The 57143-nt window shown below is 70.4% G+C and carries 50 protein-coding genes and 1 riboswitch (1 of these 51 running past the window's edge); of the genes, 14 read left to right on the top strand and 36 right to left on the bottom strand.

The genetic code is table 11. The features are described 5' to 3' along the window. The 3 genes from PBV52_RS42415 to PBV52_RS42405 all read right to left on the bottom strand — a co-directional run. Nucleotides 1–450 carry the 5' portion of a GDSL-type esterase/lipase family protein gene (locus tag PBV52_RS42415; protein WP_274246393.1) on the bottom strand. 612 nt of this gene lie to the left of the window's left edge, so 450 of the gene's 1062 nt are visible here — the first part of the coding sequence; the start codon lies at nt 448–450; the stop codon falls past the left edge of the window. A 216-nt stretch (nt 451–666) separates the two neighbouring features. Further along, a complete protein-coding gene (locus tag PBV52_RS42410) occupies nt 667–1602 on the bottom strand; it encodes a LysM peptidoglycan-binding domain-containing M23 family metallopeptidase (protein WP_274246391.1) in 936 nt (311 codons plus the stop codon). Nucleotides 1603–1606: 4 nt separating this feature from the next. Further along, nucleotides 1607–1764: riboswitch (cyclic di-AMP (ydaO/yuaA leader) on the bottom strand. A 307-nt stretch (nt 1765–2071) separates the two neighbouring features. Then, on the bottom strand, nt 2072–4141 hold the full coding sequence (locus PBV52_RS42405) for an alpha-galactosidase (RefSeq protein ID WP_274246390.1): 2070 nt from the start codon (nt 4139–4141) through the stop codon (nt 2072–2074). 180 nt (nt 4142–4321) lie between these two features. Here PBV52_RS42405 and PBV52_RS42400 point away from each other — a divergent pair, with 180 nt between their 5' ends. Further along, complete coding sequence (locus tag PBV52_RS42400; RefSeq protein ID WP_274246388.1) at nt 4322–5119, top strand: tyrosine-protein phosphatase; 798 nt, start codon at nt 4322–4324, stop codon at nt 5117–5119. 29 nt (nt 5120–5148) lie between these two features. Here the strand turns inward: PBV52_RS42400 and PBV52_RS42395 are convergent, their stop codons facing one another. From PBV52_RS42395 to PBV52_RS42300, 20 genes are all read right to left on the bottom strand, one after another. Then, on the bottom strand, nt 5149–5265 hold the full coding sequence (locus tag PBV52_RS42395) for a DUF6126 family protein (RefSeq protein ID WP_274246387.1): 117 nt from the start codon (nt 5263–5265) through the stop codon (nt 5149–5151). Next, complete coding sequence (locus PBV52_RS42390) at nt 5262–5891, bottom strand: helix-turn-helix domain-containing protein (RefSeq protein WP_274246386.1); 630 nt, start codon at nt 5889–5891, stop codon at nt 5262–5264. Before PBV52_RS42390 ends, PBV52_RS42395 begins: the two co-directional genes overlap by 4 nt. Before the next feature lie 91 nt (nt 5892–5982). Then, nucleotides 5983–7368, bottom strand: a complete 1386-nt coding sequence (locus PBV52_RS42385) for an aspartate aminotransferase family protein (protein ID WP_274246383.1) — start codon at nt 7366–7368, stop codon at nt 5983–5985. After that, nucleotides 7365–9281 carry a 1-deoxy-D-xylulose-5-phosphate synthase gene (gene dxs / locus PBV52_RS42380; RefSeq protein ID WP_274246382.1) on the bottom strand — a complete coding sequence of 639 codons (1917 nt, stop codon included), beginning with the start codon at nt 9279–9281 and terminating at the stop codon, nt 7365–7367. The genes PBV52_RS42385 and dxs overlap by 4 nt, the downstream gene beginning before the upstream one ends. 31 nt (nt 9282–9312) lie before the next feature. Beyond that, nucleotides 9313–10488, bottom strand: coding sequence for a flavodoxin-dependent (E)-4-hydroxy-3-methylbut-2-enyl-diphosphate synthase (ispG, locus tag PBV52_RS42375; protein ID WP_274246380.1), 1176 nt, complete (start codon nt 10486–10488; stop codon nt 9313–9315). A gap of 4 nt (nt 10489–10492) precedes the next feature. Then, nucleotides 10493–11515 (bottom strand): adenosyl-hopene transferase HpnH, encoded by a 1023-nt coding sequence (gene hpnH / locus PBV52_RS42370; RefSeq protein WP_274246379.1) that lies wholly within the window; start codon nt 11513–11515, stop codon nt 10493–10495. Nucleotides 11516–11520: 5 nt separating this feature from the next. Next, complete coding sequence (locus PBV52_RS42365; RefSeq protein WP_274246378.1) at nt 11521–12162, bottom strand: 1-hydroxy-2-methyl-2-butenyl 4-diphosphate reductase; 642 nt, start codon at nt 12160–12162, stop codon at nt 11521–11523. Then, nucleotides 12162–14195, bottom strand: coding sequence for a squalene--hopene cyclase (gene shc / locus PBV52_RS42360; protein ID WP_274246376.1), 2034 nt, complete (start codon nt 14193–14195; stop codon nt 12162–12164). Before shc ends, PBV52_RS42365 begins: the two co-directional genes overlap by 1 nt. Nucleotides 14196–14338: 143 nt before the next feature. Beyond that, nucleotides 14339–15475 carry a polyprenyl synthetase family protein gene (locus PBV52_RS42355; protein ID WP_274246374.1) on the bottom strand — a complete coding sequence of 379 codons (1137 nt, stop codon included), beginning with the start codon at nt 15473–15475 and terminating at the stop codon, nt 14339–14341. Continuing rightward, nucleotides 15475–16902, bottom strand: a complete 1428-nt coding sequence (gene hpnE / locus PBV52_RS42350) for a hydroxysqualene dehydroxylase HpnE (protein WP_373921974.1) — start codon at nt 16900–16902, stop codon at nt 15475–15477. The genes PBV52_RS42355 and hpnE overlap by 1 nt, the downstream gene beginning before the upstream one ends. Further along, complete coding sequence (locus tag PBV52_RS42345; RefSeq protein ID WP_274246372.1) at nt 16899–17042, bottom strand: DUF6380 family protein; 144 nt, start codon at nt 17040–17042, stop codon at nt 16899–16901. Before PBV52_RS42345 ends, hpnE begins: the two co-directional genes overlap by 4 nt. Then, nucleotides 17042–17992, bottom strand: coding sequence for a presqualene diphosphate synthase HpnD (hpnD, locus tag PBV52_RS42340; RefSeq protein ID WP_274246371.1), 951 nt, complete (start codon nt 17990–17992; stop codon nt 17042–17044). Before hpnD ends, PBV52_RS42345 begins: the two co-directional genes overlap by 1 nt. Then, a complete protein-coding gene (gene hpnC, locus PBV52_RS42335; RefSeq protein WP_373921973.1) occupies nt 17989–18918 on the bottom strand; it encodes a squalene synthase HpnC in 930 nt (309 codons plus the stop codon). The genes hpnD and hpnC overlap by 4 nt, the downstream gene beginning before the upstream one ends. 358 nt (nt 18919–19276) lie before the next feature. After that, nucleotides 19277–20056 (bottom strand): ABC transporter ATP-binding protein, encoded by a 780-nt coding sequence (locus PBV52_RS42330; protein WP_274246366.1) that lies wholly within the window; start codon nt 20054–20056, stop codon nt 19277–19279. After that, a complete protein-coding gene (locus tag PBV52_RS42325) occupies nt 20049–20978 on the bottom strand; it encodes an ABC transporter permease (protein WP_274246364.1) in 930 nt (309 codons plus the stop codon). Before PBV52_RS42325 ends, PBV52_RS42330 begins: the two co-directional genes overlap by 8 nt. A 97-nt stretch (nt 20979–21075) precedes the next feature. Beyond that, nucleotides 21076–21948, bottom strand: coding sequence for a glycosyltransferase family 2 protein (locus PBV52_RS42320; protein WP_274249916.1), 873 nt, complete (start codon nt 21946–21948; stop codon nt 21076–21078). Between the two features lie 5 nt (nt 21949–21953). Next, nucleotides 21954–22733: a CDP-alcohol phosphatidyltransferase family protein gene (locus PBV52_RS42315; RefSeq protein WP_274246362.1), complete on the bottom strand. Its 780-nt coding sequence runs from the start codon at nt 22731–22733 to the stop codon at nt 21954–21956. Then, on the bottom strand, nt 22711–23772 hold the full coding sequence (locus PBV52_RS42310; RefSeq protein WP_274246360.1) for an iron-containing alcohol dehydrogenase family protein: 1062 nt from the start codon (nt 23770–23772) through the stop codon (nt 22711–22713). Before PBV52_RS42310 ends, PBV52_RS42315 begins: the two co-directional genes overlap by 23 nt. Next, the gene (locus tag PBV52_RS42305) at nt 23760–24512 is read right to left on the bottom strand and encodes a sugar phosphate nucleotidyltransferase (RefSeq protein WP_048580884.1); all 753 of its coding nucleotides are present in this window, start codon (nt 24510–24512) and stop codon (nt 23760–23762) included. Before PBV52_RS42305 ends, PBV52_RS42310 begins: the two co-directional genes overlap by 13 nt. After that, entirely contained in the window at nt 24509–26296 is a 1788-nt protein-coding gene (locus PBV52_RS42300; protein WP_274246357.1) for a DUF5941 domain-containing protein, read from the bottom strand. Before PBV52_RS42300 ends, PBV52_RS42305 begins: the two co-directional genes overlap by 4 nt. A gap of 277 nt (nt 26297–26573) precedes the next feature. On the opposite strand from PBV52_RS42300, the gene galE reads away from it, so the two are divergent. The 3 genes from galE to idi all read left to right on the top strand — a co-directional run bounded on the left by galE (nt 26574) and on the right by idi (nt 29460). After that, on the top strand, nt 26574–27545 hold the full coding sequence (galE, locus tag PBV52_RS42295) for a UDP-glucose 4-epimerase GalE (RefSeq protein WP_274246356.1): 972 nt from the start codon (nt 26574–26576) through the stop codon (nt 27543–27545). Nucleotides 27546–27714: 169 nt separating this feature from the next. Further along, complete coding sequence (locus tag PBV52_RS42290; protein ID WP_274246355.1) at nt 27715–28656, top strand: cation diffusion facilitator family transporter; 942 nt, start codon at nt 27715–27717, stop codon at nt 28654–28656. 210 nt (nt 28657–28866) lie between these two features. After that, nucleotides 28867–29460, top strand: coding sequence for an isopentenyl-diphosphate Delta-isomerase (gene idi, locus PBV52_RS42285; protein ID WP_274246354.1), 594 nt, complete (start codon nt 28867–28869; stop codon nt 29458–29460). Nucleotides 29461–29466: 6 nt separating this feature from the next. On the opposite strand, the gene PBV52_RS42280 is transcribed toward idi, so the two are convergent. Then, nucleotides 29467–29976 (bottom strand): ATP-binding protein, encoded by a 510-nt coding sequence (locus PBV52_RS42280; protein ID WP_274249913.1) that lies wholly within the window; start codon nt 29974–29976, stop codon nt 29467–29469. Nucleotides 29977–30224: 248 nt separating this feature from the next. Between PBV52_RS42280 and PBV52_RS42275 the strand changes: the two genes are divergently transcribed. Beyond that, nucleotides 30225–30980 carry an enoyl-CoA hydratase/isomerase family protein gene (locus tag PBV52_RS42275; RefSeq protein ID WP_274246353.1) on the top strand — a complete coding sequence of 252 codons (756 nt, stop codon included), beginning with the start codon at nt 30225–30227 and terminating at the stop codon, nt 30978–30980. On the opposite strand, the gene PBV52_RS42270 is transcribed toward PBV52_RS42275, so the two are convergent. Both PBV52_RS42270 and PBV52_RS42265 read right to left on the bottom strand, forming a co-directional pair. Further along, nucleotides 30952–31602, bottom strand: coding sequence for a DJ-1/PfpI family protein (locus PBV52_RS42270; protein WP_274246352.1), 651 nt, complete (start codon nt 31600–31602; stop codon nt 30952–30954). The two genes, PBV52_RS42275 and PBV52_RS42270, sit on opposite strands and share 29 nt — an antisense overlap. A gap of 10 nt (nt 31603–31612) precedes the next feature. Next, entirely contained in the window at nt 31613–32572 is a 960-nt protein-coding gene (locus PBV52_RS42265; RefSeq protein WP_274246350.1) for a GlxA family transcriptional regulator, read from the bottom strand. 113 nt (nt 32573–32685) lie between these two features. Between PBV52_RS42265 and PBV52_RS42260 the strand changes: the two genes are divergently transcribed. The 6 genes from PBV52_RS42260 (at nt 32686) to PBV52_RS42235 (ending at nt 39175) form a co-directional block, all read left to right on the top strand. Then, on the top strand, nt 32686–33555 hold the full coding sequence (locus PBV52_RS42260) for a hypothetical protein (RefSeq protein ID WP_274246347.1): 870 nt from the start codon (nt 32686–32688) through the stop codon (nt 33553–33555). A gap of 122 nt (nt 33556–33677) precedes the next feature. After that, nucleotides 33678–33809, top strand: a complete 132-nt coding sequence (locus PBV52_RS42255) for an LPFR motif small protein (RefSeq protein WP_252100478.1) — start codon at nt 33678–33680, stop codon at nt 33807–33809. Nucleotides 33810–33912: 103 nt separating this feature from the next. Beyond that, complete coding sequence (locus tag PBV52_RS42250) at nt 33913–36282, top strand: Tex family protein (RefSeq protein WP_274246343.1); 2370 nt, start codon at nt 33913–33915, stop codon at nt 36280–36282. A gap of 101 nt (nt 36283–36383) precedes the next feature. Then, complete coding sequence (locus PBV52_RS42245) at nt 36384–36935, top strand: putative glycolipid-binding domain-containing protein (RefSeq protein WP_274246341.1); 552 nt, start codon at nt 36384–36386, stop codon at nt 36933–36935. 112 nt (nt 36936–37047) lie between these two features. Continuing rightward, complete coding sequence (locus PBV52_RS42240; protein WP_274246339.1) at nt 37048–38229, top strand: serine hydrolase; 1182 nt, start codon at nt 37048–37050, stop codon at nt 38227–38229. A gap of 559 nt (nt 38230–38788) precedes the next feature. After that, nucleotides 38789–39175, top strand: coding sequence for a hypothetical protein (locus PBV52_RS42235; protein ID WP_274246337.1), 387 nt, complete (start codon nt 38789–38791; stop codon nt 39173–39175). Nucleotides 39176–39181: 6 nt separating this feature from the next. On the opposite strand, the gene PBV52_RS42230 is transcribed toward PBV52_RS42235, so the two are convergent. The 3 genes from PBV52_RS42230 to PBV52_RS42220 form a co-directional block, all read right to left on the bottom strand. Next, a complete protein-coding gene (locus tag PBV52_RS42230; protein WP_274246336.1) occupies nt 39182–40315 on the bottom strand; it encodes an IS630 family transposase in 1134 nt (377 codons plus the stop codon). Nucleotides 40316–40398: 83 nt separating this feature from the next. After that, nucleotides 40399–42039 carry an ABC-F family ATP-binding cassette domain-containing protein gene (locus PBV52_RS42225; protein WP_274246334.1) on the bottom strand — a complete coding sequence of 547 codons (1641 nt, stop codon included), beginning with the start codon at nt 42037–42039 and terminating at the stop codon, nt 40399–40401. 166 nt (nt 42040–42205) lie between these two features. After that, the gene (locus PBV52_RS42220; protein ID WP_274246332.1) at nt 42206–43231 is read right to left on the bottom strand and encodes an oxidoreductase; all 1026 of its coding nucleotides are present in this window, start codon (nt 43229–43231) and stop codon (nt 42206–42208) included. 66 nt (nt 43232–43297) lie between these two features. On the opposite strand from PBV52_RS42220, the gene PBV52_RS42215 reads away from it, so the two are divergent. Continuing rightward, entirely contained in the window at nt 43298–44248 is a 951-nt protein-coding gene (locus PBV52_RS42215) for an FAD-dependent oxidoreductase (RefSeq protein WP_274246331.1), read from the top strand. A 21-nt stretch (nt 44249–44269) separates the two neighbouring features. On the opposite strand, the gene PBV52_RS42210 is transcribed toward PBV52_RS42215, so the two are convergent. The 3 genes from PBV52_RS42210 to PBV52_RS42200 form a co-directional block, all read right to left on the bottom strand. Beyond that, nucleotides 44270–45973, bottom strand: a complete 1704-nt coding sequence (locus PBV52_RS42210) for a BCCT family transporter (RefSeq protein ID WP_274246329.1) — start codon at nt 45971–45973, stop codon at nt 44270–44272. A gap of 88 nt (nt 45974–46061) precedes the next feature. Further along, on the bottom strand, nt 46062–47333 hold the full coding sequence (locus PBV52_RS42205; RefSeq protein ID WP_274246328.1) for a M14 family metallocarboxypeptidase: 1272 nt from the start codon (nt 47331–47333) through the stop codon (nt 46062–46064). Next, nucleotides 47330–49285, bottom strand: a complete 1956-nt coding sequence (locus PBV52_RS42200) for a Xaa-Pro dipeptidyl-peptidase (protein ID WP_274246326.1) — start codon at nt 49283–49285, stop codon at nt 47330–47332. The genes PBV52_RS42205 and PBV52_RS42200 overlap by 4 nt, the downstream gene beginning before the upstream one ends. A gap of 208 nt (nt 49286–49493) precedes the next feature. Here PBV52_RS42200 and PBV52_RS42195 point away from each other — a divergent pair, with 208 nt between their 5' ends. Continuing rightward, entirely contained in the window at nt 49494–51011 is a 1518-nt protein-coding gene (locus PBV52_RS42195; protein ID WP_274246324.1) for a M1 family metallopeptidase, read from the top strand. Between the two features lie 14 nt (nt 51012–51025). Here the strand turns inward: PBV52_RS42195 and PBV52_RS42190 are convergent, their stop codons facing one another. The 3 genes from PBV52_RS42190 to PBV52_RS42180 are packed head-to-tail and all read right to left on the bottom strand — an operon-like array spanning nt 51026 to nt 53965. After that, nucleotides 51026–51973, bottom strand: a complete 948-nt coding sequence (locus tag PBV52_RS42190; protein ID WP_274246322.1) for a PfkB family carbohydrate kinase — start codon at nt 51971–51973, stop codon at nt 51026–51028. After that, nucleotides 51970–52458 carry a macro domain-containing protein gene (locus PBV52_RS42185; RefSeq protein ID WP_274246320.1) on the bottom strand — a complete coding sequence of 163 codons (489 nt, stop codon included), beginning with the start codon at nt 52456–52458 and terminating at the stop codon, nt 51970–51972. Before PBV52_RS42185 ends, PBV52_RS42190 begins: the two co-directional genes overlap by 4 nt. Nucleotides 52459–52498: 40 nt before the next feature. Beyond that, nucleotides 52499–53965, bottom strand: a complete 1467-nt coding sequence (locus PBV52_RS42180) for an amino acid permease (protein ID WP_274246319.1) — start codon at nt 53963–53965, stop codon at nt 52499–52501. Between the two features lie 229 nt (nt 53966–54194). Between PBV52_RS42180 and PBV52_RS42175 the strand changes: the two genes are divergently transcribed. Then, a complete protein-coding gene (locus PBV52_RS42175; RefSeq protein WP_274246317.1) occupies nt 54195–54965 on the top strand; it encodes a MerR family transcriptional regulator in 771 nt (256 codons plus the stop codon). Nucleotides 54966–55353: 388 nt separating this feature from the next. Here the strand turns inward: PBV52_RS42175 and PBV52_RS42170 are convergent, their stop codons facing one another. Further along, a complete protein-coding gene (locus tag PBV52_RS42170; protein ID WP_274246315.1) occupies nt 55354–56982 on the bottom strand; it encodes a thiamine pyrophosphate-binding protein in 1629 nt (542 codons plus the stop codon). Nucleotides 56983–57143 lie beyond the last annotated feature (161 nt).

Genomic DNA, 57143 nt, shown 5'->3' with positions numbered 1-57143 from the left:
GTCGCCGAGGCGCAGTCCGGTCAGGACGACACCCGTCTCAAGCGGCGGAGTCCAGCGGTTGGCCCGGGAGAAGACGTCCTTGACGGAGATCTCGACCGAGTGGGGTCCCCGACCCTCCGCCGTGATCTCCAGATCGCTCCGGTCGACCGCGCGCAGCCGCTTCGGCCTGCCGTCGACCGACACATAGACCTGCGCGGGCACGGTGATCGAGGCGACGTCGAAGAGAGCGTGGATACTGCTGCCGGTGAAGCGGAACCTCAGCCGGGAGCCCGAGTTGACGGTGGTGGCCGCCTCGGCGGTCCGGCCCCAGTGCCCCTCGTAGGCCAGACGCCTGTCGTCAGGCCGTACGACGTTCGGGTCACCGGACGCCAAAGCGGGCTGCTGGGCACCGAGGAGCAACCCCACGGCCACCGCGGCGGCCAGGGACGTACGTCTGTCGACGCCGGACACGGGAACCTCCATGAGCCGCAGAAAGCGCTTGCACCCTAACGGAGATCACTGTGTCCTCACCCTCCCCGCACTGTCGACACCTTGGACACCTCTACCACAAGACCGCAATGGAACGATCATGAACGAGCAAGGCCGGACACACCGAAGGCCGGACCCGGGGATCGAGGTCCGGCCTTCGGTTGCGTGTCAGGCAGGTGGTTGCGAGGAAGGCGGTCGTCAGCCGACCGGGATGCCCTTCGAGCGGAGGTAGGCGACCGGGTCCACGTCCGAGCCGTAGTCCGGCGTGGTGCGGACCTCGAAGTGGAGGTGCGGGCCGGTCACGTTGCCGGTCGCGCCGGAGAGGCCGAGCTGCTGGCCCGCGGTCACGGCCTGGCCGGCCGAGACGGAGAGCGACGACAGGTGGGCGTACTGGGCGTAGTAGCCGTCGGCGAGCTGGACGACGACCTGGTTGCCGTAGGCGCCGCCCCAGCCCGCGGAGACGACCGTGCCCGCGCCCACGGCCTTCAGCGCGGTACCGGTCGGGGTCACGAAGTCCACGCCGGTGTGGTAGCCGCTGGACCACATGCTGCCCGCCACCTTGTAGGCGGTGCTGACGGCGGCACCGGCGACGGGGGCGGAGAAGCCACTGGCGGTGCTGGTGGTCTCGGCGCTCCGGGCGGCCGTGGTCGTCTTCTTCGCGGCGGAGGACTTCTCAGCGGACGAGTCCTTGGAGGGCGCCGAAGAGGAGGAAGAAGAGGAAGGCGACGAGGACTTGGGGGCGCTCGCCGCAGCCTTCTTGCCGATCGTGAGCTTCAGGCCGGGGTGGATCAGCGACGGGTCCTCGCCGACGGCCTCGCGGTTGTCGGCGTAGAGCTTCTTCCAGCCACCGCTGACGTTCTGCTCGTCGGCGATCTTCGAGAGGTAGTCGCCGACCCTCACCGAATAGGTCCGCACACCCGTCTTCTTCTCGGCGGCCTTCTTCTGGACCGCCTTCTTCTCGGCGGACGGAAGAGACTGAACGGCCTTTTCCGAAACGGACTGAGAGGGAGCGGCGTGGGCACCCGTGGCCCCGATGAGCGGGAGGGCGAGAGCGGCGCCACCGGTTCCGGCGACGGCGATGGAGCGGGTGAAGCGCTGGGACTTCGGACGGCGGTGCTTACCCTTCGCGGGCATGGCGAATTCCTCTCCGGCGCCTGCGAGGTGAGCTGTCGGGTGCGGGCTGGAGATGCCCGGTCACGTCGGGACGCGACTTGACCCCAAGCCGTTCCGGAGACCGGAACAGGCGGTTGTACCTGTGGGTCCCCCGCTCCTGCCGTACACGGGTGAGTTTGCGCGGGATCCGGTCGGCGGCAGGATTAGGCGTCCGTCCGGATTGGTGGCGAACGTAAGCGAGGAAGACGCAAGGGAACAAGTGAGAGGTTCCGTCCGAATGCGTTCCTGTTGATCCCTTGTGGGAATTACCGGTCACCCTCCGTGGATTATCGGGGCGCCGCCCGACTCAAAACCCCTTGAAAGCCACGTGTATTACGTGAACATGACGGGCGACGCACGGTCACGAATATGACGCTCCTCACGTGGCACCGCTCCAGCTTCCTTTGCTCCAGAGCGAGTTGGAATGAAGGCGCCAATTCGGACAGAACTCCTAGATGCGACGCAGTCGGATAACCGTCGCATCAAGGTCGCCACGCAAGCCGGTGCGCAGTCCATGATGCGCCAATACGGCACCTCTGTGAATTTCGCCCGTTTCAAGGCATTCGTACGATGCTGTCGGGTCGAGAGCGCGCAGCCGCAGCGCTGGGACGGCCTCGCCGTAACTCTGGGCCTGGAGCCAGGCGAGGACGACCGTCTCGTCCCCCAGCACGTACTGCACCGCGCTCAGCCCGCCCCGCGGCGGCCGCAGCCGATAGAGGTCGCCACGCTGCACCACGGGCCGGATCTCCTTGTAGAGCGTCACCCACTTCCCGGCCTCGGCGAGCTCGTCCTCGCTCCACCGGGTGAGATCGCCGCCGACGCCGAGCACTCCCGCCATGGCGCTCACGAACCGGAAGCGCAGCGAGCTGGCACGGTGGTTGAGCATGGCGTTCGGGCTGTCGGTGACCCAGGCGGCCATGACCCTGGCCGGGTGGATCTGACTGAAGCCGTGCTGGATGGCGAGCCGGTCGAGGGGGTCGGTGTTGTCCGAGGTCCACACCTGGTCCGTGCGGCTCAGCACGCCGAGGTCGATCCGCCCGCCACCGCCCGAGCAGGACTCGAAGGCGACGCCCGGGTGAGCGGCACGCAGCCGGTCCAGCAGGCGGTACAGGGCGCGCACGTGGTCGACCCACAGGCGCTGCGGGTACGGCTCACCGGGCCAGCCGGCGTCGGTGAAGCAACGGTTGAAGTCCCACTTCACATAGTCGATGGGGGCGCTGGAGAGGAGCCCGTCGAGCTGCTCCCAGAGGTACTCCTGGACGTCGTCGCGTGCGAGGTTCAGTACGAGCTGATTGCGGAATTCCGTCCGCTTTCGTCCCGTTTGATGCTGCACCCAGTCCGGGTGGGCGCGATACAGCTCGCTGTCCGGATTGACCATTTCCGGTTCGACCCAGATGCCGAACTGCATCCCGAGCGCGTGCACGTACTCGGCGAGCGGCTTGAGGCCCGACGGGAAGCGGTCGGGGTTGGGCGCCCAGTCGCCGAGCCCGGCGCGGTCGCTGGTGCGCGTCCCGAACCAGCCGTCGTCGACCACGAACAGCTCGACGCCGATGGCCGCGGCCCGCCGCGCGAGCACACTCTGCTGCTCCTCGGAGATGTCGAACTCCGTCGCCTCCCAGGAATTGAACAGCACCGGCCGGTCCCGGTCGGCGTCCGGGATCACATACGCGCGCTGATACGCGTGCCAGGCCCGGCTCGCCCCGCCGAAGCCACCGTCGCTCCACAACCCGGCGAAGACGGGCGTCACGAAGGACTCCCCCGCCGCCAGCCGCAGCAAGCCCGAGTCGTCGTGACCGGCCCCGCCGGTGATCTGCACGCGCGCGTCCGGGAGTTGGGCCACGGCGATGCGCCAGGACCCGGACCAGCCGAGGGCGCAGCCGTAGACCTCGCCACGCTCCTCGGTGGCGTCCGTGTCGAGCGCGACCCACGGCAGGTGCTGGTGGCCGGTGTGCCCGCGCCGGCTGCCGATGACCTTCTCACCGTAGGTGAGCGGGGACCGCGCCAGCCGGGACTCGGCGCCCCAGCGGCCGTGCAACTGGGACAGCCGCCAGTCCTCCCGGTCGGGCAGCGTCCAGGTGGCCGAGTCGGCGCGCAGCAGTTCCAGGGCGGACCCGTGGTTGTCCAGGGTCATCCAGCGCTCCACGACGTCCCCGCGCATCCGGTAGTGCAGGGTGACGTCCAGTCCGCCGTCACCAAAGCGCAACCGCAGCTCGTCGCCCTCGGCCTCGTAGTGCTCGAAGCCCCACTCGGTGCCGCGCCGCTCCTCGGCGCGCACGGACAGGGCGGGCCGTACGAAGCGGGGGCCACCCTCGACGGGGTACTCCTCGCGTCCGTCGAGCGGGGACTCGAAGGGCCAGTACTCCGGCAGCGGGCGTACGGCGAGGGCCTCGGCGTCGGCGAGGGCGATCCGTGGCCCCCAGTGCAGGTGCAGGAGTTCGTCGCCGTCGGTCAGATGGATGGCGTAACTGCTGGTCGGCCCGGTCAGGAGCCACGTACGGCCGTTGTCGGAGATCTCCAGCATCAAGCCCTCACAGATGCGAACAGGTGCGATCAAGTACCAACATCATCAGGGGCCGCGCCTCTCCGGGGCAACGCCTGTGGACAACTCATTGGCCCAGGAACCCATGTCGTATCGTCGGGAAGGCACCCCGTCGGCCGCACCGCCGAGCCGCGCCGTCGGGGCCGACTGGGAGGAGCCCCCGTGACGCAGCAGATCCCGTCGACCGAGCCCGAACTGGCCGGAGTTCGCAACTTCCGCGATGTGGGCGGACTGCCGACCGTGGACGGACGGCGGGTGCGGCACGGAGTGCTGTTCCGCAGCGGCCACCTCGCGCACGCTACCGAGGAGGACGCCGCGTTCCTGGACTCCCTGGGCCTGCACACGATCTTCGACTTCCGCAACGCGGCCGACCAGAAGCTCGAAGGGCCGGACGTCGAGCTTGCGGGCGTGCGCAACCTGAACCTGCCGCTGTCCGATCCGGCGGACGGCGCCGAGTTCTGGAAGATGGTCCGCGACGGCAACCTCGACCAGCTCCGGGAGATCCTTTCGGACGGCAAGGCCGCGGGCCGGATGATCACCTCCTACCGCACGATCATCAAGGAGCGCACCGCCGAGCACTCCCAGGTGCTGCACACGCTCGCGGACGACAGCGTCCCCGCCCTCATGCACTGCGCGGCCGGCAAGGACCGCGCCGGCCTGTCCATCGCCGTGACACTGCTCGCCCTCGGCGTCGAGCGTGAGGCGATCCTCACCGACTACCTGGAGTCCAACGCCAAGCACCGCCGCTACAAGGTGCACCGCAGCAGCAGCTCCGCCTCGGCCTACTCCCCCGAGGTCATGGAGCTGCTCAGCCCGCTCTTCGACGCGCGCGCCGAGTATCTGACGGCTGCCTTCGAGACGATCGAGGAGACATGGGGCGGCGTCGACACCTACCTGGAGCAGGCCCTGGGGGTCACCCCGGAGATCCGGGAGCGCCTGCGCGAGCGGCTCCTCGACTGACCTCGGACGCCGTCACGCGCCCGTGCCTACTACGCGCCCACCTCGAACAGCAGGTAGATGAAGGCCGCGAAGACGTGCCCCACCGCGATGTAGATGATGAGCCGCACCCACAGGGCACGCGGGAACTTCTCCTCCAGGTCGCTCACGGCGTCTCTCCAGGGGTGGGGCCCAGGCACAGCGTGGCCGTGGGACTCTGCAGCAGGGTGTGGACGAAGAGAAGCTCGACCCCGCCCTGGTCCTGGGCGGCGATGCGGTGCGGGGTCAGCGAGTCGAAGTGCGCGCTGTCGCCGGGCGCGAGCCGGTGCGTGGTGTCCCCGAGGCGCAGCCGCAGCCGCCCGTCGAGCACGTAGAGCCACTCCTCGCCCGGGTGCACACGCACGATGTCGCCCTGCGCGCCGTACGGCACGTGGACGCGCAGGGCCTGCATCCCGCGCCCGGGCGCCCCTGCCTGCCAGTACGTCCAGCCGCCCGCCGCGGTCGGCTCCATGTCGGCGGCGCGGACGACGGCGTCCCGGTCGGCGACCGTCTCGCCGAGCAGCCCGGAGACGGTCGTACCGTAGATACGCGCGAGCGCGAGCAGCATCGGCAGCGAGGGCTGACGCTGCCCGGTCTCCAGGCGGGAGAGGTGGGCGGGCGACAGCCCGGCGGCGCGGGCCGCGGACTCCAGGGTCAGGGAGGCGCGGCGGCGCAGCGCACGGAGCTGGGGCGCGACGACGGGGAGGGCCTCCAGCCCCGTCGAATCGGCCTCCGGCTCGATCTCGGGAGAGCTCATGCTCCCCATTCAGCCGGAGGCTTGCCTCACCGGCAAATTTCTTGCCTCAGAGACAAAAGCCGCGCCGCCCGCCGACCCCGGCCCACGGGGACTACCGGTTGGCCACCGCCTGCTTGACCAACGTCTTGCCGAAGTCCCACATCAGCCCGCCCCCACTGTGCGCGTCGTCCATCACATCCGTGAAGGCGTCGACGAACCGGTCCACCTCCCGCTCGCCGATGATCAGCGGCGGAATCAGCTTGATCACCTCCAGGTGGTCGCCGGAGACCTGGGTGAGGATCCGGTGCCGCCGCAGCAGCGGTACGACGACCATCTGCGCGAACAGACCCTTGCGCGCGGCCTGCAGCATGGTCCAACGGCTGCGCAGCTTCAGCGAGTGGGGCCTGCCGAACTCGATGCCGATCATCAGGCCCCGGCCACGGACGTCGGCGAGCAGCTCGTACTTGTCGATCAGCGCCGCGAGCCGGGACTTCAGCAGTTCCCCGGTCGTGCGCGCGCCCGCGACGATCTGCTCGTTCTCCATGACGGACAGCACGGCGAGCCCGGCCGCCATGGCCTGCGCGTTGGACCCGAAGCTCGCCGAGTGGACCAGCACACGGTCCATGGACGAGTAGACCTTCTTGAAGATCCAGTCCTTGCCGAGGGTGGCACCCACCGGCACATAGCCGCCGGAGAGCGCCTTGGCCACGCACACCAGGTCCGGCTCAACACCGTCCTCGTGCTGGTAGGCGTAGAAGTCACCGGTACGGCCGAGGCCCGTCTGCACTTCGTCGGCGATGAGCAGCGCCTTGTGCCGGTGCAGCAGCTCCTGGGCGGCCCGCAGCCAGCCGGGCGGCGCCTCGTGCACGCCCTTGCCCTGGATCGGCTCGACGATCAGGGCGGCGACATCGCCCTTCTTCAACTCCCCTGCCAGGGCGTCGAGATCGCCGAGCGGTACGGCCGTGTCCGGCAGCAGCGGGGCGAAGCCGTCCCGGAAGCCGGACTCGCCGTTGACGGACAGGGAGCCGGTGGTCAGCCCGTGAAAGGCGTGGTCGCAGTACAGGATCCGGGGCTTGCCGGTGACGAACCGCGCGAACTTCAGCGCGGTCTCCACCGCCTCCGTCCCGCTGTTGCCGAAGAACACCCGGTCCAGGTGCGGGCTGTGTGCGAGCAGCTTCTCGGCCAGCAGTCCGGGCAGCGGCTGGCAGTCGAAACGGGTGAGGTCGGCGAGCCGGGCGTCCAGGACGTCGTGCAGCGCCTTGCGGACGACGGGGTGGTGGCGCCCCAGGCCCATCACCCCGAACCCGGCGAGCATGTCCAGGTAGTCGTCACCGTCCGCGTCCCAGAAGTACGCGCCCTCGGCCCGCTCGTAGACCTTGTCGAAGCCGATGGTGTGCAGCATGCGCGGGAGCTGGTGGTTGAGGTACCTGGTGTGCAGCTCGTAGCGCTCGGCTCCGCGCTCGGACAGGAGTCTGCCGAGGTCGAACTCCGTGGTCATTCAGCGTTCTCCTTGACTGACACGGCCAGGCTGTCCTCGGCCTCCTTGAGGGCCAGGCTCGCGCTGATCCGTCCGGCGATCTCGACGGGCGTGAGCCCGATGTCGGCGAGCACCTCGCCCCGCTTGGCGTGCGCCAGGAACTGCTCCGGGATGCCGAACCGCCGTACGGGCACGTCGACTTCGGCGTCGCCCAGCGCCAGCGCCACGGCGGCGCCGACCCCGGCCGAGCGGCTGTTGTCCTCGACGACGGCCACCAACCGGTGCTGCGCGGCCAGGGGCGCGAGCGCGGGGTCGACCGGCTTGACCCAACGCGGATCGACGACGGTGCAGTTGATGCCGCGGGCCTGAAGCAGCTCGGCCGCCTGGAGGCACACCGGAGCCATCACTCCGACGGCGACCAGCAGGACATCCGGCTCGCCCGCGTCCCGGTGCAGCACGTCCAGGCCGCCCACCCGGTCGACCGCCGGGACCGACGGCCCGACCGACTCCTTCGGGAACCGCACGAGCGTCGGCGCGTCATCGACGGCCACGGCCTCCCGCAGCTGTGCCCGCAGCTGGTCGGCGTCGCGCGGCGCGGCGATCCTGAGGCCGGGCACGACCTGGAGGATCGACATGTCCCACATGCCGTTGTGGGAGGCTCCGTCCACGCCGGTGACGCCGGCCCGGTCCAGCACGAACGTCACCCCGCAGCGGTGCAGCGCGACGTCCATCAGGAGCTGGTCGAAGGCGCGGTTCAAGAACGTCGCGTACACGGCGACGACCGGGTGCAGTCCTCCTGTCGCGAGCCCCGCCGCCGACACGGCCGCGTGCTGCTCGGCGATCCCGACGTCCCACACCCGGTCCGGGAACCGCTCCGCGAACTTGCCGAGTCCGACGGGGTGCAGCATGGCCGCCGTGATCGCCACGACGTCCTCCCGCTCCTCCCCGATCCGCACGATCTCCTCGCCGAACACCGAGGTCCAGGAAGGCCCGTTGGACGGCGCGAGCGGCTCGCAAGTCAGCGGGTCCATCACGCCGACGGTGTGGAAGTGGTCCTCCTCGTGGGCGAGGGCGGGTTCATAGCCGCGCCCCTTCTCCGTGAGGCAGTGGACGAGCACGGGCCCGTGGAAGCGCTTGGCCCGCCGCAGCGCCGACTCGACGGCCCCGATGTCATGTCCGTCGATCGGGCCGACGTACTTCAGCCCCAGGTCCTCGAACATGCCCTGCGGGGCGAAGGCGTCCTTGAAGCCCTTCTTCGCGCCGTGCAGGGACTCGTAGATCGTGTTGCCCACGAGCGGGGTCCGCAGCAGTACGTCCTTGCCCCAGGCCAGGACCTTCTCGTAGCTGTCGGTCGTGCGCAGGGTGGCCAGGTGGTTGGCGAGTCCCCCGATGGTCGGCGCGTACGACCGCTCATTGTCGTTGACGACGATGATCAGCGGCCGGTCCTTGGCGGCCGCGATGTTGTTCAGCGCCTCCCAGGCCATGCCGCCGGTGAGCGCCCCGTCGCCGATCACCGCGACGACGTGCCCCTTCTCCCCCTGCACCTGACGGGCCTTGGCGAGCCCGTCGGCCCAGCCGAGCGCGGTGGAGGCGTGGCTGTTCTCGACGATGTCGTGCTCGGACTCCTCGCGCGAGGGGTACCCGGACAGACCGCCCTTGCCGCGCAGCTTGGAGAAGTCCTGACGCCCCGTCAAAATCTTGTGTACGTAGCTCTGGTGACCGGTGTCCCAGACGATGCGGTCGACCGGCGACTCGAAGACCCGGTGGAGCGCGATGGAGAGTTCCACCACCCCCAGGTTGGGCCCGAGATGTCCGCCGGTCCTGGCGACCGCGTGCACCAGGAACTCCCTGATCTCGTCGGACAGTTCACCGAGTTCCGCCTCGGACAGCGCCTTCAGGTCACGTGGTCCCCGGATGCTCTCCAGAATCGTCACGCTCGGGCCCCCTCTCGGTCCGTGCCTTGGTTCAGCTCACAGTCACTTCTGGTTTCCCCGTGACGGTGGGGGCGCCCGATGCGGCCCCGTCCTGCTCCATCTGCTCGGCGATCTTCATCGCCTCTTCGATCAGGGTCTCCACGATCCTCGACTCGGGGACGGTCTTGACGACCTCGCCCTTCACGAAGATCTGCCCCTTGCCGTTGCCGGAGGCGACCCCCAGATCCGCCTCACGCGCCTCGCCAGGGCCGTTGACCACACACCCCATGACCGCGACGCGCAACGGCACTTCCATGCCCTCCAGGCCCGCCGTGACCTCGTCGGCCAGCTTGTAGACGTCGACCTGCGCACGTCCGCACGACGGGCAGGAGACGATCTCCAGGCGCCGCTGCTTGAGGTTCAGCGACTGAAGGATCTGGATGCCGACCTTGACCTCCTCGGCGGGCGGGGCGCTCAGGGACACCCGGATGGTGTCGCCGATGCCCCGCGACAGCAGCGCGCCGAAGGCGACGGCCGACTTGATCGTGCCCTGGAAGGCGGGGCCGGCCTCGGTCACCCCGAGGTGCAGCGGGTAGTCGCACTGGGCCGCGAGCTGCTGGTAGGCCTCGATCATCACGACCGGGTCGTTGTGCTTCACCGAGATCTTGATGTCCCGGAAGTCGTGCTCCTCGAAGAGCGAGGCCTCCCACAGCGCCGACTCCACCAGCGCCTCCGGCGTCGCCTTGCCGTACTTCTGCAGCAGCCGCCGGTCGAGCGACCCTGCGTTGACGCCGATGCGGATCGGCGTGCCGTGGTCCTTGGCGGCCCGCGCGATCTCCTTGACCTTGTCGTCGAACTGCTTGATGTTGCCGGGATTGACACGTACGGCCGCACAGCCGGCCTCGATCGCGGCGAACACGTACTTGGGCTGGAAGTGGATGTCCGCGATCACCGGGATCTGGGACTTGCGGGCGATCGTCGCGAGCGCGTCCGCGTCGTCCTGCGTCGGACAGGCCACCCGCACGATCTGGCAGCCCGACGCCGTCAGCTCGGCGATCTGCTGCAAGGTGGCGCCGATGTCGGACGTACGGGTCGTCGTCATCGACTGCACCGACACAGGGGCACCGCCCCCGACCGCCACCGGGCCGACCTGGATCTGCCGCGACACACGCCGCTCGGCGATCGGCCGGAGGGGTACCTCGGGAACGCCCAAGGAGATGGCGGTCATGCGATCACTCCCGGTTCCCGGAGACCGTCTCGCGCATGGCGCGCAGCGACTCCTTGAGCGATCCCATGGTGGCGAGGACGGCGGTGGGCTCGTAGCCGCAGTGCGCCATGCAGTTGGCGCAGCGCGGGTCCTTGCCGCGGCCGTACTTGTCCCAGTCGGTGTCCTCGATGAGCTCGCGGTACGTGGGGACGTACCCGTCGCTCATCAGGTAGCAGGGGCGCTGCCAGCCGAACAGCGAGTAGTTCGGGATCGCCCACGCGGTGCACGGGAAGTCGACCTTGCCCTCCAGGAAGTCCAGGAAGAGCGGGGAGTGGTTGAGCCGCCACTTGCGCCGGTTGCCGCCCGCGAAGGCCTTCTTGAACAGTTCGCGGGTCTGCTCGACGCCCAGGAAGTGCTCCTGGTCCGGGGCCTTCTCGTAGGCGTAGGCGGGCGAGATCATCATCTCGTCGACCTTCAGGTCGTCGTTGAGGTAGTTGAGCACCTCGATGATCGTCTGCGGGGTGTCGGTGTTGAAGAAGGTCGAGTTGGTGGTGACCCGGAAGCCGCGCCGCTTGGCCTCCTTGATCGCCTCCACGGCCTCGTCGAACACACCCTCCTTCGCCACGGACTCGTCGTGCCGCTCGCGCAGGCCGTCGATGTGCACCGCGAAGGCGAAGTACGGCGAGGGCGTGAACGTGTCCATCTTCTTGCGCAGCAGCATGGCGTTGGTGCACAGGAACACGTACTTCCGCTTGGCCACCAGCTGCCGCACGATCTCGTCGATCTGCGGGTGCATCAGGGGCTCACCGCCGGCGATGGACACCATCGGCGCTCCGGATTCGAGTACCGCTCCCACCGCCTGCGCGACCGGCATGCGCTGCTTGAGCACTCCGGCCGGGTGCTGGATCTTGCCGCAGCCCTCGCACTTGAGGTTGCAGGCGAAGAGCGGCTCCAGCTCGACGATCAGCGGAAACTTGTCCCGCCTGCGGAGCTTTTGTTCGGCCAAGTATGTAGCGACCTTGATGGACTGACGCAGCGGCATGGCCATCTGGCTCACCTCCTGGGGAGCAGCAAAGAACGGTGCCATTCGAAGAAAGCGGGGAGAACGGAACGAAGGACACGGAAAGCTGATATTCCACCGCGCAACGTGCCGATCCGGACGAGTTCATGTTCTGGAGCGTCCACGACCACCCGTACGGCCGCAACCGGGCGCTCGCCCGCGCGGACGGCGCTCAGGAGCGTGACCGCCGACTCCATGTCGACCGCGATTGCGCCGGTCGTGAGCAGATCGGACCGCTCCTGACCACGGACGACGTGATCGGAGCCGGTGAGCGGTCCGGTGTGGACGGTGCGGCCGGGAACGGCGCGCGCGAGCTCTTTGACGAGTAGGTCGGTCCCGACGCACGGAACGGTTCCCCCCGGATCCCGGGTCTCCTCGGCGACGACCAGATCGCCGGGGTGCATGCCGGGGGCGAGCCCCGCACAGAAGCCCGTGGCGAGCACGGCGGCCCCGCTGAGGGACGGGTCGGCCAGGACCCGGGTGACGGAGCGCTCGGCCGCCCGGGGCCCCATGCCGGTCCGCAGGACGGTGACCGGCCCGCCTGCGCCGCCGCGGTCGCTCGTGCGCAGGGCGAACTGCTCGATGCCGAGCGCGCAGGCGATCAGCAGCGGAGCCGCGGCGGGCTGTGGGCTCATCAGCCCCCCTTGGCCTCGGTGAGCGACTTCCCGGGCGCCCCGTTCGTGTGGGGCTTCTCGGCGAAGGGCTCTCCATGCACGTACCGGCCGAGCGCGGTGAGCGGGAACACCTGGCGGTAGAGGTGGTAGTTGATGGAGAAGTCCCAGGGGAAGCCGGTGCCGGTGAAGTACGGCTCGTCCCAGGAGCCGTCCTCGCGCTGAGTGGCCGCGAGCCACTCGATGCCGCGCTCGACGGCCTTGGAGTCCTTCTCCCCCGCGGCCAGCAGGGCCATCAGCGCCCACGCGGTCTGCGAGGCGGTCGAGGCGCCCTTGCCGCTCCACTCCTTGACGTACCTGTAGGAGCGCAGGTCCTCGCCCCAGCCGCCGTCGTCGTTCTGGACGGACTCCAGCCAGGTCACGGCTCGGCGGATCGCCGGGTGCGAGCCCGGGAACCCGGCCGCCACCAGGGCGGGTACGACCGACCCGGTGCCGTAGACGTAGTTGACGCCCCAGCGCCCGAACCACGAGCCGTCCGGCTCCTGTTCGGCGAGCAGCCACTGGATGCCGCGCCGGGTGCGCGGGTCGTGGGCGAGGCCCTCGACGGCGAGCATCTCGACGACGTGCGCGGTGACGTCCGCCGACGGCGGGTCGATGACCTCGCCGAAGTCGCAGAACGGCAGCCGGTTGGGGAAGGGGCTGGTGTTGTCGACGTCGAAGGCGCCCCACGCCCCGTTCCTCGACTGCATCCCGAGGTTCCAGCGCACCCCGCGCCCGATCGCCTTCTCCACCCGCTCCGGGTCGTGGTGCTTGACCCGGCGCAGAGCGAGGACCACCTCGGCGGTGTCGTCGATGTCGGGGTAGTTGTCGTTGTGGAACTCGAACGCCCAGCCACCGGGCGGCAGTTGGGGCCGCTTGACGGCCCAGTCGCCGGGCCGGACGATCTCCTCGCCCAGCATCCAGTCCGCGGCCTTGACGAGCTGCGGGTGGTCGGCGGGCACGCCGGCGTCCACGAGCGCGATGGTCGCGAGGCAGGTGTCCCAGACCGGCGACTGGCAGGCCTCGATCATCCGGGCCCCGTCCTCGCGCCAGACGGCGAAACGGTCCAGCGACGCCAACCCCTCACGCATGACGGGGTGTTCGAGGTCGTAGCCGAGCAGGTGCAGGGCGATGATCGAGTACACCGCCGGGGGCTGGATGCCGCCCCAGCAGCCGTCGTTCTCCTGCCGCTCGATGATCCAGCGGGCGGCGCTGTTCATGGCGGCTCTGCGCAGCCTGCGCGGGGCGACCTTGCGCAGCTGGTGCAGCGCCTTGTCGAGCCGCTGGAAGGCGCCGTCCCAACTGGCCGCCGGAGCAAGGGGCTTGGGCGGGTTGGGGTGGGCCGGGTCGGTGTGCAGTTCGTCGAGCGGGAAGGGCGCGGGCCGTACCGGGCGCTTCGCGGAGACGATCGTCAGCGGGACGATGGTCTGCCGGGCCCAGCAGCCGAAGTCGTAGATGTTGAGCGGGACCCACTGGGGGAAGTAGATGAGCTCCGGCGGGAGTTCGGGCAGGTCCTCCCACTTCCACCAGCCGAACAGGGCCAGCCAGATCCGGGTGAAGACCCGGGCGGCGGCGATGCCGCCCTGCTCGCGGATCCAGGCGGAGGCCTTGGCCATGTGCGGTGCGTCCGGCGCGTCGCCGGCGAGGCGGAGGGCGACGTACGCCTCGATGGTGGCGGAGAGTTCGCCCGGCGCGCCGTAGAAGGTGCCCCAGGTGCCGTCCTCGTGCTGCTCGCCGCGGATGAACAGGGCAGCGGCGTGGGTGGTCGGCTCGTCGCGGATGCCCAGGAACTGACGGAGCAGCAGGTCCTCGGCGTCCATGGTGACGTTCGTCTCGAGGTCGCCCTTCCACCAGCCCTGGGCGTCCTGCTTCGCCAGCAGGAAGTCGGTGGCGCGCTGGGTCGCGCGTACGGCGGCTTCGTACACCCCGGCCGCCCCGGGGTTTTCGGTGTCGGTGTCGCTGGCCGCGGCTGCCCGGGGCGGGAGTGCCCCGGTGCTTCCGTCGGTCGTCGCTGTCATGGCTTCCCCTTCGTGCAGTGCTCCAGGTAGTGCGTCTGCTGTGGGTCCGCCGTCGGCCGGTGCGCTGGTTCCCGCCACACCGGCCGGCGACTACGCGAGGGGTATTCGACCGATACTGATCATCTCTTTTCGCCCGGTGGTGATCATCTCTTCCGTACGACGACGAAGTCGGCGAGCGCCGTGAACTGCGCCCGCACCTGCTCGGGCATGTCGACGGCGTCGAGGGCCTCGACGGCGACGGCGTGCTGACGGCGCGCCTCTTCGGCGGTCCACTCGCGACCGCCCGCCTCCTCGATGAGGGCGGCGCGGGCCGCGAACTCCTCCTCGGAGAAGTTCTCGAAGTCGCTGCTCTTGGCGTCGGCGGTGAGGATCTCGCCGAGCCGCTCGGAGGCGGATCCGCCGGCCGCGAGCGCGGCCACGACCGGCAGGGACTTCTTGCGCTGGCGCAGGTCGCTCCAGGTCTGCTTGCCGGTGGAGACCGGGTCGCCCCAGATGCCGAGGAGGTCGTCGACGGCCTGGAAGGCGAGGCCCAGGTGGTAGCCGTACTTCTCCAGGGTGTCGGCGGTGCGGTCGTCCGCGCCGCCGAGCACCGCGCCGATGGAGCTGGCGCAGGCGAGCAGGGCGCCGGTCTTGTTGCCCTCCATCTCCAGGCACTCCTCGACGCTGACGCGGTCGCGGTGCTCGTAGGAGATGTCCTGGGCCTGACCGTCGATCAGGGCACGGCTCGCGGTGGTGAGGCGGCGGGTGGCGCGGCCGGCCTCGACGGTGCCGAGCTCCAGCAGGATCTCGTTGGCGAGGGCGAACAGGGCGTCGCCGACGAGGATCGCCTGAGCGGGGCCGTGCACCTTCCAGACGGTGTCGCGGTGGCGGCGCTGTTCGTCGCCGTCCATGAGGTCGTCGTGGAGGAGGGAGAAGTTGTGGACGAGTTCGACGGCGACGGCGCCGGGGATGCCGACCTCGGGCGCGGCGCCGGTGACCTCGGCGGAGAGCACCGCGAGGGCGGGGCGTACGGCCTTGCCGCCGTCGCCGGCCGTGGGGTTGCCGTCGGCGTCGATCCAGCCGAAGTGGTAGGCGGAAACGGTGTCCATGGGAGGGGCCAGGCGGTCGATCGCCGCCCGCAGTACCGGCGTGGCCAGGGTCCTACCGCGCTCCAGGAGCGCGGTCACGTCCACCGCGGTCTCTCGAGCGGCCTTCTCGGCCGGGGGCACAGTGGGCACAGTCTCTCCTCTTGTTGCGGTACCGGGGGTGCGGGGGCCTGCCGCCGTGCGCTGGTTCAGCATCACGCCGCCTCCTCGACGTCGAAGAGGTGGCTGGGGCGGGGCCGGCCCAGGGCGCTCAGCGCGGCGCCGGCCGCACTCACGCCACTGCGGACCGCACTCTCCATGGTCGCGGGCCACCCTGTGGCGGTCCACGCACCGGCCAGATAGAGGCCGGGGACTTTGGTACGGGCGCCGGGCCGCAGCCGCCCGACGCCGGGGGTGGGAGCGAACGTCGCGGTGCGCTCCCGGGTCACGAAGAAGTCCTTCACCTGCGCACCGCGCGTCCTGGGCAACAGCCGCTCCAGCTCGGGCAGATACCGCTCGCGCAGTGTGGCAACAGGTTCGTCGATCTCGTCCTGCGCGGCCGACTGGGACAGGGCGAGGTACTGCCCGTCCCGCAGCCCGGACGCGTCAGTCCGGTCGAACACCCACTGCACAGGGGTGCCGAGGGCCGCGAAGAACGGCCTGCCGAGCACCTTCCGGTCGTACACCACATGGACGTTGAGGATCGGCGCGGTGCCGATCTCCAGCAGCTGTTCGGGGGCGTCGAGCGCACCCTGGGGCAGCAGGTCGTACGCCTCGCGCTGGGCCACGGCGAGCACGACCGAGTCCGCCTGGAGCGTCTCGCCGGGAACCTGAACGCTCCAACGCCCGTTTTCGTCAGTAGAGATGGAGGTGACGCGTGTACGGACCTCGGTACGGACGCCCGCGGAGTCGAGCGCCTTGCGGGCCAGCCGGTCATGCAGTTCGCCCAGCGGGACGCGCGCCCATCCGATGTCGGCCGCGCCCGGGTCGGAGAGCAGACCGGTCTTGAACACCATCGCGGCGAGCCCCAGCGAGGCGTCGCCCGCGACCGCGTTGAGAGTGGCGACCCCGACCAGGTCCCACAGGGCCTCGACGGCACGCGCCGACTGACCGTGCGCGGCCAGCCAGCTGCCGAAGTCCTGTGCGTCCAGGCTCGGATCGGCGAGGTCGAGACCCTTGAGCGCGAGCGCGGCCCGGCCGACCTTGGCCCGCTCGGCGAGCGACAGATGCGGATACGTCGTCAGGCTCCGGCCCAGGTGCAGGGGTACGGGCAGTTCGTCGCGCCGCAGTCGGCCGAGCCGCCGCCCCTCGGGCCGCGCTACGTCGAGGACGGGCACGTCGAGACGATCCTGCAGCGGCGCCAGCGCCGTCCCCTCGATCCGGTCGAGGAACCAGCGGTAGGCGGTGCAGCAGCGCAGATACACGTGCTGACCGTTGTCGACGACCAGGTCGCCGCGCTGGAAGGAGAAGGCCAGGCCACCGAGCCTCGGCCTGCCCTCGATCAGGGTGACGCGCACTCCGGCGTCGGCGAGCGCGAGCGCGGCGGTGATGCCGGCGAGCCCGCCGCCGACCACGACGGCGTCCCTCGCGGGGCGTCCCGGGATGTCCGCGAGCGCTCCTTCGGACTCCATACCGTCGGTCATCGTGCACCCTCCCCTGTGCGACCGACGTGCCGGTGCTCGAACGGTGCACGGCCGGTCGTCTCAGTCAGGGACGCCGCCCGGCAGCGGAGGGTTGCCCGCCACTTTTCGCCGGGGGCATCACCTTGGACCGGAATGTCCATCAGGCACGCCTCCTGACGCTACGACGGGTCACATGCCGGGCGTCCAGACCGCTCAGGCCGCGCACGGCGACGTACGCCTTCTCCCGCCCCGGCAGGGAGACCCGGCCGCGCAGCACGGCCTCCGGGTCGCGCTCGATGCGGTCGAGGAGGCGGCGGTAGATGCCCGCCATGGCGGCGACACAGGCACCGCTGCGCCGGTCCAGCATGGGGAGCAGCCGGTAGCCCTCGGCGAAAAGGGCGCGGGCCCGACGCACTTCGAAGTGCACGAGGCCCGCGAAGTCGGAGCCCTCCGGTGGATTCGGCCCGCTGAAGCCGACCGAGCAGCCGAACTTGGCGAGGTCGTCGGAGGGCAGATAGGTGCGCCCTCCTTCGGCGTCCTCGCGGACGTCGCGCAGGATGTTGGTGAGCTGCAACGCGAGCCCGAGCGTGTCCGCGTACTCGGGCGCGCGCTCGGCGCCGCGCGCCCCGGGTTCCGTACCGAACACACCGAGCGAGAGCCGCCCGATGGCGCCCGCCACGCAGCGGCAGTAGACCTTCAGGTCGTCCCAGGTCTCGTAGGTCTCGCCGCGCACGTCCATCAGGACGCCGTCGATGAGCTCGTCCAGGCCGCCGAGCGGGATCGGGAAGGTGTCGGCGGCGTGAGCGAGGGCGACGGCCACGGGGTCGATGTCGTCCTCGTCGACCGCCCGGTCGCGGATCCGGGTCAGCAGCTCCCGGGTGTCCTCGAGCCTGCCGATCTTGACCTCGGCGGTCAGCGCGCCGTCGCCGATGTCGTCGACGCGGCGCGAGAACGCGTACAGCGCCGACATCGCGCGGCGCTTGGGCGTGGGCAGCAGCCTGATGCCGTAGGCGAAGTTACGGGCCTGCTGTCCGGTGACGGCCTCGCAGTAGCTGTAGGCGGCGAGTACCGGTGCGGACGCGTGTGGTGCAGACTCCACGGTCCGGATCACCCCTCTCCTCGCAGAGTCACGCCCACCTCACGCAGCAGCTGGAGCTTGCTGGCCTTGGGCGGGCCGGGAAGTACGTCGTATTCGGCGGCGGCGATCGCACGGATTGCCGCCCTTCCCCCCGCCACGAAACCCGCGAGCAGCAGCTTGAGCCTGCCGTGGACGCTACCCACCAGGGGGGTGCCTTCATTCAGGAGGTTCTGGGCACGTTCCGCTTCGTATGCAACCAGTGCGCGCACCGATGCGCCTGCTGTTTTTACCGCGAGATCGGTTTCCTCGACGTGGAAACGCTTCATGTCGTCCGCCGGCAGATAGATCCGGTCACGACCGAGGTCCTCGGCGACGTCCTGAAGGTGCTCGACGATCTGGAGCGCCGTGCACACCGCGTCGGAGCGGCGGATCCGCTCGGGGGTCTCGGTGCCGGTGACGGCGAGCACGAGACGGCCGACCGGGTTGGCGGACAGTTCGCAGTAGGCAAGGAGATCGTCGTAGGTCTCGTACCGGCCCACGAGCTGGTCCTGGCGGTTGGCGGCGATCAGGCCGAGGAAGGGCTCGGGGGTCAGCGAGCGGCGGCGGACGGTGGGCTGCAGACGGCGCAGCAAGGGGTGGCGCGGGGTGCCGTCGAAGGCACGGCGCAGGTCGGCCTCGAAGGCGTCGAGGAGGACGAGAGGGTCCTCGGCGTCCTCGGGCGACACGCCGAGCAGACGGGCGTCGGCACCGCCGGGTGCGAGATCGCCGTCGCCGATGTCGTCGACGAGGCGGGCGAAGCCGTAGACGGCCATGAGGTCGGTGCGCCAGGCCCTGGGCAGGAAGAACGGCGCCACGGGGAAGTTCTCCGCGGCGGCCTTGTCGAGCGTGCCGCGCTCCGGATCACCTGTGGGCGCGCTTGGTCCCGTCACCGCGGACTGCCCGGCGCGGGGACGGCACATGCTGCGTGGAGCTGGGGAGTTTCCGTAGCCATTGCCGTCACATCTCCCGTTCTACACCGCAGACCCAATGCACACTATTTCGGACACGCCGCCCGGCCGTCCGCGCCGCAGCCCGGAGAGAGGGGTGTCGCGCCTTATCGCCCCACTTGCCGCGTTTCGGTACCGGTACAGCTTACGTTGTACAACGGGGCGCGGCCCGTGCGGGTGTCCTGCACATCACAAGAACACACCGATTGGCGTCAAGATTCCTACGGCCGACCGGAGTTGACGTTTCCTTTGCAGACGCGGGGCCCCGCCGGGGCAGTTCCGGCGGGGCCCTGCGAAGCGTCCTGGGCCACACGGCCCATGTCCGGGTGGACTACTTGCCCGTGAACTTCTCGTACTCCTTGAGGACCTCGTCCGTCGGTCCGTCCATCCGCAGCTCGCCGCGTTCCAGCCACAGAACGCGGTTGCAGGTGTCGCGGATCGACTTGTTGTTGTGACTGACCAGAAACACGGTGCCGGCTTCCTTGCGCAGCTCGCGGATGCGTTCCTCGGAGCGCTTCTGGAACTTGCGGTCACCGGTGGCCAGCGCCTCGTCGATCATCAGGACGTCGTGGTCCTTGGCGGCGGCGATGGAGAAGCGCAGCCGGGCCGCCATGCCGGAGGAGTAGGTGCGCATCGGCAGGGTGATGAAGTCGCCCTTCTCGTTGATGCCGGAGAAGTCGACGATCTCCTGGTAGCGCTCCTTGATCTGCTCGCGGGTCATGCCCATGGCGAGCCCACCCAATATGACGTTGCGCTCGCCGGTCAGGTCGTTCATCAGGGCCGCGTTCACGCCCAGCAGCGAGGGCTGGCCGTCGGTGTAGACCTTGCCCTTCTCGGGCGGGAGCAGGCCGGCGATGGCGCGCAGCAGGGTGGACTTGCCGGAGCCGTTGGAGCCGATGAGGCCGATGGCCTCGCCGCGGTAGGCGGTGAAGGAGACGCCGCGGACGGCGTGCACCTTGCGCACCCCGCGCTCCTCGCCGCGCTTGACGATGCGGCTGAGGGCGGCGGTGGCGCTGCCCTTGCCGGTCTTGGCGCCGTTGACGCGGTAGACGATGTGCAGCTCGTCGGCGATGACGGTGGGGATGCGGTCCCCCGGGTTCTGCTCAGCCACGGCCGTACCTCTCCTCCGCCTTCCAGAAGTACACGAAGCCCCCGACGGCGAACAGCACGGCCCAGCCGAGCGCGGCCGCCCAGACGTGGTCGGGCAGGTTCGAGGAGCCGTAACCGTCGATGAGGGCGAAGCGCATCAGGTCCATGTAGATCGCGGCCGGGTTCCACTGCAGGACGGTCGCGATCCAGTCCGGCCGGTCCTTCAGCATGATCGGGATCGAGAACATCACGCCGGACGCGTACATCCACGTACGCATCACGAAGGGCATGAGCTGGGCCAGGTCCGGGGTCTTGGCACCCGCACGGGCCATGATCATCGCGAGGCCGGTGTTGAAGAGGAACTGCAGCACCAGCACCGGCACGATCAGCAGCCAGGACAGGCGCGGGTAGCTGCCGAAGCCGACGGCCACCACGAACAGCACGATCATCGAGAACAGCAGCTGCTGGAGCTGCTGGAGCGCGAAGGAGATCGGCAGCGAGGCGCGCGGGAAGTGCAGCGCGCGGACCAGGCCGAGGTTGCCGGAGATCGCGCGTACGCCCGCCATCACCGAGCTCTGGGTGAAGGTGAACACGAACACGCCGGTGACGAGGAACGGGATGTACACCTCGCGGTCCATGCCGCGGTCGGCCTTGAGGATGAGGCCGAAGATGAAGAAGTACACCGCCGCGTTCAGCAGTGGCGTGGCCACCTGCCAGAGCTGGCCGAGCTTCGCCTGGCTGTACTGAGCGGTCAGCTTCGCCCGCGAGAACGCGAGGATGAAGTGCCGCCGGTCCCAGAGCTGGCGGACGTACTCGAACAGCGAGGGGCGGGCGCCGCTCACGGACAGCCCGTACTTGGCGGCCAGCTGTGCCGCCGTGAGGCCCTCGTCGGGCGACGGAGGCGCGCTCACCGCGACTGAACCGTCGTGCGTTGTCTCACTCACCAGTTGAAACTTTCGTCTTCGAGATGCGCAGCCTGTGCGGGCCTGGCATGAACCCCCGGGCCCGGATACGGCCCGGTCGCTCTAAGGGTCGAGCTTGTCAGATGACGGGAGGTCGACCCAGTCGAGTCAGCCGCCACACCGTACGCCACTTCATGGGCCTGCGGGGACCGCACGGAGTGGTCCAGCCTTCCCTGAATCCGCCGAACCATGCCTTCAGGGCGGAGCGGGAGGGACGGCGCAGGAGGGTGAGCAGCATCCAGACGCCCAGATAGACCGGGACGAGGGGGGCGGGGAGGTTGCGGCGGGCGAGCCAGACGCGGTTGCGGGCGACCATGCGGTGGTAGACCGCGTGCCGGGAGGGCGCCGTCGTCGGGTGGTACAGCACCATGTCGGACCGGTAGTCGATCATCCAGCCCGCGTCGAGGGCCCGCCATGCCAGGTCGGTTTCCTCATGGGCGTAGAAGAACTCGTCCGGCAGCCCGCCGACCTCGGCGAAGACCTGGGTGCGGACGGCGTTGGCGCCGCCGAGGAAGGTGGTGACCCGGGAGGAGCGCATCGGGTCGGAGGCGCGCAGCCGGGGGACGTGGCGGCGCTGGGTGACGCCGGTGTCCGGGTCGGCGATGCGGAAGCTGATGATGCCGAGCTTGGGGTCGGCGGCGAAGGCCTCGCGGCACAGCTCCGCGGTGTCGTGGTGGGCGAGGAGGCCGTCGTCGTCGAGGAACAGCAGTACGTCGACATCGCGCCCGCTGGGGCCGAAGGCCTCGATGCCGACGTTGCGGCCGCCGGGGATGCCGAGGTTCTCGGGCAGCTCGATCGTGCGGACGCCTTCGGGGACGTCGGGCACCGGGGAGCCGTTGCCGACCACGACGACCTGGACCGGGTCGCCGTCCTGCTTGGCGACCGAGTCGAGCAGGGCACGGAGCTCGTCGGGGCGGTTGCCCATGGTGATGATCACCGCGCCGACCTTCATGCCGCTCACTTCAGCCTGCTCGAAGCGAGGATGGACACGAGGTGCAGCAGGGTCTGCAGCAGCGCGATACCCGCCAGCACCGCGACGCCGAGCCGGGTGAAGAACAGGTCACCGCGGGCCTGGTCGGCGATCGCCAGCACCAGGATCAGCAAGGACGCCTCGATGCCGAGGACCAGGCGGTGGAACTTGAGCGCGGCGGCGGCCTTGCGGGCCAGCGCCATGCCGGAGGAGCGCATCTCGGAGGCGGCCTCCTTGACCGGAGCCAGCCCGTTCTGGTGCCGGGCGACACCGACGAGGTCGGTCTCCGCCTTGATCAGGATCGCGCCGAGCGCGGCCAGGGTGCCGAGGAACGCCCACAGCCAGTCGATACGGCCGCTGCCCCACAGGTCGGCGGCGCGCAGACCGAAGCCGACGAGGACCGCGGCGTCGGTGAGGTAGGCGCCGACCCGGTCCATGTAGACCCCGCCGAGCGAGTACTGCTTCCTCCAGCGCGCGATCTCGCCGTCGACGCAGTCCAGCAGCAGGTAGAGCTGGACCATGACCACGCCGAGCACCGCCCCCGGGATCCCCGGCACCAGGAGTGCCGGGGCCGCGAGGACACCACAGACGGTCATCAGGTACGTGAGCTGGTTGGGCGTGACCCTGGTGTTCACCAGATAGCGGTCGACCCGCAGGGACACCTCACGCATGTAGAGGCGTCCCATCCAGTGCTCACCGCTGCGCCGGTCCTTCACCCCCGCGGGGTGAACGACGGGGCGGAGTTCAGCTACCGATGGCCTTGACATAGTCGGCGTAGATGTCCTTGATCTGGTCGGTGGTCAGGTCGAGGTGTTCGAGGATCGTGTAGCGGCCGGGCCGGGTCTGCGGAGCGAACTCCACGACACGGACGAACTCTTCGTCCGTGAAGCCGATCTCCTCCGGCAGTACCGGCAGCCCGTGCCGACGCAGCACCTCGGCCATGTAGGCCGACTCCTCGTGGGCCCCGCGCAGGTACATCGCGAAGGCCGCACCCAGTCCGCACTGCTCGCCGTGGGCGGCCGCGCGCCTGGGGAACAGCAGGTCGAAGGCGTGGTTGATCTCGTGGCACGCCCCGGAGGACGGGCGGGAGTCGCCCGACACCGACATGGCGATACCGCTGAGGACCAGCGCCTCCGCCAGCACCTGCAGGAAGTTGGTGTCCCCTATGCCGCCGGGGTGCCGGAGTACCGCCTCGCCGGCCTGCCGGGCGATCGCGGCGGCGAGGCCGTCGATCTTCTCGCCGTTGACGCGGTTGGCGAGTTCCCAGTCCGCGATCGCGGAGATGTTGGAGATGGCGTCGCCGATGCCGGCGCGCACGAAGCGTGCCGGAGCGTCGTGGATGACGTCCAGGTCGATGACGACCGCGATCGGGTTCGGCACACCGTAGGAGCCGCGGCCCGCGTCGTTGTCGAGGGTGGCGACCGGCGAGCACAGACCGTCGTGCGCGAGGTTCGTCGGTACGGCGACCAGGGGCAGGCCGACGCGCGCCGCGGCGAACTTGGCACAGTCGATGATCTTGCCGCCGCCGAGCCCGACGACCGCGTCGTAGTGGCCGGCCTTTATGTCACTGGCCAGCCGGATCGCGTCGTCCAGGGTGCCGCCGCCGACCTCGTACCAGCTGGCGCCGGGCAGCGCGGGAGCGAGCCGCTCCTTGAGCCGGGCGCCGGAACCGTTGCTGACCGCGACGGCCAGCTTGCCGGAGTGCGAGATGCGTTCGTCGGCGAGCACACCGCCCAGGTCGTCGAGGGCACCCGGGCGGATGTCCACGACGACCGGCGAGGGAATGAGCCGGGTCAGTACTGGCACGCGATCTCCCGTCCACGGGCGAGATCGTCATGGTTGTCGATCTCCACCCACTTGACGTCGCCGATCGGCGCCACGTCGATGCGGAAGCCGCGGTTCACGAGCTCCTGGTAGCCGTGCTCGTAGAACTGCTGCGGGTCGGTCTCCCACACGGTCTTCAGGGCGTCGGCCAGCTCGGGGGCGGCGTCGCCCTCGATGAGGGTGACGCCGATGTACTCGCCGGTGGCCTCGGCGGGATCCATCAGCTTGGTGATCTTCGTCATGCCCTTCTCGGGGTCGACGACGACCTTCATCTCCTCGTCGGCCAGGCTCTTCACCGTGTCCAGGGCGAGGATGATCTTCTTGCCGTCGCCGCGGGCGGCGAGCAGCGTCTTCTCGACGGAGACCGGGTGGACGGTGTCGCCGTTGGCGAGGATCACGCCGTCCTTGAGGGCGTCACGGCCGCACCACAGGGAGTAGGCGTTGTTCCACTCCTCGGCCTTGTCGTTGTCGATGAGCGTGAGCTTCAGGCCGTACTTCTGCTCCAGCGCTTCCTTGCGCTCGTAGACGGCCTCCTTGCGGTAGCCGACGATGATCGCGACCTCGGTCAGACCGATCTCGGCGAAGTTGCCGAGGGTCAGATCGAGAACCGTGGGTTCGCCCTCTATGCCCGCGGGCCCCACCGGCACCAGAGCCTTGGGAAGGCTGTCGGTGTAGGGGCGCAGACGCCGTCCGGCGCCGGCCGCCAGCACGAGGCCGATCATGCGGGTTCTCCTTCATCGTGTACGGCGGGCGCCCCGGAGGACACCCAGAAGCGGATGCTCTCGACGAGCACCACGAGGGCCACGGCCACGGCGAGGGCCGTGAGCGCGACCTTGAACTGCGAGGCGGTGAGCGCGGCGGCCAGGACGGTGACGAGCAGCGTCCGCCCTTCGTGCCCCCCGATGGAGCGCACCAGCCAGGCCGGGGGCGCTCCGGCGTTGCCGCGGATGCGGTACACCGTGTCGTAGTGATGGTAGGCGACAGCCGCCACCAGGCCGAAAGCCGCAGGAAGGGCTCCGTTCACCTCGGATTTGGCCGCGAGGATCAGGACGGTGCCGTATTCGGCGGCACGGAAGACGGGCGGGACGAGCCAGTCGAGGGCGCCCTTGAGGGGGCGGTACAGGGCCTGACCGGCGGTGATCGCGTAGACGACGGCACCCGCGACGGGTGCCCAGGTCGCCCCGGAGAACAGGGACACGGCGAGGACGGCCGTCCCGCCCAGCGCGACCAGCAGCGGGGCGCCGAGCACGGCACGCGTGACACGGGCCACGAAGGAGGCCAGGGGCCCGTTGTCCGCGAGGTCCACCAGCGCCTGCGCGGCCCGGGCCGTACGCCTGGCCTTCCGCGTCACCGACCGCAGGACCCGGCCCGCCGTCGTGTACGTCGCCGCGAAGGCGCAGCCGATGAGCAGCGCGTAGAAGGTGATCCGAGGAGTGGTGACCGCCGTCAGCACCGCGATCATCGCCCAGCGCTCGCCGATCGGCAGGACGATCATCCGGCGCACCCACACCGTCCAGCCGACGCTGTCGAGCTTGTCGGACAGGGCGGCGGTGGGGCTGGTGTTGGCGGTGGCGTCGTGGTTGGCCTCGTTGAAGGAGAAGTCCACGACGTGCCGGCAGGTCTGCAGGACCATCGCGCCGAGGGCGAGGGCCCAGACGTCGTCGCCGCCGCGGGCGGCGCCGAGGGCGAGGCCGGCGTAGTAGGCGTACTCCTTGGCCCGGTCGAAGGTGGCGTCGAGCCAGGCACCGAGCGTGGAGTACTGCAGGGAGTAGCGGGCGAGCTGGCCGTCGGTGCAGTCCAGCACGAACGAGAAGATCAGCAGGACGCCCGCCGCGATGAAGCCGCCCCGGGTGCCGGTGGCCGCGCAGCCCGCCGCGATGAGCGCGGTGATCAGGGAGGCGGTGGTGACCTGGTTCGGGGTCAGGCCACGGCGGGCGCACCAGCGGGCGATGTAGCGGGAGTACGGGCTGATGAAGAAGGTGGTGAAGAAGCCGTCGCGGGACTTCACCGCCGACTTCAGACGTACGGCCTCGTCGTCGACGGCGGCGACGGCCTGCCGTGCCTCGTTGCGGGCCTGGGGGTCGGCCGGGACGGTGGCGACCAGGCTGCCTAGCTCGGGGCGCTGGACGTCGGTGCCTTCGTCGTCGAGGGCGGCGACGATGCGGTCGGCGAGGCTGTCGACGGCCACCGCCGTCCCGCCGCCCGCGGAGTTCTCGCGGGCCATGGCGCGGGTCAGCGCCTGGCGGCCGGCCGGCTGGGCCGTCACGGCGCCCTGGACGGCGGCCAGCGGGAAGCGGGGGTCGGTCAGGCCGAGGCGCAGCGCGTGCAGGTGGCCGACGAAGCGGGCGTCGACGACGGCGACCCGCTGGTCACCGGGCACCTGGGCGAGGAGCGTCTCGGCGTCGGCCGGGTCGGCGGCGACCCGCACGTCGTAGCCGAGGGACCGCAGATCGCCCTCGATCGACGATCCGGGGACCGGCGGACCGGTCAGGATGGCGGTCGACAACCGAACTCACTCCCTGGGTACCGGCGTGTCCGGCCGGTCATGTGCATGTGTGGGGGCGCCCGTTACCGAGGGCCCGGGCGGCATGTCGGCAGAGGCTATCGGATTGACGCAAGCCGACGTTCACCACCCGTTTGGCGGAGCGATCAACGTGGTTTTCCCAGAGCATTGCCGCGATCATCATCGGGGATTTCGGGTCCTGCCTACAAACCCGTACTCACAGACGGGACATCAAGGACATTGGTTCCACCGCCTGTACCTCGGCATAGGGTGAACGACCATGACATGGCTGATCACCGGCGGAGCCGGCTACATAGGGGCACATGTGGCGCGGGCCATGACCGACGCCGGGGAGCGTGTCCTCGTACTGGACGACCTCTCGGCCGGACATCCCGCGCGGCTGCCTTCGGGCATCCCGCTCGTCGAGGGCTCGTCGCTGGACGGTGACCTGCTGAAGCGGGTGCTGGCCGAGCACGCGGTGACGGGTGTGGTGCATCTCGCCGCGCGCAAGCAGGTCGGGGAGTCCGTGGCGCAGCCGACGCGCTACTACCGGGAGAACGTGGGCGGTCTCACCACGCTCCTGGAGGCGGTCGCCGAGGCGGGGATCAAGCGGTTCGTGTTCTCGTCGTCCGCCGCCGTCTACGGCAACCCCGATGTGGATCTCATCACGGAGGACACCGAGTGCGCGCCGGTGAACCCGTACGGCGAGACCAAGCTCGCCGGTGAGTGGCTGGTGAGGGCGGCGGGCCGGGCGCACGGCATCGCGACCGTGTGCCTGCGTTATTTCAACGTCGCGGGCGCCGCCGCGCCCGAGCTGGCGGACACGGGCGTCTTCAACATCGTCCCCATGGTCTTCGACCGGCTCACCCGCGACGAGGCCCCGCGAATCTTCGGCGACGACTATCCGACGCCGGACGGCACCTGCATCCGCGACTACATCCATGTCGCGGACCTCGCCGAGGCGCACCTGGCGGCGGCACGGCGGCTCACCGCGGCGGACGCGAGCGGTGATCTGACGGTCAACATCGGTCGCGGCGAGGGCGTCTCCGTCCGCGAGCTGATCACCGTCATCGGCGAGGTCACCGGTGACCGGCGCCCCGCCGTCATCGAGGCCCGGCGCCCCGGGGACGCCCCGCGCGCGGTCGCCTCGGCCGCGCTGGCCGCCGAGGAGCTCGGCTGGACGGCTCGGCGCGGGGTACGCGAGATGGTGGAGTCGGCGTGGCAGGGGTGGCTGCTGCACCACGGCGGCTGATCAGCGGCCGATCATGCGCACAGCCCTGACCTGCGCATCGTTTCCGCAGGTCAGGGCACATGACAACGGTGTTCAGTGCCGCGTTGCCCGATACCCCCCGCCCGTAGTTCACTGTGATCCCGGACGGAAGTTCCGATCGTCGGACGGACCACAGAAGGGCGGCTTTCTCATGGGGGCTGGGCACGATCACGGGCACGCGCACTCGCACGCGCCCACGACCGGCACGGCGGCGGCCGCGTATCGCGGAAGGCTGCGCGTCGCCCTGTCGATCACGCTCGGCGTCATGGTGGTCGAGATCGTCGGCGGTGTGGCCGCGGACTCGCTCGCTCTGATCGCGGACGCGGCGCACATGGCGACGGACGCGCTCGGCCTGGGCATGGCCCTGCTCGCCATCCACTTCGCGAACCGGCCGCCGAGCACGACGCGCACCTTCGGCTACGCCCGCGCGGAGATCCTCGCCGCCCTCGCCAACTGCGTGCTGCTGCTCGGCGTCGGCGGCTACGTCCTGTACGAGGCGATCCAGCGGTTCTTCACGCCCGCGGACACCGAGGGCGGCCTGATGATCGTGTTCGGTGCGATCGGCCTGGTCGCGAACATGATCTCGCTGACGCTGCTGATGCGCGGCCAGAAGGAGAGCCTGAACGTGCGCGGCGCCTTCCTGGAGGTGGCCGCGGACGCGCTGGGCTCGCTGGCGGTGCTGATCTCGGCGGCGGTGATCCTGGCCACCGGCTGGCAGACCGCCGACCCGATCGCCTCGCTGGTCATCGGCCTGATGATCGTGCCGCGCACCTTCAAACTGCTGCGCGAGACCCTCGACGTGCTGCTGGAGTCGGCCCCCAAGAACGTCGACATGGCTCAGGTGCGGGCCCACATACTCGCCCTCGACGGCGTCGAGGACGTCCACGATCTGCACGCCTGGACGATCACGTCCGGCATGCCGGTGCTGTCGGCGCACGTGGTGGTGCGCTCCGACGTCCTGAACGCGATCGGCCACGAGAAGATGCTGCACGAGCTCCAGGGCTGTCTCGGCGACCACTTCGACGTGGAGCACTGCACCTTCCAGCTGGAGCCGGTCGGGCACGCGGAGCACGAGGCCCGGCTCTGCCACTGAAACAACCGTACGGTCCGCACTGAAACAACCGTACGGTCCGATAAAACGCCAGTACGGGTGGAATGCAGCGATCCGGTGGTCGGTTGCGTCCTCATGCTCACAGCGCCCCCGCCGACGGTTCCGTGCCCGCCGCGCCGGGCACGATCAACTGCCGGGAGTGCCGGATTCGTACGGCACACTTGGGGCGCAAGACCGATGCGAAGGATGGGTATGCCGATCACACCTGCGACCGCGACGCACAGTCCGTCGAACGGCGCCGCAGACGCGATTTTGCTGGAACTGGTCGACGAGAACGGTGTGACGATCGGCACCGCGGAGAAGCTCGCCGCCCATCAGCCGCCGGGGCAGCTGCACCGCGCCTTCTCCGTGTTCCTCTTCGACGAGCGCGGCCGGCTGCTGCTCCAGCAGCGGGCGCTCGGCAAGTACCACTCCCCCGGCGTCTGGTCCAACACCTGCTGCGGCCACCCCTACCCCGGCGAGGCGCCCTTCGCGGCCGCGGCCCGGCGCACGCACGAGGAACTCGGTGTCTCCCCGTCGCTGCTCGCGGAGGCGGGCACGGTCCGCTACAACCACCCGGACCCGGACTCGGGTCTGGTGGAGCAGGAGTACAACCACCTCTTCGTCGGCCTGGTGCAGTCCCCGCTGCGGCCGGACTCCGAGGAGGTCGGTGCGACCGCCTTCGTGACCTCCGCCGAGCTGACGGAGCGCCACGCGAAGGACACCTTCTCGTCCTGGTTCATGACGGTTCTCGACGCGGCCCGCCCCGCGATCAGGGAGCTGACGGGACCGTCGGCCGACTGGTGACGAGCCCTAGGGCACGCGCACGGGTTTGAGCGGGACGGCGGCCCAGATCACCTTGCCGCCGCTCGCCGTGTGCTCGACGTCGCACACGCCGCCCGCCTCGCGCGTGACCTCGCGCACCAGGAGCAGCCCGCGGCCGCCGGTCCGGCCGTGGTCCGCCTCCAGGGCTGTCGGGCGGTAGGGGTGGTTGTCCTCGACGGACACCCGCAGCCACTCGGCGCCGACGGCGACCTCCACGGCCAGCATCGGCGACAGCAGCGCCGCGTGCCGTACGGCGTTCGTGACCAGCTCCGAGACGATCAGCAGCACCCCCTGGACGAGGTCGTCCGAAACCGGCACGCCCTGGCGGTACAGCAGGTCCCGTACGGCGTGCCGCGCCTGCGGGACGGAGGCGTCGACGGCGGGAGCGGTGAACCGCCAGACGCCCTCGTACGGCAGTGGATTCGGCGGCCGCTGACCGACGGGCTCGGCCGCGCCGCCTGCTGGGCGTGGGCCGGACCCGCGCCCGTGGTTCTCCATCGTCCGGTCGCCACCCTCGCGCTCGATTGTCACCACACGTCGAGTGTTGGTAACGCGCAGGTCCGGACCGTAGAACTGAACACAAGTCAGCAGGTATCGAGCGTTTCTGATCGTTGGCGTATGACACCGTCAGATGTGGGACCGCTCCTGTCCCGCTCGTGCCGACTTGGCGAACTATTCGGGTTGTACGGGTTTGGCGGGCACCCTTCTTGATCGGCCGTTCGGTGCGGGCGTATAGCATCCGGGCCATGGAGCCCCAGCTGCTGCACAGCGTCGCCGACTCGGTCGCCACCGTCGTCATCCACCATCCGGCCAAGCGCAACGCGATGACGGCCGCGATGTGGCGGGCGCTGCCGCCGCTGCTCGGCACACTGGCCGCGGATCCGGCCGTGCGGGCGCTGGTGCTGACCGGTGAGGGCGGGACGTTCTGTGCGGGCGCCGACATCTCGACGCTCCAGGGGTCATCTCAGGAGGCGCAGGGGCTGGCGGTGGCCGCCGAGGAGGCGCTGGCCGCCTTCCCCAAGCCGACGCTGGCGGCGATCCGGGGGCACTGTGTGGGTGGCGGGTCGCAGCTGGCGGCGGCGTGTGATCTGCGGTTCGCCGAGGAGGGGTCGCTGTTCGGGGTGACGCCGGCGAAGCTCGGGATCGTGTATCCGGCGTCGTCCACGCGGCGGTTGGTGTCACTGGTGGGACCGGCGACCACCAAGTACCTGTTGTTCTCGGGCGAGTTGATCGGCGCGGAGCGTGCGCTGCGTACGGGTCTGGTGGACGAGGTGCTGCCGGAGGGCGAACTCGGCAAGCGGGTCGTGGAGTTCACCCGGATCCTGGCGTCGCGCTCGCAGCTGACGCAGGCCGCGGCGAAGGAGTTCGCGGACGGGCGTGCGGACCGGGACGCGCACTGGAGCGAGCAGGCGCGCGGCAGCGGCGACGCCGCGGAGGGGGTCGCCGCGTTCCTGGAGCGCCGTCAGCCGCGGTTCACGTGGTCGGTTCCTGGCCGAGGATGAACCGGCTCCTCGACCGGAGCAGCTCGACGACGTCCGCGGGCGCCTTGTGCGGTGCCCCGGCGTCGTAGGGCGGCTGCGGGTCGTACTCGATCCCCAGCTGTACGGCCTGGGCGACGAAGTCGCCGGCGAGGTGGCCGAGCAGGGCGAGCCCCATGTCGATGCCAGAGGACACCCCGGCCGCGGTGACGTACTTGCCGTCGGTCACCACCCGCTCCCCCGTCGGTTCGACGCCGAACTTCCGCAGCTCGTCCAGGGCCAGCCAGTGCGAGGTCGCACGGCGCCCTTCGAGGAGGCCCGCGGCGGCGAGCAGCAGGGAGCCGGTGCACACGGACGTCGTCCAGGTGCTGGTGGCGTCGGCGGTGCGGATCCAGTCGAGGAGGACCTTGTTCTCCATCTGCAGGATCTGCCCGGGACCGCCGGGGACGACCACCACGTCGGGGTTCGGCACCTCGGCCAGGGTCTTGTCGGCGATCAACGTGAGATTCCCGCTGTCGCTGCGGACGGGTCCGCTCTCCTCGGCGACGAAGACGAGCTCGCAGTCCGGCAGCCGGCCGAGGGTCTCGTACGGTCCGACGGCGTCGAGGGCGGTGAATCGGTCGTAGAGGACGATCGCGAACTGCATCGTGGGCCCTTCAGTGCGTAGGGATCGGGTGGAAGCGGCGGCGGTACTCGGAGGGGGCCGCGCCGAGGGTCCTGACGAAGGCACGGCGCATCGCCTCCGGGGTGCCGTAGCCGCTGGTGCGGGAGATCTCCTCGATGCCGTCGGCGGTGTCCTCCAGGAGCCGGCGGGCGTGTTCGAGGCGGACGCGGTCGACGTAGCGGCCCGGGGTCATCCCGGTCTCGCTCTGGAAGGCGCGGGCGAAGTGGCGGGGCGAGAGGCGGGCCCGGGCGGCCAGCGCCTCCACCGACAGGTCCTCGCCGGGGTGCTCGGTGATCCACTGCTGGACCTCGCGCAGCGGCTCGCGCCGGGCGGTCTGGGCGGCGAGCTGGGCGCTGAACTGGGCCTGGTTCCCGGGCCGCCGGAGGAAGACGACCAGGTGCCGGGCGATGGCGAGGGCCGCGTCCCGGCCGAGGTCCTCCTCCACCAGGGCGAGGGCGAGGTCGATGCCCGAGGTGACGCCGGCGGATGTCGAGACGTGTCCGTCGCGCACGTAGATCGGGTCGGGGTCGACCTCGACGGCCGGGTGGTCGCGGGCGAGCTTGGCGCAGTACGCCCAGTGGGTGGTGGCGCGGCGACCGTCCAGGAGGCCCGCCTGGGCGAGCCGGATCGCGCCGGTGCACACCGAGACCAGCCGCTCGGCCCGCGGTCCGTGCTCGCGCAGCCAATCGGTCAGCCGGGTGTCCGGACTCCGGGTGCCCTGGCCGCCCGGGACCAGCAGGGTGTGCGGCTCCTCGCTGTCCGCGAGCGATTCGTCCGGTACGACGGTCAGGCCGCTGGAGGTGCGCACGGGGGCGCCGTCCAGCGAGGCCGTACGGATGCGGTACGTGCCCGGGGTGTGCTGCTCGGCCCCCGCGAAGACCTCCAGCGGGCCGGTGACGTCGAGGCTCTGCACACCGTCGAACAGGACGAAAAGAACGGTTCGCTGCGCCATGTGGTCGATTCTTCGGCACCCCGAGGACGGCCGCAATGACGAGATCCCCACCTTTTCTGCCATGCTCCAGGCGCACACACGGGACGTACCAAGCGGTTGGTAACCTCCGGGCCATGACTACTGACGCCCTTGAGCGCCGTGCCGGTCGCCGCTGCCACCACGTGCTCAACTCCCTGCACGCGACGTCCTACTTCGCCCCCGAACTGGGCAAGGAACTGGCCGCTCTCGGGATCACGCATCCCAGGGCCGTCAACTTCGCGGTACGGGCCGCCGCGCTGGGTCCGGTCGGTGCGGGCGCGGTGACGGCGACGTTCTACAACTACAAGCACGAGCTGGTCGCCCGGCACGTACCGGCGGTCTGGGCGCTCGCCTCGCCCGAGGACGTGCTGGCGGCACGCGCGCGTGCGGTCGACTCGCTGCTGCGGCGGCTGCTCGGCGAGGAGGCGGTGGCGTCCGCGGAGATGGCACAGGCCGCGCGGCTCGCGCTCCGGGCGACCGAGGCCTGTTCGCGCAGTGCACGGCCGCTGTACTCGGCGCACGCGGATCTGGCGGTCCCCGAGGAGCCGCACCTGGCCTACTTCCACGCCACCACGCTGCTGCGCGAGCACCGGGGTGACGGGCACCTCGCCGTCCTGATGTCCGCGGGGCTCGACGGGCTGGAGGCGGTGGTGACCCACACCGCGACCGGCAAGGGCATGACGCCGAAGTGGGTGTTCTCCAGCCGTGGCTGGACCCAGGAGGACTGGGACGCGGCCTCCGACCGGCTGCGCGAGCGAGGTCTGCTGGACGACTCGGGCGAGCTCACACCCAAGGGCGTCGCCCTGCGCGAGGAGATCGAGTCCGAGACGGACCGCCTGGACCGGGCACCGTACGAGCACCTCGGCGCGGAGGGGGTCGCACGGCTGACGGAACTCGGTGCGGGATTCGCGCGGGCCGCGGTGGCGGCGGGGGCGTTTCCGGCGGATCTGCTCGGCAAGGGCTGAGGCCTCCCGGGAGGCAGAGGCTCGGACGGCCCCCTTGATCGGGCCCGCGCCGCATGGCGGGCCCGAGCCGCGGTACCCGGTCCCCGGCCGGCCGTCGTGGCCGCAGAGGAAAGGGGAAACAAGTGTTCCGTGCAATCGCAGACGTGTTGCGGCAGATCGGTGGTGCGATCGCCACGGTCGTGACGCTGCCGTTCCGGGCCCTGGCCCGGCTCTTCGGCGGCGCCTCCAGCAGTACGCGAAGCCGCAGGGCCTGATTCCGCCCCGCCACGACCGGCCGGGTTGCCGCCCTGATCCCCGGTTGTCGGTGCCACCTGCCACAATTGCCGCGCAACCTCAGTGAGAAGGCGGGACGGGATCGTGACGACACCCCTCGTAGGGTCCATCGAAGGCAGGATCGCCGCGGAGCTCGGCGTACGAGAGCGGCAGGTGAAGGCTGCCGTGGAGCTGCTCGACGGCGGTTCGACGGTGCCCTTCATCGCCCGCTACCGCAAGGAAGCGACCGAGATGCTCGACGACGCGCAGCTGCGCACGATCGAGGAGCGGCTGCGCTATCTGCGGGAGCTGGAGGAGCGGCGGACGGCGATCCTCGAGTCGGTGCGCGAGCAGGGCAAGCTGACCGAGGAGTTGGAGGCCCGGATCCGCGGCGCCGAGACCAAGGCGCGGCTCGAGGACATCTATCTGCCGTACAAGCCCAAGCGCAGGACCAAGGCGCAGATCGCGCGTGAGGCCGGGCTGGAGCCCCTCGCCGACGGCCTGCTCGGCGACCCGACCGTCGAGCCGCTGGCCGCTGCCGCCGCGTTCGTCGACGCCGACAAGGGCGTGGCCGATCCGCAGGCCGCGCTGGACGGCGCCCGGGCGATCCTCACGGAGCGGTTCTCGGAGGACGCCGACCTGATCGGCGAGGTGCGCGAGCGCATGTGGGTGCGTGGGCGACTGGCCGCCAAGGTGCGCGACGGCAAGGAGGAGGCGGGCGCGAAGTTCGCCGACTACTTCGACTTCGCCGAGCCGTTCACCGAGCTGCCCTCGCACCGCGTCCTGGCGATGCTGCGCGGCGAGAAGGAGGAGGTCCTCGACCTCGTCCTGGAGCCGGAGGAGCCCACGGACGGTCCTTCGTCGTACGAGGGGATCGTCGCCGCGAAGTTCGCGATCGCCGACCGCGGCCGCCCCGCCGACAAGTGGCTCAAGGACACGGTCCGTTGGGCCTGGCGCACCCGGATCCTCGTCCACCTCGGCATCGACCTGCGGCTGCGGCTGCGGACGGCCGCCGAGGACGAGGCGGTCAACGTCTTCGCGGCGAACCTGCGGGATCTGCTGCTCGCCGCCCCCGCCGGCACGCGCGCGACGCTGGGGCTGGACCCCGGCTTCCGTACCGGTGTGAAGGTCGCCGTCGTCGACGCCACCGGCAAGGTCGTCGCGACGGACGTCATCTACCCGCACGTCCCGGCGAACAAGTGGGACGAGGCGATCACCAAGCTCGCGCGGCTGGCCAAGGAGCACGCGGTCGAGCTGGTCGCGATCGGCAACGGCACGGCGTCCCGTGAGACCGACAAGCTCGCCGGTGAACTCATCACCAAGCACCCCGAGTTGAAGCTCACCAAGGTGATGGTGTCCGAGGCGGGCGCCTCGGTGTACTCGGCCTCGGCGTTCGCCTCGCAGGAGCTGCCCGACATGGACGTGTCGCTGCGCGGCGCGGTGTCGATCGCCCGCCGTCTGCAGGACCCGCTGGCCGAGCTGGTGAAGATCGACCCGAAGTCGATCGGTGTCGGCCAGTACCAGCACGACCTGTCCGAGGTGAAGCTGTCGCGCTCGCTGGACGCGGTGGTGGAGGACTGTGTGAACGGCGTGGGCGTGGACGTCAACACGGCGTCGGCACCGCTGCTCGCCCGGGTCTCCGGCATCACCTCGGGGCTGGCGGAGAACATCGTGGCGCACCGGGACGCGAACGGCCCCTTCAAGTCGCGCACCCAGCTGAAGGGCGTGGCGCGGCTGGGCCCGAAGGCGTACGAGCAGTGCGCGGGCTTCCTGCGCATCCGCGGCGGCGACGACCCGCTGGACTCCTCCAGCGTCCACCCCGAGGCGTACCCGGTCGTCCGGCGCATGGTGAAGACCTCCGGCCAGGAGGTGGCCTCGCTCATCGGCAACACGGGCGTGCTGCGGTCGCTGAAGCCGAACGACTTCGTGGACGAGACCTTCGGTCTGCCGACCGTGACGGACATCCTCAAGGAGCTGGAGAAGCCCGGGCGCGACCCGCGGCCCGCCTTCAAGACGGCCACCTTCAAGGAGGGCGTCGAGAAGATCTCCGACCTGGCGTCCGGGATGGTCCTGGAGGGCGTCGTGACGAACGTGGCGGCCTTCGGGGCGTTCATCGACATCGGTGTCCACCAGGACGGTCTGGCGCACGTCTCCGCGCTGTCGAAGACGTTCGTCAAGGACCCCCGTGACGTGGTGAAGCCCGGCGACATCGTCAAGGTCAAGGTCCTCGAGGTCGACATCCCGCGCAAGCGGATCTCCCTGACGCTGCGGCTCGACGACGAGGCGGCTGCCCAGGGGCAGCAGGGCGGGGGCGGCGGTGAGCGCCGGCAGCGGGGCGGGCGGCCGCCGCAGCAGCGACAGGGGCGCGGCGGCGGTGGCGGCGGCTCACGTCAGGCGCCGGCTCCGGCCAACAGCGCGATGGCCGACGCGCTGCGCCGCGCGGGTCTGGTCGACAAGAAGCAGGGCAAGCGCTGATCCACGACACGGGCCCGGGCTCTCCGGTGGCGCATGGAGGGTCCGGGCGGCTCTCCGGAGGGCACGGAGACTCCGGGCCGGGTCGCCCATAGGCTGACGACATGCCGACGTCGCGTGTCATCACCTGGGAAGTGTCGGAGAGCAAGGGCGTCGAGACCGCATGGATCGAGCTCGGCGGCGACGCCCTGCGGGCCCGCGGCCGAGCGGTCGCCACGGTTCCGCAGCCGTACTGGATCTCGTACGAACTCGACACGGCCGACGGGTTCGTGACGCGTCGGCTGTATGTCACCGCCGAGTCGGCGCAGGGCGTGCGCACGCTCGATCTACGGCATGACGGAGCGGGCCGCTGGACTGCGAACGGTGCGCGTCTGCCCGAGGTCGACGGCGCCCTCGACTGCGACCTCGGGCTGTGCCCGCTCACCAACACGATGCCGGTGCTGCGGCACGGGCTTCATCTGGCGTCCGGGGAACTGGAGTTCCTGATGGCGTGGGTGTCGGTGCCGGAACTGACCGTCCTCCCCTCGCGGCAGACTTACCAGCATCTGGGGCGGGGCCGGGCTCGCTTCGTCTCCGGTGACTTCCACAGCGACATCGCGTTCGACGACGACGGCTTCGTCGTCGATTACCCGGGCCTGGCCGCGCGGTTCGGCTGAGCCGCCGGGCGCGGGCCGTTGGGCCATGTGCAGTACCACGAGCGGCCGCCCGGCTCCGGGCGGGCAAAGCTGGACGCCCGATCCGCGTGCCCACCGCCGCTCAGGAGTGCCGATGCCCACCCCACCCCGCCGCCGTACCCCGTTCGGGCCCCGTCTCGGGGCGGTCTCCGTCTTCGCCGCCTGCCTGGCCCTGCTGTCCCCGGCGGGCGCGGAAGCCGCCGCGCGGCCCGGACCGCACCCCTACCCCGCGCTCCAGCAGCAGCTGGAGGGGCTGGTCCGCGCGCCGGGCGGCCCGCCCGGCGTCATCGCTGTCCTCCGCGACGGCAGGGGCAGCCGGGTCATGCGGGCCGGTGTCGCGGACCTGGAGACCGGCCGAAGGCCCGACCCGCACGACCACATGCGGATCGCCAGTGCGGCCAAGGCATTCAGCGGGGCGGTGGCGCTGTCCCTCGTCGACCGGCGCTATCTGCGTCTCGACGACACCCTGCGCGAGCGGCTGCCCCGGCTGCCGCGGGCCTGGGGCTCCGTGACGCTGCGCCAGCTGTTGAACCACACCAGCGGCCTGCCCGACTTCGCGCAGGCCCCGGCGTTCGTGGCGACCCTCGGCGCAGACCCCCGGCACCGCTTCGACTCCCGCAGGCTGCTCGACTACGTCGCCGACCAACCCCTGCGGTTCCGGCCCGGCTCCCGGTACCAGTACTCCAACTCCGACAACATCGCCGTCGCCCTGATGGCGGAGGCGGCGACCGGCGTCCGGTACGAGCGGCTGCTGGAGGCACTGGTGTACCGGCCGCTGGGCCTGCGCCACACGAGCCTGCCGCAGGGCTACCGGATGCCGAGGCCCTATCTGCACGGCTACGACGTGAGCCCGCCCTCGCCTCCGGAGGACGTCAGCGAGGTGCTCAGCATGTCCGGTGTCTGGGCGTCGGGCGGCATCGTGTCGACGCCCGTCGACATGACCCGGTTCGTCCGCGGCTACGCCGGCGGCCGGCTGTACGGCCCCGACGTCGTACGGGAGCAGCGGCGCTGGATTCCCGGGGCGGCGTCCGAGCCCGCCGGGCCGGGGCGCAACGACGGGGGACTCGCCCTCTTCCGGTACACGACCCGGTGTGGGGTGGTGCTGGGGCACACCGGCAACACCCTCGGCTACACGCAGCTGATCGCCGCCACACCGGACGGGCGCCGGTCGTTGACCTTCTCCGTCACCACCCAGATCAACCAGGCCATGAAGCCCGATCTGCTGCAAGAACTGCGCGCCGTGCAGGAGAACTTCGTCTGCGCGCTGCTGCGGTGACCGGAGGGAAGGGGTTGACGGGGGGGGAAGGGGTTGACGGGGGGGGAAGGGGCTGACGGAGGGAAGGGGCTGACCCACACGCCCTAGTGCCGCATCAGGCAACGTCTGCCCCTCTACTGCCGTGCGTATCAGTACAATGACGGACTGTCATGACGTGACGTCATCACGGGGGTATCTAGTGAGCACTGATTCCAACGGGCCGTCGACAGCCGGTACGGGAGCGTCTGGGACCACGGACGGGGGAGAGCCTGGGACCACGGACGGGGGAGAGCCTGGGACCACGGATGGTACGGGAGAGTCTGGGACCACGGATGCGCGAGAACCGCGCCAGCCCAGATGGGCGTGGTGGGTCGTCGGCATCGCCGTTCCGGTCCTGGGCATCCTCGTGACGGTGCTCGTCAGCCAGCCCTCGCCCTCGTCACCATCGACAGACCAGAACTCCCCAGCGACGTCGGCCCCGACGGACAGGACACCTTCGGCGACCCCGACTGCACAGGACAGCCATGGCACCGCCCCGGCGAAACCCGTACCCGTACGGTTCGGTCCGGACGACGTCAACATGGAATTCCTAGACGACCAGTCGGTCGCCGAGCTTTTCTACCCGGACTTCGACTCGACGCCGCCTCTCATCCTGGAAAGCGAGACCAAAAGCAGCGATTTCTATTTCTCCCGGTCCATCGCCGAGGAAGGAATCGCCTTTCAAACGCCCGGAAATGGGATCGCGCCGCTGCCGCTGGACGAGACCGCCCCGAGCGAGGAGGAATGCCGGGCTCACCTCGCAGAGAACGCGGTGGACGGCGTCGGCGGCGTCGGCCCCCTTGAGCAAGGCGAGGGTTTCTGCGCCAAGACGACAGCAGGACGAACGGTGCACATCCGCGTGATCGACTCACCCTCCGGCCTGGGCACGCTCCGGCTCAAAGTGACCGTCTGGGAGCTTCCCAGCTAGGCCGTATCAGGCAACGTTCGCCCTGTCGACGACGGCGCGTAGGCGCCGGTCGTCGGCATGGCGGTTTCGCCAGATGATGTAGCGGCGGATCATGCTGCCCTGTTCCTTGTGGGTGGCGTGGTCGGTGCCGTCGAGGGTGAAGTAGCGCAGGGCGGTGAACTGGGCCTCGATGCGGTTGAGCCAGGAGCTGTTGGTCGGGGTGTAGGCGATCTCGACGTTGTTCGCGGCTGCCCAGGTGCCGACCCGCCGGCATTTCTTCGTGGTCAGGTGCGGGGAGAAGTTGTCGCAGACGATCGCGATGCGGGTCTCGGGCGGGTAGAGGGTGCGCAGGTAGCGGCAGAACTCCAGGAACTGCGTCCGCCGCTTGACCGGCTTGATGTGGCCGTAGAGCTTGTTCTTGGCGAGGCCCAGGGCGGCGAACAGGTGCCGTACTCCGCCGTAGCGGTTGTAGGTGGCGCGGCGCCTGCGGCGGGGTTCGCGGTCGGGGTCCTTGTGCCTGCCGCTGCGCTCGGCCCACTGTCGGCCGGGGTGGGGCATCAGGTTGAGCGGCCCGAACTCGTCCATGCAGAAGACCACTTCAGGTTCGCCGTCCTCGGGTATGACCTCGCCGTCGGCGATTGCGTAGAGGTGCTCGACCCGGGCCTTCTTGGCGGCGTAGTCGGGGTCGCTGGAGGTTTTCCAGGTCTTCAGGCGTTGAAAGGAGACGCCTTCCTCGCGGAGCAGGATGCGCAGGCCCTCGTGGCTGATGTCGTCGACCACCCCCTCGGCGACCAGGAAGTCCGCCAGCTTGGTCAGACTCCAGGTGGAAAACGGCAGGCCGTGCTCGGTGGGCCGGGACTTGGCGGTTTTCTTGATCTCGCGGCGCTCGGGCAGCGTGAAGGTCTTCGGCCGGCCGCCCTTGTACTTGGGATAGAGGGAGTCGAAGCTGTCGGTGTTGAAGTTGTGGATCACATCGCGGACCCGGTCCTCGCTGGTGAACGACACTTCGGCGATCTTCGCCACGGACATGCCCTGCGCGGACAGCAGGACCATCTGGGCCCGCCGCCAGGTCACCACCGACCCGGTGCCCCTGCGGATGATCCGAAGCAGCCGCCGGCCCTCGTCATCGTCGATCTCCCGGACCTGTACTCGTTCTGCCACGGGAACAGCATGGCGTGTCCGCGCCGTCCGGACCGACACCCGGACGGCGCGTCACAACAGGGCGAACGTTGCCTGATGCGGCACTAGCGTTCGGTCACCTTGCCGTCGGCGACCTCCAGGCGGCGGGTGACGTGGACCGCGTCGAGCATGCGCCGGTCGTGGGTGACCAGAAGCAGCGTGCCCTCGTAGGCGTCCAGGGCCGATTCCAGTTGCTCGATGGCCGGCAGGTCGAGGTGGTTCGTGGGCTCGTCCAGGACCAGGAGGTTGACGCCCTTGCCCTGGAGGAGGGCGAGGGCCGCGCGGGTGCGTTCGCCCGGGGAGAGGGTGGCCGCCGAGCGCAGGACGTGGTCCGCCTTCAGACCGAACTTGGCCAGGAGGGTGCGGACTTCCGCCGGTTCCGTGTCGGGGACCGCCGTGCAGAAGGCGTCCAGCAGTGACTCCTCGCCGTGGAAGAGCTTGCGGGCCTGGTCGACCTCGCCGATCAGGACGCCGGAGCCGAGCGTCGCCTGTCCCGCGGTCAGCGGGACGCGGCCCAGCAGGGCGCCCAGCAGCGTCGACTTGCCAGCGCCGTTGGCACCCGTGACCGCCACCCGGTCGGCCCAGTCGATCTGCAGGGACACCGGGCCCAGGGTGAAGTCGCCGCGTCGTACCTCGGCGTCCCGCAGGGTCGCGACGACCGCGCCGGAGCGCGGGGCCGAGGCGATCTCCATGCGCAGTTCCCACTCCTTGCGCGGCTCCTCCACGACGTCCAGGCGCTCGATCATGCGCTGGGTCTGGCGGGCCTTGGCGGCCTGCTTCTCGCTGGCCTCGCTGCGGAACTTGCGGCCGATCTTGTCGTTGTCGTTGCTCGCCTTGCGGCGTGCGTTCTTGACGCCCTTGTCCATCCAGGAGCGCTGCATCTGCGCCCGGTCCTGGAGGGCGGCGCGCTTGTCGGCGTACTCCTCGTAGTCGTCGCGGGCGTGCCGACGGGACACCTCGCGCTCCTCCAGGTAGGCCTCGTAGCCGCCGCCGTAGAGGTTGATCTGCCGCTGGGCGAGGTCGAGTTCGAGGACCTTGGTGACGGTGCGGGTGAGGAACTCGCGGTCATGGCTGACGACCACTGTGCCGGCGCGCAGGCCGCCGACGAAGCGTTCCAGGCGCTCCAGGCCGTCGAGGTCGAGGTCGTTCGTCGGCTCGTCGAGGAGGAAGATGTCGTAGCGCGACAGCAGCAGCGAGGCCAGTCCGGCGCGCGCCGCCTGGCCGCCCGACAGGGACGTCATGGGCTGGTCCAGGTCCACCGCCAGGCCCAGCGAGTCGGCGACCTCCTCCGCCCGCTCGTCGAGGTCGGCTCCGCCCAGTCCCAGCCAGCGCTCCAGGCTCGTCGCGTAGGCGTCGTCCGCGCCAGGGGCTTCGTCGACCAGGGCCTGCGTCGCCTCGTCCATCACCCGCTGGGCCTCGGCGACCCCGGTACGCCGGGCAAGGAACTCCCGTACGGTCTCGCCCGGGCGCCGCTCCGGCTCCTGCGGGAGGTGACCGACGGTCGCGGTCGGCGGGGACAGCCGCAGCTCACCGTCCTCCGGCGCGGTCAGCCCGGCAAGCAGGCGCAGCAGCGTGGACTTGCCCGCGCCGTTGGCCCCGACCAGGCCGATCACGTCTCCGGGCGCGACGACGAGGTCGAGCCCGCTGAACAGGGCGCGGTCGCCGTGGCCTGCGGCGAGGTTCTTGGCGACGAGGGTTGCGGTCACAGGGAGCGATCCTAATGGCCACGCCGCCTTGGACGCGTCGATATTCCGGGGCACAAGATCACCGGGCGCTTGGCGCCCCGTAAGGGGCGCGGGGAACTGCGCGACCAGCCAGAACGGGCCCGCAGACAACCGACGGCATGAAGCGGCACCCACCTCATCGCGGCACCTAGCTGAGCGCGACCGCCTCCACCAGCACACTCCCCGACGTCCGCGCCACCACGAACGACTCCCCCTTGACCGCCTTCGCGTCCAGCGCGATGCGATGGCGGCCCGGTTCCAGGATGCCGTCGAAGACCTCGTGGGTGTGGGTGCGGTACAGGCGGTCGAGGCGGTACGCGGTGAGGCGGACCCGGCAGGGGGAGGTGACCTCGACGCCCGCCTCGCCGTCGGCGGCCACCAGGCGGGTCAGGCGGCGCTGTTCGGCAGGGCTGCGGTCCAGGGCGTGTTCGATCTGCGCGACCAGCAACGGCACGATCGGTGCGAGCCCGTCGACGTAGGTCACGTCGACTCCGGCGTCCGCGAAGGCGCGGCGCACGGCGGTGCGCTGCTCCTGTCCGATCGCCCGTCCGAAGGCGACGGCGCCGTAGGCGCGCAGTTCGTCGGCGGGGACGCCGCCCACGTCATGGGTGATGTCGGCGCCGATGCCGATGGTGCGCAGGGCGGCGGCGAGCTTGGCCAGGAGGGCGACGCGGGCGCCGATGAGGAGCACCCGGCGGCGTGGTGCCCCGGAGTCGCCGGCGAGCAGGGAGTCGAGCGCCGTGCGGTATTCGGCGCCGTGGAAGCGGAAGGGCCCGATGCCGTGGTAGCCGTTGAGCTCCAGGTCGGCGTGTTCGTCGGTCTGCCAGGCGAAGTCCCGCCAGATGTAGTCGTCACCGTCCTTGTCGATGAGCGCGGTGACGGCACCACAGGCGAGGTCCTCGCAGTCCGGGCAGCCGTAGATGACGTACCGGCCGCCTGGAAGCGGGGCCTCCGCCTCCAGGAGCAGGCTGCGGACCTGGGCGGTGAAGATGGCGGGCGGGACGTCGGAGGCGAGCGGGGAGACGGCGTCGAGGTCGGAGAGCTGGAACAGCAGCGGGCGTCCGTCGACGATGAAGTCCACGAAGTCCCGGTGCACCTGGTAGTCACCGTTGGCGAGGACTCCACCGGCACGCATCGCCGGTGCCAGGCCGAAGGTCGCGTACTCGGCAGACATGCTGTGAGTATCCCCAGGACCGGACCGATATGAGCACGGCATGACATATTCCGCTAACGTCCCAGCATGGGGAGCGAACAGGTGGACGATGTCGTGGTGGTCGGCGGCGGTGTCATCGGGCTGACTACGGCCCTCGTGCTGGCCGAACGTGGTGCGCGCGTGCGGGTGTGGACGCGGGATCCCGTCGAGGGGACCACCTCGGCGGTTGCGGGGGCGCTTTGGTGGCCGTACCGGATCGAGCCGCTCGCGCTGGCGCGGGCGTGGGCCTTGCGCTCCCTGGATGTCTACGAGGAGCTGGCGGAGCGCAGCGAGCCGACCGGCGTACGCATGGTCGAAGGCGTACTGGGCGGGGCGAGCCTGGACGAGGCGGACGCGTGGGCCACGGCCCGGCTGCCGGGGCTGCGCGCGACGACGGCCGAGGAGTACGCCGGTTCGGGGCTGTGGGCGCGGCTGCCGGTGATCGACATGGCGACGTTTCTGCCGTGGCTGCGGGACCGGTTCCTCGATGCGAGCGGTGTGATCGAGACGCGGTCGGTGTCCGGCTTCGGGGAGGTCGAGGCGCCTGTCGTGGTCAACTGCACGGGGCTCGGCGCCCGCGAGCTGGTGCCGGACGCGTCCGTGCGCCCCGTGCGGGGGCAGCTGGTCGTCGTGGAGAACCCCGGCATCCGCACCTGGCTGACCTCGACCGACGCCGACGGGGAGATGGCGTACTACTTCCCGCAGCCCGGGCGGCTGCTCCTGGGCGGTACCGCGGTCGAGGACGACTGGTCGCCGGAGCCGGATCCGGGGGTGGCCGAGGCGATCGTACGGCGGTGTGCGGCGCTGCGGCCGGAGATCGCGGGGGCGCGGGTGCTGGCGCACCGGGTGGGGCTGCGGCCGGGGCGGGACGCCGTACGGCTGGAGCGTGAAGCACTGCCGGGCGGACGGGTGTTGGTGCACAACTACGGGCACGGCGGGGCGGGTGTGACCGTGGCGTGGGGGTGTGCGGAGGAGGCGGCCGGGCTCGCCTCCTCCTGAGTGCACACCGTTCACGGGCTCTCAGCCGTGGTCGTGGCCCAGCGGGTCGCCCTCCGCTTCGGTGCCGGGGCCCGGCCCGACCTTGATCTCGAAGTCGCCGTCGTACCTCTTGTGGCCCTCGATCACGGCGAGCTCGACGGCCTCGGAGCCCATCTCGCCGCGCACGATGACCGGGTCCCGGCGCAGATCGCGCATGAGGGCGACGCACATGCCGATCATCACCAGGACGAAGGGCGCGGCGGCCAGGATCGTGAGGTTCTGCAGGCCGGTGAGCGCGTCGCCCTGACCGCTGCCGACGAGCAGCATGATGGCGGCGACGGCCCCGGTCACCACGCCCCAGAACACGACCACGAAGCGGCCGGGTTCGAGGGCGCCCTTCTGGGAGAGCGTGCCCATCACGATGGAGGCGGCGTCGGCTCCCGAGACGAAGAAGATGCCGACCAGGATCATCACGAGCAGGCTGGTGGCGGTCGCGATGGGGAACTCCTGCAGGACGCCGAAGAGTTGACCCTCAGGGGTGTCCTCGCCGCCGAGCGCGCCGCCCTCCTTCAGCTTCATCGCCGTGCCGCCGAAGATCGCGAACCAGACGAGGCTGACGGTGCTGGGCACGAGGATGACGCCGCCGACGAACTGCCGGATGGTGCGGCCCCGGCTGATGCGGGCGATGAACATGCCGACGAAGGGCGTCCAGGAGATCCACCAGGCCCAGTAGAAGACGGTCCAGCTGCCGAGCCAGTCCGCGACGCCCTCGCCGCCGCTGGCCTCGGTACGGCCGGCGAGCTGGGGCAGGTCGCCGAGATAGGCGAAGATCGAGGTGGGCAGCAGGTCGAGCACGATGATCGTGGGGCCCGCGAGGAACACGAAGACCGCGAGGACCAGGGCGAGCACCATGTTGGTGTTGGACAGCCACTGGATGCCCCGCTCGATGCCGGAGACGGCCGAGAGAACGAAGGCCAGGGTCAGCACGGCGATGATCGTGACGAGCAGGCCGGTGCTGACGTCGTCCATCCAGTCCAGCTCCTGGAAACCGGAGCCGATCTGGAGCGCGCCCAGGCCCAGGGAGGCCGCGGAGCCGAAGACGGTGGCGATGATCGCGAGGATGTCGATCACCCGGCCCGCGGTGCCGTTCGCGTGCTTCTCTCCGATCAGAGGGGTGAAGACCGCGCTGATGGTCTGGCGCCGGCGCTTGCGAAAGGTGCTGTAGGCGATGCCGAGGCCGACCACCGCGTAGATCGCCCAGGGGTGCAGCGTCCAGTGGAAGAGGGTGGTGGCCATCGCCGTCTCCATGCGTTCGCCGGAGTTGGCGGGGTCCGTGCCCGGAGGCGGGGTCGTGTAGTGCGAGAGCGGCTCGCTGACGCCGTAGAACATCAGGCCGATGCCCATGCCGGCGCTGAACATCATCGCGACCCAGGACACGGTCTTGAACTCGGGTTCCTCGCCCTCGGCGCCCAGGTGGATGCGGCCGTAGCGGCTGATCGCGAGCCACAGCGCGAAGACCACGAAGCACGATGCGGCGAGCATGAAGGCCCAGCCGCCGTTGTGGATCAGGCCGTCGAGCATCTTCGTGGACACGCTCTCCAGCGAGTCCGCGGCCGCCCAGCCCCAGATCACGAAGGCCACGGTGATGGCGGCGGTGACGCCGAACACCACGCGGTCCGTGGTCGGGTGGCCGGAAACGTCCGGAGGACCTTCCCGGCCACCCCGCTTCTTGAGATCTTCAGTCATCTGCGGCACCTTCCCCTGGAAACAGTGGATACGCCGGTTCCACATCGTCTCCCAGGACCTACCACAGAACCCGTCGATCGCAGCCGTTTCAGCAGTCGGTGTCAGGCTCACCGGCTGTGAGGTGATACGGGGCACGCTCGTCGAGGAGCAACGGGACGAGGGCGCGCAGGGACTGGCGGAGCGGGACCAGGGCGCCCGTGTCGGTCGGCCTCGACTTCACTCCGTGCAGGGCCAGTTCGTCCTTGACCTGCGTGTACTGGTCGGTGGTGAGCCGGTATCCGCAGGGCGGGTCCTGGATCACCTCGGCGGGTTCGGGCGGGTCGTTGTCGGCGCCGCCCAGGTAGACGGGTCCGGTGTCGGCGTAGCCGGCGAGCCGGGCCGTGCCGGTCGCCGCCTCGATCCGGCCGCGACGGACGTCACTGAACTCGAACAGGCCGTCCAGCGCGGCGAGTTGGGAGCTCACCCGGCGCCGGTTGTTCAGCGCCTCGTCGGCCTCCTCCTCATCGGTGAGCGGGTCGACGCGACTCTCGATGAGCAGGCCCACCGCGTGCTTGACGCCGGACATGTTCCGCAGGATGCGTTCCTGGCCGTCACCGGCGACCTGCCGGATCGGATCGCCGGTGACCGGGTCGGTCCAGATGCCGTACGTGCCGGTCGAATAGCCGGCGCCCGTGGCGGCGGGGCGTACGTACGACTGGGACAGGGCCTGCGCCTCGTCGTGGACGTGCGTGTCCGTGTTGAGGTTGCGGGGCCACAGGTCGAACAAGTCCTTGTCGTAGTACGGGGGTGTGGCGCCGTACTCGTGCAGGTCGTAGACCACGTCGGGGCGCTGGTCGCGGATGACCGCGGCCATGGCGCGGCCCTCGGCGGTCCGGAGCGCGATGTGGTCGCGGTTGATGTCCACGCCGTCGCTGTTGCCGCGGGTGTCGGCGGCCCGGCCGTCGGGGTTGGCGGTGGGCACGACCAGCAGGGTGGTGCGCTCCAGGAAGCGCCGGGTCTGCCGGTCCTTCGCGTACGCCAGGTCGCGCACGGTGGACAGGCAGGCCTCGCGGCCGGAGGGTTCGTCGCCGTGCTGGCTGCAGATGAGCAGCACCTTGTTCGGGGTGGGGCTGGTGCCGATACGGACCAGGTGGAGCGGCCGGCCCTGTTTCGTCGTACCGATGCGGCCGACTGAGACCCGGTCGCTGCCCCGGTCGACGGCCGCGAGAAAGTCCTGTTCCTCGGATTGCCCGGTCCATCTGGCGCCGTTCGACTGCTCGAAGCCGGTGCGGGGCGGGGAGTCGGCGGCGTGGGCCGGTACGGCGACGAGGGATGCGGCGAGGGCCGCCGCGACGAGGGTGACGATTCGGATGCGGATCACTGGCCTCCCTCCGGGATGCGGTGGGTGGTGCGGGGTGCGGTCACGCCGTCGAGGGGCGTGGCCTCGACGGCTGCGGGCACGGAGCCCGTCGTGGCGCGGGCGAACGCGGGGGCGCCGCCGACCAGCGGGACGCGGGCCTTCGTACGGGAGAGGTCGAGTGTGAGGGTCGGCGTGGTCGACGGAGGATCGATCAGGTCCTTGTCCGTGCCGGCGATGATCAGGGCGAGGCGGTGGCCCGCCGGGACCACGTGGTCGGTGGCCGCCAGGTCGAGGGTGATGGTGTAAGGCCTGCCCGGCGTGAGCGCTGCGCCCTTCAGGTCGGAGGCGTAGTTCCCCAGGTCGGCCCAGCCGCGGCTGACGACCGTGTAATCGACGTCGGCGGTCTTCGCCTTGGTCTCCTTGAAGCAGGCGCTGTCGCCGGTGGTGCTCCCGCCCCAGCAGGTGCGGTCGGTGAGCGTGGCGATGCCCTCGCCGCTCGTCGCGTAGTCGCGGATGGTGTCGGCGCCGAGGTCGACCAGGACGGCGGAGAGGTGGGCCGTCGAGGTGCTCGGGGTCGCGGTGACGGTGACCTCGGAGGAGCCGGACACACGCAGGTGGCGGGTGAGCGGCTTGGTCACGAAGCCCGCCTTGTCGGGGGTGGGCCGGTCGATGTACGCGGCCCAGTCGGTCTCGCTGTGCTGCGGGTCGTCGGTGAAGGTCTCGGTGTCGTTGCCCTTGCGCAGGCCGAGGGCGCCGACGCCGGCCTGGGTGCCCTTGGCGGGGCGCAGGGTGGTGGTGTCGGTGCCGCGCGGCGGCCAGGCCTTGGAGGTGGCCCACTGGTCGGGGTGGCGCTCGATGTCGGCCATCGGCTCACGGTCGATGCCGTTGTCGTAGCCGAGGAGTTCGTGGTCGAACCAGCGGTGCAGGGTCTGCACCCACTCCGCGCGGCGGAAGTCGAACGGGTCGACGTGGCCAGTCTGGGAGAGCCAGATCTTGCGCTCGACGCCGTTCTTCGCCAGGGCGTCCCACCACTGACCGAGCTGCTTCATACGGACGGTGAGGTCCTGCATGCCGTGGATCAGGAAGACGCTCGCCCTGACCTTGCGCGCGTCCTTCACGTAGTCGCGCTCGGTCCACAGCGGCGTCCAGTCGCCGGTGCGCGGGGCCCCGTCGACGATCATCTGCTGGACGGCGCCGCACTTGGCGCGGGCGTCGGGGCTCTCGACGTAGTCGGAGAGCCAGTCGGGGCCGGAGTCGAACAGCGGGGCGCCCTGCTGGAAGTAGTAGTCGTACCAGGAGGAGATGGCGCCGATCGGGACGATGGTCTTCAGGCCCTCGACCCCGGTGGCGGCGACGCCGTTGGCTATGGTGCCGTCCCAGCTCTTGCCGATCATGCCGGTGCGGCCGTTGGTCCACGTCGCCTTGGCCTTGGTGGTGCCGGTGCGGGTCGTGTACGCCGTCGCGCGGCCGTTGAGCCAGTCGACGACGGCCTTCGCGGAGAGGATGTCGGAGCGGCCGCCGACGTCCACGCAGCCGTCGGAGCGGTTGGTGCCGGCGAGGTCGACGCCGACGAAGGCGTAGCCGCGGGGCACGAAGTAGTTGTCGTAGAACAGGGGCATCTGCACGACGTTCCCGTGGGCGTCGTACGTCTTCTTCTGGCCCTCGTTGCCGCGCCCGCAGCAGGAGTAGTACGGGCTGGCGTCCATGATGACGGGTATCTTGCGGCCCTGCCGGTCCGTCTCCCGGGGCCGGACGATGTCGACGGCGACGCGGTCGCTCTTTCCGTCGCGGTCGTGGTCGAGTCCGGTGTCCACCCATACGGCCTCGCGGATGGCGTTCTCGTACGAGTAGACGGGTCTGCTCTCCCACGGGGCGGAGTGCGCCGTCGCGGGGGTCAGGAACGTAGCCATGAGGGCGGTCGTGGCCACCGTCGCGAGCGGTCTCCAGATCGTGAAGCGCATGCGTATCGGCATGCGCGGACGGTACATCGGCCAACTCCCGTACAGAAGAGGGAGGCTGATGACCCATGAGGTCCTCAGTGGCCGATAAACGTCCCTGGGGCGGGTCGGCTCATGTCGGCCGAATGGCGATCGTGTGACAGCAGTGGTCATGGACACACCGGAGACACAGGTGGTGAATAGGCTCCGGACAGACTTCGGGCCCCTACGACTTGGAGCTTTCGTGCACCGCAGAATCATGGCGCCGGGCGCATTCGCAGCCGCCTCTTTGATGCTGGCGATCCCGGCATCGGCCGCGAGCAACTCCCCCGGCGCTCCGGGTATCGGCGACCCCTACTACCCGGCCTACGGCAACGGCGGATACGACGTCTCCCACTACGACCTGCGGCTGAAGTACCAGCCGGCCACGGACGAGTTGGAGGGTACGGCGACCCTGCTGGCGAAGACCACGCAGGATCTGTCCCGCTTCGATCTGGACTTCCTGCTGGACGTCAGCGAGGTCCGGGTCAACGGCGCGAAGGCGTCGTTCGCGACGTCGGGCGAACACGAGCTGGAGATCACGCCGAAGAGCCCGCTGGCCAAGGGCACGGCCGTCACGGTCGTCGTGCGCTACCGCGGTGTGCCGTCGTCGAAGCAGGCGTACGGCTTCACCAGCTGGCACCGCACCCCGGACGGCGGTGTCGGGGCGAACGAGCCCGAGGCCGCCTGGTGGTGGTTCCCGAGCAACGACCACCCGCTCGACAAGGCGACGTACGACGTCTCGGTGCTCGTCCCCGACGGCACGCAGGCCATCTCCAACGGCACGCTGCAGTCGACGAGTTCACGGCTGGGCTGGACCCGCTACAACTGGCGCTCGAACAAGCCCCAGGCGACCTATCTCGCCACGCTCGCGGTCGGCAAGTTCGACGTGACCACGGGGACCAGCGAGAGCGGCATTCCGGTCATCAACGCCTACAGCAAGGACCTGGGCGACCACTACGGCGCGGCGCGGGCGAGCATCGAGCGGACCGGGGAGATCGCCGACTGGCTGAGCGGGTACTTCGGGCCGTACCCCTACAACGCGCTCGGCGGGTATGTGCCGAACACCGACACCGGATACGCGCTGGAGACGCAGACCCGGCCGTTCTACAGCCCGGCGAACTTCGCGAACGGGTCGAACACCTCCGTCGTCGTCCATGAGCTCGCCCATCAGTGGTACGGCGACCTGGTGTCCGTCAAGGACTGGAAGGACATCTGGATCAACGAGGGCTTCGCCCGGTACGCGCAGTGGCTGTGGTCGGAGCACGAGGGTGAGGGGACGGCGCAGGAGATCGCCGACTACGTGTACGCCTCGCGTGCGGCCGGCGATGCCTTCTGGAAGGTGCGGCCCGGTGACCCCGGGCCGGAGAACCAGTTCCACATCGCGGTCTACGACCGGGGTGCGCTGACTGTGCAGGCGCTGCGCAACGAGATCGGGGACGACGCCTTCTTCGCCATCCTCAAGGGCTGGACGCAGAAGTACGCCTACGGCAACGCGTCGGTGGCCGACTTCCAGCGGTACGCCGAGGAGGTGTCCGGGAAGCCGCTGGCGGCGCTCTTCGACACATGGCTGTTCCAGCCGTCGAAGCCGGCCGCTCCGGCGGCGCACAGCGCGTCCATCGCCAGGTCGGCCAAGGAGCCGGTGCAGCCGAAGTCCTGGAAGAAGATCGCGGCTACGAACGGCGTGCACGACCACGGGCACGAGCACGAGGGCGACCGCTGACGTCCTAGGGGGCCTTAGGAGGCCTTAGGAGCCCCAACGGCCTTGGGGGCCTCAGGGGCCTCGAACGAGGCCGCGCGCGTGAGGAGTTCGTCCCGTCCGATCGCGTCCGTCTCCGTCGACGGCACCGTGCAGGCATGGGCGCCGGCCACCGCGCCGTACAGGGCGCATCGGTGCGGTGGCTCGCCGGACAGCATGCCGAAGAGGAAGGCGGCCGCGAAGGCGTCGCCGGCGCCGTTGGAGTCCACCACCGGCGCCGGTGGAGCCACCGGGGGAACGTGTGTGAGCACGCCGTCGGTCAGGAGGGAAGCGCCCTCGGCTCCGGCGGTGGCGACGACCACCTCGGCTCTCCCCCGCTCGGCGATGCGGCGCATGGTCCGCTCCGGGTCGGTCAGGGCGGCCGCGGAGAGGAACACCACGTCGGCCGCGTACGCGAAGGGCTCGTGGTACGGGTTCTCCCCGTCCCAGTTGTGGAGGTCGGTGGAGAGTGTGACGCCGGCCTCGCGGAGGGCGGGCAGGGCGTGGGCGCAGGGGTGGGTGATCGACACATGCGCGTGCCGGCCGGCCCCCGCGAGGGTGCGCAGTGTGTCCTCGGGGAACCGGTCGTCCGCGTGTGCCCTGCTGGTGTCGTACAGGGACAGCCGCCGTCCGTCCGGCCCGACCAGGTTGACCGCGCGCTTGGTGCCGGCGGGCTGCGGGATCGCGGTCAGGGCGATGCCGTGCTCGCGGTGCAGGGCTCGGACGAGGTCGCCCTCGGGGTCCTCGCCGAGGAAGTCGACGTGGTGGGTGCGCAGGCCGAGGCCGCTCAGACCGGCGGCCACGAAGTCCCCGGTCTGACCGGCGCGGGTACGGATCCCACTGTCGATCATGTAGCTGTCGGCGTACGGGAGGGGCAGCTCGGGGACGTACACGATGGTGTCCACACCGGCACCGCCCAACACGAGCACGTCGATGTCCCGGCTCAACTTCCGCCCTCCCCATGGTCGTAGACCGTGACGGCGACTCCCCTCCGCACAAGCCGATCGGTGATCAACGGCTCGACGCGGGGCCACTTGCCCCCGGCCAACCCGCACCCTATCCGCGGCATGTGCACGGACGCGCCGAGTTCGGTCGCCTTGTCGGCCAGCCTTGCCAGCGCCGTGTCGATCGCCTCGTACCGGACCGGGACGCCCTTGCTGCCTGTGCGTATCCCCCGTTGCCCGATCAGGTTCGCCACCCACACATACGGCTCGACCTGCACGAACTGGGCGGCGCCCAGCCCGAAGTCGTTCGACGCGCGGTCGCGGTGCCAGGCCCGGTAGGCCGCCTCCGGCTCCGTCCAGCGGCGTGACACGGCCAGGACGAAACCCTTCCCCCATCCCCCGATGTCGTTGCAGACATGGGCGATCACCTTGACGCCCTTCACCGACGGAACGGTGGCGTCACCCCGGACATACGTGATCTCCGACATGACGCCACCGTAGAGGCCGCCACTGACAACGGCCTGTCGATTACTTCGTGAGTTCGGTCAGCTCCCGGTCCTCCGCTCGCGCGACCCGGCGTCGGATCGCGAACCAGCCGGCGACCAGCATCGCCGCGATGACCGGGATGAGGAGGAGGGTCTTGCGGCCGACCTCGGGGTCGTTCCACATCAGGGCGAGTACGGAGAGGAGGAAGGCGATCGTCACGATCTCCGTGACCGGGCTGCCGGGGAGGCGGAAGCTCGGTCGGGCGAGCAGGCCCGCCTTGGCGCGGCGGACGAAGATCAGGTGGCAGATCATGATGATCACCCAGGTCGAGATGATGCCGAGGGAGGCGACGTTCAGCACGATCTCGAAGGCCTGGCTGGGCATGAGGTAGTTCAGGCCGACGCCGAGCACGCACACCGCGCAGGTGAGCAGGATGCCGCCGTAGGGGACCTGGCTGCGGTTCATGCGGGCGGTGAACTTCGGGGCCGAGCCCGCCATCGCCATCGAGCGGAGGATGCGGCCCGTGGAGTACAGGCCGGAGTTCAGCGACGACATCGCCGCCGTCAGGACCACCAGGTTCATCACGTCGCCCGCGCCCTCGACGCCGATCTTCGACAGGACGGTGACGAAGGGGCTCTCGTCGGCCGAGTAGACCGAGCCGGGGAGGAGGAGGGCGAGGAGGACGACCGAGCCGACGTAGAACAGGCCCACGCGCCACATGATCGAGTTCACCGCGCGCGGGACGATCTTCTCCGGCTCGGCGGTCTCGCCCGCGGCGACACCGACCAGCTCCAGGGCGGCGTACGCGAAGATCACGCCCTGCATGACGAGGACGACGGGCATCAGGCCGTGCGGGAAGACGCCGCCGTGGTCGGTGATCACGTCAAGGCTGGGGGTCTGGCCGCCGACCTTGTGCTGGGTGGCGAGCAGGAAGATGCCGATCAGCATGAAGCCGACGAGCGTGGCGACCTTGATGATCGCGAACCAGAACTCCATCTCGCCGAAGATCTTCACCGAGATCAGGTTCACCGCCAGGACCACCGCGAGGGCGGCCAGGGCCAGCGCCCACTGCGGGATGTCGGTGAACATGCTCCAGTAGTGCGTGTAGAGCGCGATCGCGGTGATGTCGGCGATGCCGGTCGTCGACCAGTTCAGGAAGTACATCCAGCCGGCGACGTAGGCGCCCTTCTCGCCGAGGAACTCGCGCGCGTACGACACGAAGGATCCGGACGAGGGGCGGTAGAGCACCAGCTCGCCGAGGGCACGGACGACGAAGAAGGCGAAGATGCCGCAGACCAGGTAGGCGATCGCCAGCGCCGGGCCCGCGTTGTGGAGGCGGCCGCCGGCGCCGAGGAAGAGGCCGGTGCCGATGGCCCCGCCGATGGCGATCATGTTGACGTGGCGGGCCTTGAGGTCCTTGCTGTAACCGGCGTCGCCCGCGTCCGCGGGCATCGAGGCCGCGTCGGTACGGGGTGCGGCCACTGCCGTGTTCACGGCGTCCTTGCTCACGGGGGTACCACTCTCTGGTGCGCCCGAGCGGGTCGCGCTCGGGTGTCCGGACGTACGTATGGCCTGCGACCTCGGTAAAAGGCGCAGACCAAGGGGTCACCTTCCCCCAGAGGCACGGCTCACGCGGTGGCGTACGTCACAGAGCGTTACATCTCACACGGCAGCCCCGCGCCGCCCCGCGCGCCGCAGGAGGTGTCACAGCACTGGTGAGACAGCGATACTGCTGCACATGACGACCGACACCACCGAGGGGCCCACCCTCACGATCGACGAGCTGGCCGCGCGGGCGGGTGTGACGGTCCGCACGGTGCGGTTCTACGGCACCAAGGGGCTGCTGCCGCCCCCGGTGATCGGTCCGCGCAGAGTGGGGCACTACGGGCGAGAGCATCTGGGCCGGCTGGCGCTCATCGAGGAGTTGCAGCAGCAGGGCATGACGCTGGCGGCCATCGAGCGGTATCTGCACCAGCTGCCACCCGATCTGGACGCCCATGACCTCGCCATTCACCGGGCCGTGGTGGCCTCCTGGGCGCCGGAGGCCGTGGCGACGGTGACGCGGGCGGAGCTGGAGCAGCGGGCGGGGCGGGTGCTCGGCGACGACGACGTGGAGCGGCTGGCCGCGATGGGCGTGGTCGAGGCAGGTGACAGGGACCGGGAGGGAGACGGAGGCGCAGACGGGTCCGGCTACTACCGCGTCGATCTCGGGCTGCTGCGGCTGGGCGTGGGACTGCTGGACGTACCGCTGTCGCAGGAGGCGATCCTCGCGGCGCGCAAGGTCCTCATCGAGCACTCACGTGCCGCCGCGCACGAGTTGTCGCAGCTCTTCCGCGGGGAGGTGTCGGAGCGTGCGGCGCAGGACGTGAAGTCGCTGTCCGCCTCCATGCACCCCGTGGTGGTGCAGGCCCTGTTGACGGCCTTTCAGCGCTCGTTGAGGGAGGAACTGACGCAGTGGCTCGGCGACGTGCCGGGCGAAGACATCTCGGAGGAACGCGGATCCGCCTGACACGTTCAGGGTCTGCGTCTTCGCCCAGTGGCCGGCGACCGAGCCGACTGATCGCCCGCCCTCAGCCTGACCGTGTCCGCGTCAGCGCCCGGGCCGCCGCACACACCCCGGCGCCGACCTCGGCCTCCTCCAGGTTGACGCCGTAGCCGCGGGCCCGGGTCAGGGGGAGGAACACCTTGCCGGTCGCGGTGCAGTGGGCGGGCAGGCGGCCGCCGGTGCGGGAGACGATCGGGGTGGCGCGGCGGCCTGTGACCTTCAGGTACGGCAGTGCGGCGTCGCACAGTTCGCGCTCGGACGGCGCCGACCGGCCAGGGATGCAGAGACCGGGCCCAATGCGGTGGGCGCCCTCGGGTGTGCGCTCGGCAGGGCCGGCGCGCAGGGGCCGGCGTCACGCTCGTAGGGGTACGTCGACGAGGAGCGGCCGGGTCAACTCCCCCGCCCCGGAGACCAGTTCCCGCAAGTGGGTCGCGCTCCGAGCCCGTACCGCGTCGACGCCGAAGAAGCCCGCGGCCTGGGTGAAGTCCAGTGGGCCCAGTTCGGTGCCCGGGCAGACGCCCTGGCCGCCCATCGACGCGTAGGTGTCCTGGACGGTGCGGTAGGCGCCGTTGCTCATCACCACGAACAGGACGGGGGCGGCCTGCCGGGCGGCGCTCCACAGGCCCTGCAGGCCGAACAGCGTGCAGCCGTCGCCCAGGACGGCGACCACCGGCCGGCCGGGTTCGGCGAGCGCGCGGCCGACGGCGGCGCCGATGCCCCAGCCGAGGCCGCCACCGACGGTGTGGGTGTAGCTGCCGGGGCGGTCGAGGCGGACGAGGCGGCGTAACAACAGGCCGACGGTGATGGCCTCTTCGACGACCACGGCGTCGGGCGGCAGCCCCCGGGCCACGGCGTGGGCGGCGGCCCACGGAGCGAGCGGGGCTTCGGAGTAGGCGGTGCGGGCCGCGGACTCGGCGCGGTCGCGCTCGGCGGCGTGCCGTTCGCCCGCGCGCAGGATGCGGGACTTGGCGGTGTGGTCGGGGACGCGGTCGCGGAGCAGTTCGGCGAGGCGGTGCAGGGAGGGGGCGAGGGAGCCGACGAGTCCGGTGTCGGCGGGGAAGTTGCGGCCGATCTCGTCCGGGTCGGAGTCCAGTTGTACGACGGTGAGTCCGGGCGGCAGGGCGGGGCCGGGGGTGTAGTGGTGCGGGGTGAAGGCGTGGGCGCCGGCGATCAGCACGGTGTCGTACGCGGCGAGCGCGGCGCGGATGGCGTCGTGGCGCGGGGGCAGCATCCCGGCGTGGAGGGGGTGCGCGGTCGGGAAGTTCAGGCAGTCGGCCATCGGTTGGTGGTGGACGGTGGCGCCCCAGGCCTCCGCGGTGCGTACGAGTGCGCCGAGGGCGTCCTCGCGGCCCACGCCGTCACCGGCGACGATCGCGGGGCGGGTGGAGTCGCCGAGCAGGAGGGCGGCGCGTTCCAGGCCCGGGGCCGGTCCCGGTGCGGGTGTGGGGGTGCGGGGCGGGACCTCGATCTCGGTGTCCTCGGCGAGGAGATCCGTGGGGACGGAGAGGAACACGGGCCCCGCGGGCGGCCGTACGGCGAGCGCGAAGGCGCGGCGCAGGGCGAGCGGGAGGTCTCGGGCGTGCTGGACGTCGAACGTCGCCTTCACCGCGGGGGCCGCGAGGCCCGTAAGGTCGCCCGAGAGCATCGGGTCCTGCTGGAGGTGGCGGCGGTCCTGCTGGCCGGCCGTCACCACGAGGGGGGTGCGGGAGCGGCGGGCGTTGAGCAGGCCGATCAGGCCGTTGGCGAGGCCGGCCGCGATGTGCAGGCTCACGAAGGCGGGGCGGCCGGTGCCGCGGGCGTAGCCGTCGGCCATGGAGACGACGGCGCCCTCGTGGATGCCGAGGACGTATTCGGGGGCGTCGTCGGCCTCCGAGAGCGCTGCCAGGAAGGGCAGTTCGGTGGTTCCCGGGTTGCCGAAGACGCGGTCCACGCCCTCGCCGCGCAGGATGTCCAGGAGGGCGAGGGCAGGGCGGGATCCCATGAGGGCTCCTCCGGGGGACGGGGACCGTGCTACGGGTGTGCCCGTCAGCGTGGGTGACCTCGCCCCGCGAAGGCAAGAGTGGCGTCTCGGTCAGCGGAACAGGGGTGGGGGGAGGGCTCGGAAGGGCTGATTTCAGCCCTTCCGGCGTTTGAGGGCGAGGC

Origin of the sequence: Streptomyces sp. T12 (assembly GCF_028736035.1) — a bacterium.
In the GTDB taxonomy this organism is placed as follows: Bacteria; Actinomycetota; Actinomycetes; order Streptomycetales; family Streptomycetaceae; genus Streptomyces.
The sequence above is the reverse complement of the archived record's forward strand: the minus strand, read 5'-3'. Positions and strand labels throughout refer to the sequence as shown.

What these genes read in the sequence shown, in the direction of transcription:
- PBV52_RS42175 (WP_274246317.1), top strand. Translation starts at nt 54,195, where the DNA reads ATGACGACCGACACCACCGAGGGGCCCACCCTCACGATCGACGAGCTG.
- PBV52_RS42290 (WP_274246355.1), top strand. Translation starts at nt 27,715, where the DNA reads ATGGGGGCTGGGCACGATCACGGGCACGCGCACTCGCACGCGCCCACG.
- PBV52_RS42170 (WP_274246315.1), bottom strand. Translation starts at nt 56,982, where the DNA reads ATGGGATCCCGCCCTGCCCTCGCCCTCCTGGACATCCTGCGCGGCGAG.
- PBV52_RS42265 (WP_274246350.1), bottom strand. Translation starts at nt 32,572, where the DNA reads ATGGCGCAGCGAACCGTTCTTTTCGTCCTGTTCGACGGTGTGCAGAGC.
- PBV52_RS42270 (WP_274246352.1), bottom strand. Translation starts at nt 31,602, where the DNA reads ATGCAGTTCGCGATCGTCCTCTACGACCGATTCACCGCCCTCGACGCC.
- PBV52_RS42355 (WP_274246374.1), bottom strand. Translation starts at nt 15,475, where the DNA reads ATGCTGAACCAGCGCACGGCGGCAGGCCCCCGCACCCCCGGTACCGCA.
- PBV52_RS42245 (WP_274246341.1), top strand. Translation starts at nt 36,384, where the DNA reads ATGCCGACGTCGCGTGTCATCACCTGGGAAGTGTCGGAGAGCAAGGGC.
- PBV52_RS42235 (WP_274246337.1), top strand. Translation starts at nt 38,789, where the DNA reads ATGGAATTCCTAGACGACCAGTCGGTCGCCGAGCTTTTCTACCCGGAC.
- hpnE (WP_373921974.1), bottom strand. Translation starts at nt 16,902, where the DNA reads ATGACCGACGGTATGGAGTCCGAAGGAGCGCTCGCGGACATCCCGGGA.
- PBV52_RS42200 (WP_274246326.1), bottom strand. Translation starts at nt 49,285, where the DNA reads ATGCCGATACGCATGCGCTTCACGATCTGGAGACCGCTCGCGACGGTG.
- hpnC (WP_373921973.1), bottom strand. Translation starts at nt 18,918, where the DNA reads ATGTGCCGTCCCCGCGCCGGGCAGTCCGCGGTGACGGGACCAAGCGCG.
- ispG (WP_274246380.1), bottom strand. Translation starts at nt 10,488, where the DNA reads ATGACCGCCATCTCCTTGGGCGTTCCCGAGGTACCCCTCCGGCCGATC.
- PBV52_RS42215 (WP_274246331.1), top strand. Translation starts at nt 43,298, where the DNA reads ATGGGGAGCGAACAGGTGGACGATGTCGTGGTGGTCGGCGGCGGTGTC.
- PBV52_RS42185 (WP_274246320.1), bottom strand. Translation starts at nt 52,458, where the DNA reads ATGTCGGAGATCACGTATGTCCGGGGTGACGCCACCGTTCCGTCGGTG.
- PBV52_RS42220 (WP_274246332.1), bottom strand. Translation starts at nt 43,231, where the DNA reads ATGTCTGCCGAGTACGCGACCTTCGGCCTGGCACCGGCGATGCGTGCC.
- PBV52_RS42410 (WP_274246391.1), bottom strand. Translation starts at nt 1,602, where the DNA reads ATGCCCGCGAAGGGTAAGCACCGCCGTCCGAAGTCCCAGCGCTTCACC.
- PBV52_RS42315 (WP_274246362.1), bottom strand. Translation starts at nt 22,733, where the DNA reads ATGTCAAGGCCATCGGTAGCTGAACTCCGCCCCGTCGTTCACCCCGCG.
- PBV52_RS42345 (WP_274246372.1), bottom strand. Translation starts at nt 17,042, where the DNA reads ATGGACATTCCGGTCCAAGGTGATGCCCCCGGCGAAAAGTGGCGGGCA.
- idi (WP_274246354.1), top strand. Translation starts at nt 28,867, where the DNA reads ATGCCGATCACACCTGCGACCGCGACGCACAGTCCGTCGAACGGCGCC.
- PBV52_RS42260 (WP_274246347.1), top strand. Translation starts at nt 32,686, where the DNA reads ATGACTACTGACGCCCTTGAGCGCCGTGCCGGTCGCCGCTGCCACCAC.
- PBV52_RS42405 (WP_274246390.1), bottom strand. Translation starts at nt 4,141, where the DNA reads ATGCTGGAGATCTCCGACAACGGCCGTACGTGGCTCCTGACCGGGCCG.
- PBV52_RS42390 (WP_274246386.1), bottom strand. Translation starts at nt 5,891, where the DNA reads ATGAGCTCTCCCGAGATCGAGCCGGAGGCCGATTCGACGGGGCTGGAG.
- PBV52_RS42305 (WP_048580884.1), bottom strand. Translation starts at nt 24,512, where the DNA reads ATGATCGGCCTCGTGCTGGCGGCCGGCGCCGGACGGCGTCTGCGCCCC.
- PBV52_RS42240 (WP_274246339.1), top strand. Translation starts at nt 37,048, where the DNA reads ATGCCCACCCCACCCCGCCGCCGTACCCCGTTCGGGCCCCGTCTCGGG.
- shc (WP_274246376.1), bottom strand. Translation starts at nt 14,195, where the DNA reads ATGACAGCGACGACCGACGGAAGCACCGGGGCACTCCCGCCCCGGGCA.
- PBV52_RS42210 (WP_274246329.1), bottom strand. Translation starts at nt 45,973, where the DNA reads ATGACTGAAGATCTCAAGAAGCGGGGTGGCCGGGAAGGTCCTCCGGAC.
- PBV52_RS42275 (WP_274246353.1), top strand. Translation starts at nt 30,225, where the DNA reads ATGGAGCCCCAGCTGCTGCACAGCGTCGCCGACTCGGTCGCCACCGTC.
- PBV52_RS42365 (WP_274246378.1), bottom strand. Translation starts at nt 12,162, where the DNA reads ATGAGCCCACAGCCCGCCGCGGCTCCGCTGCTGATCGCCTGCGCGCTC.
- galE (WP_274246356.1), top strand. Translation starts at nt 26,574, where the DNA reads ATGACATGGCTGATCACCGGCGGAGCCGGCTACATAGGGGCACATGTG.
- PBV52_RS42320 (WP_274249916.1), bottom strand. Translation starts at nt 21,948, where the DNA reads ATGAAGGTCGGCGCGGTGATCATCACCATGGGCAACCGCCCCGACGAG.
- PBV52_RS42280 (WP_274249913.1), bottom strand. Translation starts at nt 29,976, where the DNA reads ATGGAGAACCACGGGCGCGGGTCCGGCCCACGCCCAGCAGGCGGCGCG.
- PBV52_RS42385 (WP_274246383.1), bottom strand. Translation starts at nt 7,368, where the DNA reads ATGACCACGGAGTTCGACCTCGGCAGACTCCTGTCCGAGCGCGGAGCC.
- hpnH (WP_274246379.1), bottom strand. Translation starts at nt 11,515, where the DNA reads ATGGCCATGCCGCTGCGTCAGTCCATCAAGGTCGCTACATACTTGGCC.